Raw genomic sequence first — 54,129 nt, 5'->3', positions numbered from 1 at the left:
CCGGCCGCGCGACGAGCGCCTCCAGTCCGCCGCGGACGTGGAGGTAGGGGCGCGGGCCGTCCTCGCTCGTGGCGAAGCGCAGCGGATGGTCCGGGCCGGCCTTTACGAGATCGCCAGTGTTCAGCCGGAAGGCGAGGCGACTGTCGGGGCCGTTGCCGTCGGCCTTCATTTCGACCGCGACGAAGGGGGCGTCCTCGACCGCAATGTCGAGCTTCTCGACCGGCGTGACGAGCACGTACCGGCCATCGTCTTCGCGGCGCAGGATGGTGGAAAACAGGCGCACCATCGTCTGGCGGCCGATCGGCGACCCCTGATGAAACCAGGTGCCGTCGCGCGCGATGCGCATCTCGCTGTCGCCGCAATGTGCGGGGTTCCACTGTTCGACCGGCGGCAGGCGCCGTTGTTCGACCAGGGTGGCGATCTCGGCTAGGCTGAGACCGGCGAGATCGGGAAGCTCCTCCATCGGCATGGGGGGCGAGGTAGGGGCTGGCAGGCGCGACGTAAAGCGGGTCAGGCGTTTGCGTGCGCCGCTGGCGAGGTGATCGGTCCCAGCATGCCATCGATGGCAGGCACATCGGCACCGCGCGCGAGCAGACGGTGGCGTTCGACCGGGCCGGGCAGGCGCCAGCCGGCGGTGCGCGATGCGTCGAAGCCGAAGAAGCGCGTATAATATTCCGGGTCGCCGATCAGCATCAGCGCGCGATCGAGGCCATGCTCCGCCGCCGCGTCGAGCGCCTGCGTCATGAGGCGGCGGCCGATGCCATCGCGCTGCCGCCCCGGCTCGACCGCGACCGGACCGATCATGGTCAGACGGTGACCGACGCCATCGTCACCGGTCAGCAGGACGGGCCAGCACTGGATCGAGCCGATCAGCGTGCCGTCTTCCACCGCGGCGACGCTGAGCGCGGGCACTGCGGCGGCGGCGCCACGCACCTTATAAGCGGTACGCCCGTGACGGTCGGTGCCGAACGCACGGTCGAGCAGCGCCTCGACGGCGGCGCCATCGATATCAGCCAGCGGCACGAAAGCGATCACGGGCAGGGGTCCTTCACGCCCGACAGCGGGCGGCGGCGCGCATGACGCGCGCGGGGGCGGATGGCAAGCGGAATGCGCAAGGATCGCACCGCCCTCGCGTCCGGCGAGCAGGCTTGCTAGAGGCGCCGCCCATGCAAGACCGTCTTCAGCTGCAGGTCCATGACCTCGAAGTCCAGGTGCTCACCGGCATCTATTCGGAAGAAACGCACCTGCCGCAGCCGCTGCGCATCGACCTGACCGTCGACCTGCGCTGCCCGGATCATTTCGCGCCCGATACGCCGCTGTCGGCGTCGAAAAACTATCTCGATCTGAAACATGCGGCGACCACCGCTTTGCCCGAAGGGTTGCACTTCACGCTGATCGAGGCGGTCGCGGACCATATCTGCGAGACGCTGTTCCTCGCCGACGAGCGTGTGCTGCGCGTCGAGGTGAAGATCGTGAAACTCGCCATCGCCGAGGCGGGCGAATCGATCGGGGTCACGCTGGTCCGTCACCGTCGGTAAACGGCGGCGCGGGCCGGATCAGCGCAGCGTGCGCGTCCGGCCGCAGGGGCCGAGCTGTTCCAGGACGAAACGATAGTCCTGCCGCGCGAGCTCCGCATTGGCGGGATCGAGCGAGGCCGTGCTGCGATCGGGTAGCGCAGCGGGCAGGGCGCAGGCCAGACGATACCAGAGCAACGTATCGCGTGCCGGCGGTGCAGCGGCCTCGTCGACGATCTCCGACAGCGCGACCGCCCAGCGCGGCTGCTCGCCGGGCCGGCGGAGCACCGTCAGCGAGACGGGCGCACCGTTCGCAGTGGTCAGGAACACCTGCGTCTCGCCTTCGCCGGGCAGCGCGCCGGGTACGTGGAAGGCGTTGCCGATGCCGGTGACGACGGGCGGCGCATCGGCGGCGACGAGGCTTTGTGCGATCGCGCGGACACGCTGGTCTTCGGTTGGGGACCAGGGAATCTGTGCATCGGGCGCGACGAGCTGGATCTGATTCGGCGTGCCCGGCACGCTCCGCCCGAACAGCAGGACGCGCAGTTTCTTGAGCTTTGGCTGGCGGCCTGCCGAATCGGGCGCCACATCAAGCAGATAACCGATTCGCGGTGGCAATCCGCCTGCGCCGCGCACCAGCGCGACCAGATCGGCCTCGACATAATAGCGTGTCATGCCCGGCGCGACGCCGGCCGAATCGGCGCCCTTCAGCTTCAGGGCCGAGCGGATCGTGGCGTCCGCGATGATTGGCGACGCGATCACCAGATCGGCGATGTCGGCATAGGGCGGCGCGGCTTGCGCGCCGATGCCGGGTGAGGCGCTTGTGGCCGAAACCGCGGAATTCTGCGGCATTTGTGCGGCAATAAGGGGGCTGGATACGGCCGAGGCGAGGCAGGCGAGCAGGGCGGCCGGCCGACGGTGAAAGGCGCTGATCATGGCGGTAGCGCTAGCCCAGCGCGCCTGAACGATACAGAAATAATTCTGTCGCGAAGCGATTGTACGTTTGTTGCGTCCGACAAAGCGTTTGCGCGGCGGGGAACGGGGCGATAGGACTGACGGCACTGCCATATCCGGCGCAGCCGGGGCAGTGGCCTACGCGTGTCCTTCCCCCAGGCGCCGCGAGGACCACGAGATTAGGGAGTGTCGTTGCTGAATGGCCTATGCTGACCAGAAGATGTCCGGTGGCAAGATGGTCGCGATTTTCATCGTCGTGCTCATCCATGCGGCGCTGGGCTATGCCTTCGTCACCGGGCTCGCGTACCAATACGTGAAGAAGGCCCAAGAAAAGCTTAATACGTTCGACGTCGAGGAGCCGCCGCCCCCGCCGCCGGACGAACCGCCGCCCCCTCCGCCCGATACGCCGATGACGCCGCCGCCCGTGGTGTCGCCGCCGCCGATCGTGCAGAATCCGAATCCGCCGCCCGTGGTGATCCAGACGGTCACGACGCCGCCGCCGGCCGTCAATCTGACGCCGATCGCAGCGCCGCCGGCCCCGCCTGCTCCCCCTGCGCCGCCGGCCCCGCCGGTCGTCAGCAAGGCTGCGGGTGCGAAGGGTGACCCGTCGGCGTGGATCACGAACGACGACTATCCGCCCAGCTCGCTTCGCAACAACGAAGAGGGCACTAGTGTGATCGCCTGGACGATCAGCACCGCTGGCCGGGTGGAGAATTGCCGGACGACTTCGTCCAGCGGCTCGTCGGCTCTCGATCGTGCAGCCTGTGCGGCGATCACACGGCGGGGACGCTATACCCCGGCGCAGGACGCCAGCGGTAACCCGATCGCCACGACGCAGACCCGGCGCGTGGTCTGGAAGATCCCGAAGGAATGATGCGGCCCGCCCGTTATCCGGAATAGGCCGGACGACGGGCGGATCCTCCCCGAACTTCTACACCGTTTGACAAGGATTTAACCCAAATGCTCACCACCATTCTCGCGGCCGGCGGCACCGCGGCAGCCGAAAACCAGTTCGGCCTGCAGGCCGCTCTGAAGGAAGGCGGCCTCATCTCGCAGTCGGTCTTCACGATCCTCGTGCTGATGTCGATCGTCTCCTTCTACATCCTGTTCTCGAAGCTGTTCGAGCAGCAGAAGATCATGAACCAGGCGAAGCGCGTTCGTCAGGGCTTCTGGCAGTCGAGCAACCTGCGTGAAGGCGCGGCCAAGCTCGAGAAGAACTCGGCCTACAAGCAGCTCGTCGACGACGGCCTGCAGGCGCAGGACCAGCACGCCAAGCTGACCGATCCGGTCGAAGCGCACGACTGGCTGCACGGTTCGCTCGCCCGCTCGGAAGCGGCGATCAACTCGAAGCTGGGTGGCGGTCTCGCCTTCCTCGCGACCGTCGGCGCGACCGCACCGTTCATCGGTCTGTTCGGCACCGTGGTCGGCATCTACCGCGCGCTGATCAAGATCGGCGCGTCGGGCGATCCCTCGATCGACAAGGTCGCAGGCCCCGTCGGTGAGGCGCTCATCATGACCGCGCTCGGCCTGGTCGTCGCGGTTCCGGCCGTGCTCGCCTACAACTGGCTGCAGCGCCGCAACAAGTCGATCGCGGAAGACCTGTCGGCCTTCTCGAACGACGTGCTGGGCTTCCTCGCTTCGAACGGCGCCGTGAAGCCGACGATCGCAGGTGCCGCTTCGAAGGCGCCGGTGAAGCCGGTTGCCGCGACCACGACCGCCGGCCAGGCCGGTGGCGTGCAGACGCGCCCGTAAGCGACGAGGCTGCGGGATGTGCCGGCATCGGCCCATCCCGCAACCCGCCGGCGCCGGTGCCCGTGGCTTCGTCCACTGCGGCAGATGGCGTCCGGCCATAAGGAATGGATAGGATAGCTCGCACATGGCGATGAGCACTGGAGGAGGAGGCTCCTCCGAGAAACCGATGTCGGACATCAACACCACGCCACTCGTGGACGTGATGCTGGTGCTCCTCATCATCTTCCTGATCGCCGTTCCGGTGGCGATCCAGACGGTCAAGGGCATCGTTCTGCCCAAGGTCCGTTTCGATCCGACGACGACGAAGCCCGAAAACGTGCTGCTGTCGGTGACGAGCGGCCCGGACGGCAACTGCCTCGTCTATTGGGGCACGTCGCCGATCACCAGCAAGGACCTGCTGACCCGCGCGGTCGACAAGCTGAAGCTGGAGATCGAACGCCAGGGCGGAGCGGGTAACCCGAACCTCGAACTGCCCGAAGTCCATATCCGCGGCGACGTCAACACGCCCTACAAGTGCATCGGCGGCACCATCTACACGATGCAGCAGGCAGGCTTCGCCAAGGTCGGCTTCATCTCGCAGCCGCCACCCGCGGGTGGCTGATCTGCCCCGCCCGACCCAGGAGTATTTGACATGGCAATGAGTGGTGGCTCGGACGACGGCGAGCCGATGATGGACATGAACACGACGCCGTTGATCGACGTCATGCTCGTGCTCCTCATCATGTTCATCATTACCCTTCCGATCCCGACGCACGCGGTGAAGGTCGACCTTCCGGTCAACGATCCGCGTAACCAGAAGCCGCCGGTCGATCCGCAGAAGAACAAGATCATCATCGACGCGGCCGGCACGGTCTCGTGGAATGGTCAGCCGGTCGACGAGGTGACGCTGCGTCAGTATCTGGACACCGCTGCGGCGATTAATCCGGAGCCGGAACTGCACTTCCAGCCGGACCCGCAGGCGAAGTACGACAAGGTCGACCAGACGCTGGCGGTGATCAAGCGCTCGGCGGTCACGAAGCTCGGCTTCATCGGCAACGAACAGTATCGCAACGATTTCTGATCGACGCCGATCGGTACGATGACAGGGCGGTCCCATCCGGGGCCGCCTTTTTTTTGTGCGTCAGGGCGGAGGGGTTGCTTCGGTCGGGCCTTGTGGGACCGCTGAGCCAATGTAACGGATGGCTGGATATGCTGAGCGGGTGCTCGGCCGATCACGCGTGGCGGGGCACTATTCCAGCCTTCGTGGAGGCGGTTGCAAAGGGCCGCTACGTCATGCCGGACTTGGCCCGGCATTCACTGGCCCGCACAATCCAGACACTGTTGTTCTCATGGCGCGGTGGCCGCCTGAATACGTCTGGGGGACGGTCAGGAAGGACCGCGCGAAACCGCTATCGTCGTGGCCCCGCCAAAGTAGGCATTTCCAGACAAGGGCTAGGCGACAGCCGCGCGACACCCCAACCTGCGCTGCGGCAATGGTTTTCGAAGATCGTCAGGAGCCTCTTTTGTATGAGCGTAGACAGCTAACGGGCTTGAGACCCAGCAACGGGCGTCCGTACGCTCACCCTGACAGCTTGGCTCAGGCCCAGAGAAGCTGTCGCCTCGCCGAACATCCCCCGGCCTCGGTCAGAGCACCTTATTGAACGTTCGCTACCCAGCAGGCGCCCCGAACGCCGCAAGAGCCTTCAAAGCCCTAAGTGCCGGTCCTCAATGGAGAGACAAACGTGCCCTCGACCGCGCCCCCCTTGCAGAATGGGCACCCCACGCCCATATCCCTTTCGCTATAGTCGCATATCGACGGTTTATCGGCGCTCTGCGACCCTTTCTCCCTCTTTCCCTGCAGCCCGGCATCAGGCGCAGCGACACGCGTTCCGCCTGTCACGAAAGAAGGGATTTCCCATGAGCACGATCGGCACCGTCAAATTCTTCAACGCCGACAAGGGGTATGGCTTTATCGCGCCTGAGAGCGGCGGCACGGACGCGTTCGTCCACATCTCGGCGGTCGAGCGCGCCGGCTTTGCCACGCTGACCCAGAACCAGCGCGTCGGCTATGACCTGGAAGAGGATCGCCGCGGCAAGATGGCCGCGGTCAACTTGCACAGCGTCGACTGATCCTCGCCGCCTGACATCGATCCGACGCCGTCCGTTAGGGGCGGTGTCGGCTTCTCGTTTCTCGTCCGGGGTTGAACCATGTCGAACGATGCCGCCTTCTGCCGCCGTCAGGCGATGATCCAGCGTGGTGTCGCCGATGCAGCGACGCTGGATAATGTCCGTCTTCAGTCCGAGCGCGCCGCCGCAAGCTGGGATGCGATGGCCAGTCGCGCCGAGCGGACCGAGCGCCTGCGTGCCGACCGGCTGGCGCGCGAAACGATCCCCCCGACCATTCTGTCGTGACGGGCCGAGCGTCGGCTGTCGCCGCACGCGTAACGCCCCGTTATCCCGCCGTTCCGGAAACGTCGGTCGCGCTTGCCCATGCGACGCTGCAACAGGGCGCGCGTCATATCGCGGGACTTGCGCCCTGGGCCGATCCCATGGTGGAGGGGCCACAGGCGGTGGTCCGCGCCCGCTACGTGGGCAATTGCCTGCGCGAGCTCGACAGGTTTCTGGGTGTCTTGCTGGACGTCTCATGCCTCGCCCCACGGCCGCGGCTGCTGACGTTGAAGCCCGATACCGCAACACGGATCGCCGTTTACGAAGCGGATGGGTGGGACATACGCCCGACCCAGCGGCGACTGCGCGCCCTCGAACGGTCGCGCCTGTGCCTGTTTCATGATGCGGGGCGGGTAGGATGCGGGGATGTACCACAGGCGCGCTGGCTGACGTCGGGTTGGCGGGATGCCGGATCGCCGGACCTGCGCCGCTATGCGATCGGCGCGCGATTGCGCCCGAGCGCGCTGCATTTGCACGATATTGCCGGTTTCTACGCAGGCCTGGGGGACCGGATCGTCAGCGGTGCGCCCGACAGCCGATCAAATCGCTTGCGACTCTGTCTTCGAAGTGACACGTTAGTGTCATAAAAGTGAAACCTGCACGTCATGCAGGGAAGGAGATGGTGCTATGCGTGTGATGGTGGCAGCAATGCTCGCGGGTGCATGTCTGGCGACGCCGGCTCTGGCGGCGGACCGCACCGGCTATCAGGCGATCGCAGCTGGTGATTTCGCGACGGCCGCGAAGCAGATCGAGGCCGAGCGCCGGATTTTTCCGGATCGCCCCGAACTGATGCTCAACCTTGCGGCGGCCTATCTGCGCACGGGGCGGACGGCGGATGCCCGCGCGCTGTATCGCGGCGTCCTGGAGCGGCCGGCGGTGGCGATGGATATGCCGAACGGCGCCGTGCTCTCCTCGCATGACGTGGCGACGCGAGGCCTGTCACGGCTGACATCGACGACGCTCGCAACGCGCTGAGCCGCGGGGTAGCCCCGCGGCCGGGCGGCTCGGGGCGGGCCCGTGGGGATTACAGGCGGGGCAGAGTGACCCCGCGCTGGCCCATATATTTGCCGGCGCGGTCGGCGTAGCTGGTCTCGCAGGGCTCGTTGCCCTTCAGGAACAGGAACTGGCAGGCGCCTTCATTGGCGTAGATCTTGGCGGGCAGCGGGGTCGTGTTGGAGAATTCCAGCGTGACATGGCCTTCCCAGCCCGGCTCCAGCGGCGTGACGTTCACGATGATCCCGCACCGGGCGTAGGTCGATTTGCCGAGGCAGATCACGAGCACGTCGCGCGGCACGCGGAAATATTCGACCGTGCGGGCCAGCGCGAAGCTGTTGGGCGGGATGATGCACACATCGGTCTTGCGATCGACGAAGCTGTTCGACGCGAAGTCCTTGGGGTCCACCACCGCGCTGTCGACGTTGGTGAAGATCTTGAACTCATCCGCCACGCGCGCGTCATAGCCGTAGGACGACAGGCCATAGCTGATGCAGCCGTCGCGGCGCTGGCTTTCGACGAAGGGCTCGATCATCGCCTGCGTCTGCGCGGCCTCGCGAATCCAGCGGTCGGACAGGATGGACATGAACGGCTCCCCTTGAACCCGCGCGTCATTGCCGGTTCGGCGGGCAAGGGCAAGCTTTCGGACGCCCGCGCGAACCGATAGAACATACGGGATGCGTCCGCTGATCGATCTCGCCTATCGCTTGCGTCGCCGCGCAATGGCGCTGCTCGGGTGGCGGACGCGCGGTGTGAAGGTGATGGCGTTCGACGCGTCGGGCCGGGTGCTGCTGGCGCGGCATCGTTACGGCCGGTCCGATCTGTGGATGCTGCCGGGCGGCGGCATCGGGCGGGGTGAGGCGCCAATCGCGGCGGCGTTGCGCGAGCTGATGGAAGAAACCGGGTGTCGGCTGGATGCGGCCGAGGTCGTCGGACGATGGGAAGCACGCGCCGAGGGACGGCGCGATACGGTATGGCTCGTCCGTGGCACGACCGCCGACACGCCACAGATCGCTGGCGTCGAACTCGCCGAGGCGAGCTTCTTCCCAACCGATGCCTTGCCCGCGGCGGCGTCTCCCGCGACGCGGCGGCGGGTGGACGAGCTGCTGGGCCGTAGCGTATCCGATGGACGGTGGTAGCGATGCTGCCGCCGTTGCGCAGGAGGGTGGCATGGATGGCGTAGCAGAGGTCGAACGCTGCGAGGCACGGTTGCGATCGGCGATGGTGGCGGGGGACGTTGCGACCCTGTCGATGCTGATCGATCCGGCGCTGGTCTTCACCGGACCGGACGGCAGCGTGCTGAACCGGGAGCAGGATCTGGCTGCGCATGCCGAGGGCCTGCTGAAACTGAGCCGCCTCGACCTGTCCGACACCCGCTATACCGTCATCGGTGACATGGTGCTCGTGACGACGAAGGCGACGCTCATCGGTCGGTTCGCAGATGCCGTGATCGACGGACATTATGCCTACACCCGCCTCTGGCGAAATACCGGCGTCGGCTGGGCCGTCGTGGCGGGGCAGGCGGCGCGCATCGGCTAGGCGATCCCAGCGCGGACTGGCGAGCGCCCATCGCATCGGCTATCCGGGCCGCATGCTGCGCATCAACGAGCTGAAACTCCCCCTCAATCATCCCGAGGAGGCGCTGGCGGCGGCGATTCGGGATCGGCTGCGGATCGGGCCGCGCGATCTGGTGCGCTATACGGTCGCGCGACGGGCCAATGACGCGCGCGACAAGATGGACATCCAGCTCGTCTATTCCGTCGACGTGACGGTGAAGAATGAGGGCACGGTGCTGGCCCGCTGCCGCCGCGACCGCAACGTTGGGCCGACGCCGGACACCGGCTACCGCTTCGTTGCCAAGGCGCCGGCGGATTACAGCGGGCCACGGCCGGTGGTGATCGGGACGGGGCCGTGCGGTCTGTTCGCGGGCCTGATCCTCGCCCAGATGGGGTTTCGCCCGATCATCGTCGATCGCGGCAAGGTGGTGCGCGAGCGGACCAAGGATACCTGGGGTCTGTGGCGGCGTAGCGAGCTCAACCCCGAGTCAAACGTCCAGTTCGGTGAGGGCGGGGCGGGCACGTTCTCGGACGGCAAGCTTTACAGCCGGATCAAGGATCCTCGGCATCTCGACCGCAAGGTACTGACTGAGTTCGTGAAAGCGGGCGCGCCCGAGGAAATCCTGACCGAAGCGCACCCGCATATCGGCACGTTCCGGCTGGTCACGATGGTCGAGAGCATGCGGGCGTCGATCGAGGCGTTGGGCGGCGAATATCGCTTCGAACGCCGCGTCGATGGCATCGACGTCGCGGTCGACGCGGATGGCACGCGCCGGATGCGCGGGCTGCACCTGCACAACGGCGACTATCTGGAGGCGGAGCAGGTGGTGCTCGCCGTCGGGCACAGCGCGCGCGACACGTTCGCGATGCTGCACGAGGCGGGCGTCTATATCGAGGCCAAGCCCTTTTCGATCGGCGTGCGGATCGAGCACCCGCAATCCTGGATCGATCAGGCGCGCTTCGGCCCCAACGCCGGCCATCCCATTCTGGGCGCGGCCGAATATCATATTTCGCATCACTGTTCGAACGGGCGGACGGTCTACAGCTTCTGCATGTGTCCCGGCGGCACGGTGGTGGCGGCGACGTCCGAGGAAGGGCAGGTCGCCACCAACGGCATGAGCCAATATTCGCGCAACGAGCGCAACGCCAATTCGGGCTTCGTCGTCGCGATCGATCCGGCGCGCGATTATCCGGGCGATCCGCTCGCCGGCATTGCGCTGCAGCGCCAGATCGAGAAACTGGCGTTCGTTGCGGGCGGATCGAGCTACAAGGCGCCGGCGCAGCGGGTGGGGGATTTCCTGGCGGGGCGGCCGTCGACCGCGCTGGGATCGATCGCGCCGTCATATCGGCCGGGCGTGACGCCGACCGACCTTGCGACCTGCCTGCCCGATTTCGTGATCGCGGCGATGCGCGAGGCGCTGCCGGTCTTCGGACGGCAGATTGCGGGCTACGATCACCCCGATGTGGTGATGACGGGGGTGGAAACGCGCACCTCATCGCCGATCCGCATCACGCGGGGCGACGATTTGCAGAGCCTCAATACGATCGGTCTGTTTCCGGCGGGTGAGGGGGCGGGCTATGCCGGCGGCATTCTGTCGGCAGCGGTGGATGGTATCAAGATCGCCGAGGCGGTCGCGCGGCAGATCATGGGAACGAAGGGCGCGGCTCCGCGGCAACGCCAGCCCGGAAAACGCGCCGCGTAAGCGGTAGTGCCGATACGGTGTTGTTCGGCGCGCCAGACTTTCTATACTGAGCGATATGGAAAGCGTTCTTACCGCGTCACCCGGCCCGTGTGCAAAGGGGCGTCCGCGGGAATTTTGCACGGATACGGCCCTTGCCGCAGCGCTGCGCGTCTTCTGGAGTAAGGGGTATGAAGGCACGTCGCTCGCCGACTTGACCGAGGCGATGGGGATCACGCGCCCCAGCCTGTATGCCGCCTTCGGCAACAAGGAGGCGCTGTTTCACAAGGCGCTCGACCTCTACGAGCAGGAAAAGCTGGAATATATGCGCGCGGCGCTGGAGCAGCCGACCGCGCGTGGCGTCGCCGAGACGATCCTGCGCGGCGCCTTGGCGATGCAGACAAGCCCCGGTGAACCCAAGGGGTGCCTGGGCGTGATCGCCACCATGCCCTGCGGGTCGGAAGCCGACTCGGTCCGTGGCGAGATGATCGCGCGCCGTGCCTCGTCGCAGGCGGCGCTGGTCGAACGGTTCGAGCGGGCAAAGGCGGATGGAGATCTGCCCGCGGCGGTCGATATCAGCGGTCTTACCAGCTATCTTTACGCGCTGTTGCAGGGGATGGCGGTGCAGGCGGGCTCGGGCGCCAAGCGCGACGAGCTCGAGCGGATGGTCGACACCAGCCTGGCGATGTGGCCGAGCCGCTAGGAGCGCTTCGGCTCAAATCGTCTGATCTGGTGTCCCCTCGGCGCGCATTGCGTCGATTTCCCGGTCGACCGTGACGATGAACGCCCGCGCTAGCGGACCGCGATCGAAATCGCGGCGGATCAGCTCCTGATGCAGCATGCCGAGCGCCATCGTTGAAATCATGTCCGACAGGACCGCGCGCCGTTCCGCCATCCGGGGCGAGGGGGCGAGCATTTCCAACGCGTTGAGCATCAGGCCGCGGACGTCGTCGTTGATTCTGCGAAAGATCGCCGCAATCCGTTCGTTGCGTCCCGCCTCCGCAACGATTTCCGCGAACAGGCGCGAATTTTCGACGTCCTCCTCGTCGTCCTCTGCGGTGATGAACTGGTGCAACCAGTCGCGCACCAAGGCCGCGTCGTTGTTTTCGATGGCGGTGCGCAGCGAATCGCCCGCCATGAACGCGCAGCAGTCGGCGTCGACGATCGCGGCAACGATGTCCTCTTTGGCAGAAAAGTCGCGATACAGCTGCCCGACCGCAATGCCCGATTCTTTTGCGATCTGCGCGATGCCGGTGCTGTGAAAACCCTTGTCGATGAAGAGCTTGCGAGCAGCCTCGATCACACGTTCACGACGCGCGTCCGCTTTATTCCTGGGTGCGGTGCAACAAAAATTCGCGTCGTTCATTCCATCCTCGTCCCGGCACGGGTTGACGCCCGTTCGAATCCGGTTGTACCAGAGCGTGAGTGATCGATCACTCACAAAAAATCAAAATCGGACATTTCGGCATGGCGGATAAGCGACACGGCGCGGCGACGCTAGCGTTGGCACTGGTTCTGGGCGGAACGCTCACGGCCTGCGGCGGCAAGGGGCAACAGCAGCAGCAGGCGCCGCAGGGGCCGCCCACGGTCGGCTATGTCGTCGTGCGCGAACAGCCGGTGACGCTGACCACCGAATTGCCGGGGCGCACCACCGCCTTCGAAACATCCGAGGTGCGGCCGCAGGTCAACGGCCTGATCCGCGCGCGCCTGTTCACCGAAGGCGACATGGTCCGCGCAGGCCAGCCGCTGTATCGCATCGATTCCGCGCCCTATCAGGCACAGGTCGCCAGTGCCCGTGCGGCGCTGGCCCGCGCGCGTGCTGCGATCGCGTCGAGCGAGGCGCTGGCGCGCCGCTATGGCGAATTGGTCAAGATCAACGCCATCGCCCGCCAGGAATATGAAAACGCCCAGACGAGCGCGCAGCAGGCGCGCGCCGACGTTGCGGCGCAGCAGGCAGCGCTGCGTACCGCGCAGATCGATCTGGCGCGTACCACGATCCGCGCGCCGATCGGCGGCAGGATCGGCCGGTCGGTGTTCACGACCGGCGCGCTCGTCTCCGCGTCGCAGACCGAGGCGCTGGCGACGATCCAGCGGCTCGATCCCGTGTACGTCGATATCCAGCAGTCGAGTGCCGACCTGCTGAAGCTGCGCCAGCAGATCATGGACGGTCAGCTGCTGCGCGACGGCAATGCGCCCGTGAAGCTGACGCTGGAGGACGGCACGGCCTATGGCCCGCAGGGGACATTGCGCTTTGCCGACGTCACCGTCGATCCGACGACCGGATCGCAGGTGATCCGCGCGCTGTTCCCCAATCCCAACGGGTTGCTGCTGCCGGGCATGTTCGTGCGTGCGTCGCTGGTGCAGGGCATCAAGCAGAATGGCATGCTGGTGCCGCAGCGCGCAGTGACGCGCGACGAAAAGGGTCAGGCGACTGCGATGGTGATCGGCGTCGATGGCAAGGTGCAGCCGCGCAGCTTGCAGACGACGCGAACGATTGGCGACAACTGGCTCGTCACGGGCGGGCTGAAGCCCGGCGACAAGGTGATCGTCGAAGGCGGCATGATGCTGCGGCCGGGCATGCCGGTGAAGGGCGAGCCGTGGAATCCGAACGCCAAGCCTGCCGGCGGTCCGCAAGGGCAGCCGCAGGCGCAGGGCCAGGCGAAGTAACGAACCATGGCACGCTATTTCATCGATCGACCCATCTTCGCATGGGTCATCGCCATCGTCATGATGCTGGCCGGCGCGATCGCGATCCGCAGCCTGCCGGTGGCGCAGTTTCCGGAAATCGCGCCGCCCGCGGTCGCGATCACCGCGAGCTATCCGGGTGCCGATGCCGAAACGCTGGAACGCACGACGACGCAGATCATCGAGCAGCAGCTGAAGGGCATCGACAACCTGCGCTATTTCTCGTCCTCGTCCTCCTCGGCGGGGACGGTGACGATCACGCTGACCTTCGAACAGGGCACCAACCCCGACATCGCCCAGGTGCAGGTGCAGAACAAGCTGCAGGCGGCGACGCCGCTGTTGCCGCAGGAGGTGCAGCGCCAGGGTATTCAGGTGACGAAGTCTTCCGCCAGCTTCCTGCTGGACGTCGGTCTCGTCTCCACCGACGGGTCGCACAGCAACACCGACCTGTCCGACATGGTCGTGTCGAAGTTCCAGGATCCGATCAGCCGCGTGTCCGGCGTCGGCGAATTGCAGGTGTTCGGCGCGCAATATGCGATGCGCATCTGGCTCGATCCGATCAAGCTCAACAGCTATGCGCTGACCGTCGCCGACGTGACGTCCGCGGTCCAGGCGCAGAACGCGCAGGTGTCCGCCGGTCAGATCGGCGCGCAGCCTGCTCCCAAGTCGCAGATGCTGAACGCAACCGTCAGCGTGCAGTCGCGCCTCCAGACGCCCGAACAGTTCGGCGCGATCCGGTTGAAGACCACCACCGCGGGCGCCGTCGTACGGCTGCGCGACGTGGCGCGGGTGGAGCTGGGCGCGGAGAATTACGGCTTCGACGTCCAGTACAACGGCAAGCCCGCGTCCGGTTTCGGCGTGCGCCTTGCCGCGGGTGCCAATGCGCTCGACACGGTGGAGCTGGTCAAGGCGCGCGCGCAGGAGATCGGCAAGACGCTGCCCGCCGACGTCAAGGTCATCTACCCCTATGACACCACGCCGTTCGTGCGGCTGTCGGTGGAGCAGGTGATCCACACGCTGATCGAGGCGGTCGTCCTTGTTTTCCTGGTGATGTTCCTGTTCCTCCAGAACTGGCGGGCGACGCTGATCCCGACGATTGCGGTGCCGGTGGTGCTGCTCGGCACCTTCGCGGTGATGGCGGTGGCGGGCTTCACGATCAACACGCTGACCTTGTTCGGCATGGTGCTCGCCATCGGCCTGCTGGTCGACGACGCGATCGTCGTGGTCGAGAACGTCGAGCGTTTGATCGTCACCGAACATCTCAGCCCCAAGGATGCGGCGCGCAAGTCGATGGACGAGATCAGCGGCGCGCTGATCGGCATCGGCCTCGTCCTGTCGGCGGTGTTCCTGCCGATGGCGTTCTTCGGCGGATCGACCGGCGTGATCTATCGCCAGTTTTCGATCACGATCGTGTCGGCGATGGTGCTGTCGGTCATGGTCGCGCTGATCCTGACGCCGGCGCTGTGCGCGACGATCCTGAAGCCGCACGACCCGGACAAGGCGGAAGGCAACGGGCCGTTCGCGCGCTTCTTCCGCTGGTTCAACGACCGGTTCGAACGCGGTCAGCAGAAGTACGAAGGCGGCGTGAAGCGCACTGCGCGCAGCTGGAAGCGATCGCTGTTGGTCTATGCGCTGATCGTCGGCGGCATGGTGCTGGTGTTCACGCGCCTGCCCTCGGGCTTCCTGCCCGACGAGGATCAGGGCACGGTGCTGGCGCTGGTGCAGGGCCCGGCCGGCGCGACGAGCGCGCGCACCGACAAGGGGCTTACCCTCGTCCGCGATCACTTCATGAACGCCGAAGGTGCCAACGTCGCTGGCGTGTTCACGATCAACGGGTTCAGCTTCGCAGGGCAGGGGCAGAATGCCGGTCTGGTCTTCGTGAACCTGAAGCCGTGGGACGAGCGCAGCGGGGCCGACAACAAGGCGCAGGCGATCGTCGGACGGGCGATGGGCGCGTTCAGCCAGTATAAGGACGGGCTGATCTTCGCGCTGGTGCCGCCGGCCGTGCAGGAACTGGGTAATGCGACCGGCTTCGATGCGCAGCTGGTCGACACCGGCGGCATCGGTCACGAAAAGCTGGTGCAGGCCCGCAACATGATGCTGGGCATGGCGATGCAGGACAAGCGCCTGGCGCAGGTCCGCCCGCTGAGCCTGGATGACGCCCCGCAGCTGAAGGTGAAGATCGACGAGGACAAGGCGCGCGCGCTGGGTCTCGACCTTGCCGACGTCAATTCGACGATCGCGACGGCGTGGGGCGGGGGTTATATCAACGACTTCATCGATCGTGGCCGCGTGAAGCGCGTCTACGTCCAGGCCGATGCGCCCTATCGCCTCAGCCCGGAGGATGTCGGCGATCTGTACGTGCGGAACGGCACGGGTCAGATGGTGCCGTTCACCGCCTTTGCGACGCTGGAATGGGCGAATGCCCCGGTGCAGCTGACCCGCTACAATGGCCAGCCCGCGATGCAGTTGCAGGGTTCGCCGGGCCCGGGCCTCAGCACGGGTGCGGCGATGCAGGCGATGGAGGAAATTCACGCCAAGCTGCCACCGGGCACCGCGCTCGAATGGACGGGGCTGTCGTTCGAAGAACGGCTGTCCGGCGGTCAGGCGCCCGCGCTGTACGGCCTGTCGCTGCTGATCGTGTTCCTGTGCCTCGCTGCGCTGTACGAAAGCTGGTCGGTGCCGATTTCGGTGATGCTGGTGGTGCCGCTCGGCGTGCCGGGTGCGGTGTTGGCGGCGTGGCTGACCGGCCTCAACAACGACATCTATTTGCAGGTCGGTCTGATCACGACGATCGGCGTCTCGGCGAAGAACGCGATCCTGATCGTCGAATTTGCCGAAGAGCGGATCAACGAAGGCATGCGGCCATTCGACGCGGCGGTGGAGGCGGCCAAGCTGCGTCTGCGCCCGATCCTGATGACCAGCCTCGCCTTCATCTTCGGTGTGTTGCCACTGGCGATCTCGACCGGCGCAGGAGCGGGCGGGCAGAATGCGATCGGTCGTGCGGTGGTCGGCGGCATGCTGTCGGCGACGCTGCTCGCGATCTTCTTCGTGCCGATGTTCTTCGTCGTGGTGCTGCGCCTGTTCGGGCACGGCCACGACGGCAAGCGGCCCGTCGAGGACAGGCCGCATGACAGCAATGACGCGGACGGCGAGGGCGATGCGCCCCGTCCGCAGGGAGCCTGAGTGGTGATGACACGCAAAATCGTCCTCGCGCTGCTGGGCGCCAGCGCGCTCGCGGGGTGCAATTTCGCACCGAAATACGTGCGGCCCGAAGGCGCGGTGCCCGCGGCCCTGCCGCAGGGCGGCGTGTATCCGGCCGCCGCGACCGATGCGCCCGACGTCAGCAAGATCGGCTGGCAGACGTTCTTCACCGACGACCGGCTGCGCAAGACGATCGCGCTGGGGCTGGAGAACAACCGCGATCTGCGGGTCGCCGCGGCCAACGTGCTGCAAGCGCGGGCGCAATATCGCATCCAGCGGGCCGATCTGGTGCCGTCGACCACGGTGTCGGGGTCGGGGACCTATACCAACAACATCTTCGGCGGCGCCTCCGCCGGGGCGGGTGCAGGTGCCGGTGCGGGTAGCGGCGCAGGTGCCGGAGCCGGAGCGGGAACCGGTGGCGGCGTGGGTGCCGGGGCTGGTGGCGCGGCGGTGGGGTCCAATTCGTCGAATTTGGAATTCTATTCGGTCAATGCTGGCTTCTCGGCCTTCGAGCTCGACCTGTTCGGCCGCGTCCGCAACCTCAACCGCGCCGCGCTGGAACAGTATTTCGCGTCGGAAGAGGCGCAGCGCGCCGCGCGGATCAGCCTGATCGCCGAGATCGCGACGGCCTGGGCGACCCTGGGGTTGGATCAGGATCAGCTGCGCATCTCGCAAGAGACGCTGAAGGCGTTCGAGCAATCGCTGGAGCTGACGCGGGCGCAGTTCCGCATCGGTGTCGCATCCGAACTGGAAGCGCGGCAGGCGGAAACCAGCTATCAGAGCGCGCGCAACGATATCGCCGTGCTGAAGACGCGGGTGGCGCAGGACAAGAATGCGCTCGACCTATTGGTCGGTACGCCGGTGACGGCGGACCTGCTGCCGCAGGGGCTGGGCAATGGCGATGCCGCGTTGCAGGTGCTGCCCGCAGGCCTGTCGTCCGAGGTCCTGCTGCGTCGGCCAGACGTGTTGCAGGCCGAGCACCAGCTGATCGCGCAGAATGCCAATATCGGTGCGGCGCGAGCGGCTCTGTTCCCGCGCATCTCGCTGACCGCGACGCTGGGGACGATCAGCACGGCGCTGAGCGGACTCTTCGCGGGCGGCAGCTTCACCTATACCGGCGCGCCGTCGGTATCGCTGCCGCTGTTCGATGGCGGACGGCTGCGGGGCAATGTCGATTATGCGCGGGCGTCGCAGCAGGCGGCGGTGTCGACCTATGAGAAGACGGTCCAGACCGCCTTTCGCGAGGTCGCCGATGCGCTGGCACAGCGCGGTACGATAGACGAACAGATTGCGGCGCAGACCGCCCGTGTCGGGGCGGCGAACGTCGCGCTGCGCATTTCCGACGCGCGTTATCGGGCGGGGGTGGAATCCTTCCTCAACACGCTGGATTCGCAGCGCTCCGCGTATGCGGCACAGCAGCAGTTGGTCACGACCCGACTGACACGCATCAGCAACCTTGTCGAACTATACCGCTCGCTGGGTGGTGGACTCGAGTAAACCATTTAACCCGTTCACCGTGCCGCAAGAGCGGACAGCAATCGAAGGCGCGGCACGGTGAACCCCGCCAGGCGGGGATAGCGCGCCTGTGGTTCGCGCTGGCGGACGGCTAGGCCGCGCGGCTCTCCAGCGCGCGCAGGGGCGCGAGGCTGTCGAGGAACTGGGCCGCGCTGCTCGCCCAGGTGAAGCGGGCGGCATAGGCAGTGCAGGTTGCGCGGTCGCGGGTCAGCGCGCGCGGGATAGCGACGTCGAGGTCGGCGTCGATCGCAGCGACGCTGTCGTCCAGCACGTCGACCGGCCCCGGCGCGGGCAGTGCCGCGACGGGGGTGCCACAGGCGAGCGCCTCGATCATCACCAGTCCGAACGTGTCGGTGCGGCTGGGGAAGACCAGCACATTGGCGCTGCGATAGGCCGCGGCGAGGTCCGCGCCAAAGCGCGGTCCGAGGAAATGCGCCTGCGGGTAGCGTGCCGCCAGTATCGCCAGCGCCGGGCCATCGCCCACGACCACCTTGCTGCCGGGCGTCGTCGACTGGAGGAACCCCTCGATATTCTTTTCAACCGCGACGCGGCCGACGTAGAGCTGGATCGGGCCTGGCAATGCCGTGATGACGGGATCGCACGGCCCATCGGCGGTGAAGGTCGCGAGGTCGACGCCGCGGCCCCAACGGCGCAAATGCGGCAGGCCATGCGCGCGCAGCACCGCATCGACCGAGGGGGTCGAGGTGAGGATGGCGTCAGCGGGCGCGTGGAACCAGCGGATGTAGCGCCAGATCCATTCGGCATTCACGCCGGTGCGTGCCGCGACATAATCGGGAAATTGCGTATGATAGGCGGTGGTGAAGCGCACGCCTTCGCCGACGCACCAGCGCCGCGCAGCAAGGCCCAGGGGACCTTCGGTGGCGATATGCACCGCATCCGCGTCGAAGTCGCGGATCAGCCGCCCGATCGTACCGCTGCGCGCCAGCGCCAGCCGGATTTCGGGATAGCTGGGGCAGGGCAGGCTGGCGAAGCGATCGGGCGAGATCACCAGCAATCGATGGCCCTGCGCCTCCAACTCGTCGCGGACGGCGGTGAGCGTGCGGACCACGCCGTTGACCTGGGGCGCCCAGGCGTCGGTGACGAGGGCGATGCGCATCAGGCGGCGCGGATCACGCTATCGGTGCTGGCCGGGGCATTGCGTGCCGCAATCTCATCCGCCCAATGGAGCAGCTCCATGCGGCCGTCGAAATGTTCGACCAGGGCGGTGCAACCCTCCACCCAATCGCCGTCGTTATAATAAGCGACGCCTTGGATATCGCGAATTTCGGCGGTGTGAATGTGCCCGCACACCACGCCATCGACGCCGCGCGATCCCGCGGCATGGGCGACGACCTCTTCGAAATGCGAGATGAAGGCGACGGCGTTCTTCACCTTCGCCTTGGCATGCTTCGACAGCGACCAATAGGGCATGCCGAGGCGGCGGCGTGCGACGTTCAGCCACTGGTTCACCACCATCAGCGCGGTGTAGGCGCTGTCGCCGATGAACGCGACCCAGCGGTGCGCAAGCGTGATCGCGTCGAATTCGTCGCCGTGCAGCACCAGCAGGCGGCGGCCGTCGGCGGTGGTGTGGATCGCCTTGCGGCGGATCTTGACGCCGCCGAAGTCCATGCCGGCCAACTGGCGGAACACCTCGTCATGATTGCCGGGGATGTAGGTGACGCGGGTGCCGCGCTTGGCGCGCTTCATCAGGCGCCAGACGACGTCGTTGTGGCTCGCCGGCCAGTAGAAGCGCTTCTTGAGACGCCAGCCGTCGATGATGTCGCCGACGAGATAGAGCTGGTCGCTGTCGACATGGTCGAGGAAGTCGATCAGCATGTCGGCATTGCAGCCGCGGGTGCCGAGATGGACGTCCGAAATCCAGATCGTGCGGTAGCGGCGGCGCGTGACGCCCGCAGCCTCCGGCACGGTCGGCCGCTGCGGCACGAAGGCGAGGATATCGGCGGTGGTCGTGTCGGTGGTCATGCGTGGCCCCCACGGGAACCCGCTGTTCCCTTATGGGCGATCCATAGCCTGCCGATGTGACGCCGCGGTCACGGCGAGGTTACGGAAGTGTTGCGCTTAAGCGGCCATCGTCGTGCGCAGCACGGTGAGCAGGATCCAGTAGAGCACGCCCGACAACAGCATCGCGGCGGGCAACGTCATGAACCAGGCGAGCGCCATGTTGCGCACGGTGCGCCATTGCAGGCCCGCGCCGTTCGCGACCGACGCGCCGGCGACGCCCGACGACAGGATGTGCGTCGTGGACACCGGCATGGCGAAGCGATCCGCGAGCAGGATCGTCGCCGCGGTCACCACTTCGGCCGACATGCCCATGCCATAAGTGAGGTGGGTCTTGCCGATCCGTTCGCCGACGGTGACGACGATCCGTCGCCAGCCGACCATCGTGCCGAGGCCCAAAGCGATCGCGACGGTGATCTTCACCCAGAGCGGAATGTAGCGCGTGCCCTGTTCCAACCGGCTACCATAGGCCTTGATCCCGTCGATCTCGGCGGCGGTGAAGTGGGTGCGGGCGCCTTCGTCGGCGACGATCAGCTTGCCGGCATCAAGGACGAGGTACATGTCGCCCCGCAGGTTGGGCGTGGCAGCGGCGGGCACCTTGCCGAGCGATCCGTAGCTTTCGAGCTTGTCGCCGACATCGCGCGACAGCGAGGCGAGTGCGCCGTACATGGCGGGCGTATCGACCCGGCGTTCGGCGAGCCCGCGCGTCACGGTGGCGCGGGCGATATCGACCGTCGGTTCCGGCCCCGGCTGGCGCGCGTAGATTTCCGCGGCGGAGCGCGCCTGTGCGACGAAGGCGGGCGTCGCGCTTTCGGGGACGGTGCGGTTCAGCGCATAGGCGGTGGGCGCGCAGCCGATCAGGATCAGCATGATCAGGCCCATGCCCTTCTGCCCGTCGTTGCTGCCGTGCGCGAAGCTGACCGCGGTGCAGGTGGCGATCAGCGTCGCCCGAATGCCCCTGGGCGGCGGCGCCTGCGTGTCGGGTTCGCGATAGAGCTTGGGGTCGCGAAGGAAGCGCTTCATCACCAGCAAAAGCACGAGGGCGGCGGTGAAGCCGATCAACGGGCTGAAGAACAGCGCGGAAAAGACCTTCTCCGCCTGATGCCAGTCGACGCCCGACGTGCCGTTCAAGCCTCGGGCGAGCAGTTGATTGGCGAGGCCGACGCCGAGGATCGAGCCGATCAGCGCATGGCTGGACGAATTGGGCAGGCCGACATACCAGGTCGCGAGGTTCCACAGCACTGCCGCCAGCAGCAGCGCGAAGATCATCGCGAACCCGCCCGCCGAACCGGTGTTGATCACCAGATCCACGGGCAGCAGCGTGATGATCGAATAGGCGACCGCGCCGGACGAGGCGAGCACGCCGAGGAAATTGAACACGCCCGACCAGACGACGGCCAGCGGCGCGGGCATGGCGTGGGTGTAGATGACGGTGGCGACGGCGTTGGCGGTGTCGTGGAAGCCGTTCACGAATTCGAACCCGAGCGCGATCAGCAGCGCGAGGCCGAGGAACAGGAAGACGCCCGTCGCCAGCGTTTCGCCGACCTCTGCCGTGTCCGTCAGGATGCTCGCGCCGGCATAGCCCAGCGCGCCGATCAGGACGGCCAGGAAGATCCAGCGGCCGGCGGGATGCAGATGCCCGTCGAGCCGCGGGCCGCGTGCAGCCGTTTGGGGGGAAGCGGCGGTGAGCGTCGTAGCCATATGTCCGCGGTGGACCCTGTATGTGACGAGTTCGTGACAGCAGCTGATTCGAACCGTGCCGACAACGCACCGATCGACCGTTGTGTTCGGGGCGGTGGAGCAGGGGGCGGGGCAGGGGGGCGGGGAGCCTTTGCCGGCGTGGTGCGTGTTAGCGGCGATGCATATCCCCTATCTCGATATCGACCTGCCGGACTGGGCGGGGAAGCTGGGCGGCGTACTGGCGTTCGTCCTGCTACTGTCGCTGGTCCATCGCATCCTGTTCGCGGCGCTGCGCCGGCTGGCGGGACGCACCGCGACGAAGACCGACGATATCCTGATCGCCCGGCTCGATCGGCCGAGTTTCTGGCTGGTGATCGTCATCGCCCTCGCCGCGTCGGGGCCGGGGCTGGACCTGCCACGCTATTGGGAGACGATCTGGCAGCGAGTGCTGGGGCTGCTGACGCCAGGCATCTTCGGTTGGATGCTGCTCGCCGGGCTGACGGCCTATCGGGACATCAGCGAGGTGCGGTTCGACATCACCGCCGCCGACAATCTGAGGGCCCGGCGGCGGCGGACGCGGATCGGCATCCTGCACCGGATCGGGGTGTTCGTGCTGATCCTGATCACGGCGATGATGATGTTGATGAGCATTCCGTCGGTGCGGACGATCGGGGTGACGCTGGCCGCCTCTGCCGGCGTCGCCGGTCTTGCCATCGGCGCTGCGGCGCAGCCAGCGCTGAAGAACCTGATCGCCGGCATCCAAATGGCCTTTACCGAGCCGATCCGGATCGACGACGTCGTCATCATCGACAGTGAATGGGGGCGGATCGAGGATATCCGGCTGACCTATGTCGTGGTTCGGATCTGGGACGACCGGCGGCTGGTGGTGCCAGTGTCGAAGTTCCTCGAAAACAGCTTCCAGAACTGGACCCGGGAGACGAGTGCCCTGCTGGGATCGGTGTTCTGGTATCTTGATCCCGCCGCCGATGTCGCCCGGATCAGGGTGAAGCTGGAGGAGGTCGTCCGGGCCAGCCCCCGCTGGGATCAGCGGTTCTTCAACTGCCAAGTCACTGATTCAAAACAGGATGGCCTGATGGAGGTGCGCGGGCTGATGACCGCCAAGGATGCCTCCACCGCGTTCGATCTGCGGTGCGAGGTGCGCGAGGCGATCTATGCGTTCATCCGCGACGAGATGCCTGAAGCCCTGCCGCGGACGCGGATCATGCCGGCTCCGCCTCCGTCTCCATCTCCAACGGGGCTTCCATCAGCGCCTCGGTGAAGGTCTTGCGCCACCAGCCGATATCCTCGCGGGTGATGACGTCCATCATCCGCTGCCAGCGCTCGATGCGTTCTTCACGCGGCATGCGCAGCGCGAGCATGATCGCGTCGGACATTTCCTCGGCTGAATAGGGATTGATGAGGACGGCGTCGGTCAGCTGGCAGGCGGCACCGGCGAAACGCGACAGGATGAGGACGCCGGGGTCCTCCGGGTTCTGCGCCGCGACATATTCCTTGGCGACGAGGTTCATGCCGTCGCGCAACGGCGTCACCAGCCCGATCTTGGCGGCGCGATAGATGCCGGCGAGCACGTCGCGGGGATAGCCCTGGTTGACGTAGCGGATCGGCACCCAGTCGATGTCGGCGTACGCGCCGTTGATCCGGCCCGCCAATCCTTCGAGATTGCTGCGGATTTTCTGATAGCTGCCCACCGTCGCGCGGCTGGGCGGCGCGATCTGGAGCAGCGTGACTTCCTTGCGCTCCTCGGGATGCTCGACGAGGAAGCGTTCGTAGCCCAGGAAGCGTTCTTCCAGCCCCTTCGAATAATCGAGCCGGTCGACGCCGACGATCATGTCGCGCCCCACTGCGGCGTCGCGCATCTGGCGATAGGCGAGGCGACCCCGCGTGCTGACGGCAAGGCCGGCAAATTCCTTGGCATCGATGCCGATCGGGCAGGCCATGACGCGCACGCGGCGATCGTCCAGCACCAGCTCGTCGCCCTCGACGGTCGCGCCCAGTTCGGCGGTGCAATAATCGCGGAACGACGACAGCCATTCGTCGGTGTGGAAGCCGATGACGTCATAGGCGAACAGGCTGCGTACCAGCCCTTCTGCTTCGGGCAGGATGGCGAGCAGGCGGCGCGGCGGCCAGGGGATATGGAGGAAGAAGCCGAGGCGATTCTTCGCGCCCCGCTTGCGCAGCTCCTGCCCCAGCGGGAACAGGTGGTAATCCTGAATCCAAACCGCGTCGTCTTCCTCGATCAGCGGCTGGACGGTGTCGGCGAAGCGTTCGTTGACCCGCTGATAGCCGCCGGCAAATTCGCGTTCATATTCCGCCAGATCGACGCGATAGTGAAAGAGCGGCCACAGGGTGCGGTTGGCGTAGCCATTGTAATATTCCTCGATATCCTGCTCTTCGAGGTCGACGGTCGCGGTGGTGACGCCTTCGTTGCGCTGGAAAGTGATCTGGCCGGTATATTCGTCGGTGCGCTCGCCCGACCAGCCGAACCACATGCCCTTATACTGGCGCAGCGCGGAGGCGAGGGCGACGGCGAGGCCGCCCTGTGCGCCCCCGGATTTGGACCCCGTGGGGGCGGACACACGATTGGAAATGATGATCAGACGGCTCAGCGGATCGAACTCCAGGGTTTGGACAGCAGGACGGCGCAGTTGATCATGCCGACCAGCGAATAGGTCTGGGGGTAGTTGCCCCACAGCTCCAGAGACGTAGGGTCGATGTCTTCGGACAGCAACCCTGACGCGGTGCGCCGTGCCAGCATCTCTTCGAAGAGAGCCCGCGCATCGTCGTGGCGGCCGGTGGCGTGCAGCGCCTCGATCAGCCAGAAGGTGCAGACGTTGAAGGCGGTTTCGGGCAGGCCAAAATCATCCTCCGTATCGTAGCGCAGCATGAAGCTGCCGCGACGCAGGCCTTGCTCCACCGCCTCGAGCGTGCCGAGGAAGCGCGGGTCGGTGGGTTCGAAGAAGCGCAGGTCGAGCAGCTGGATCAGGCTGGCGTCGAGATCGTCGCCCGAGAAGGTTGCGGACATGCGGTTGGTGTCGGGCCGCCACGCCTTGTCCTCGATCACGCCGCGGATGTGGTCGGCGCGATCCTGCCAGAAGGTGCAGCGATCCTCCATGCCCAGCGCATGGGCGGCATTGGCGAGCCGGTCGCACGCCGCCCAGCACATCGCGACCGAATAGGTGTGGACGCTCTGCCGCGTGCGCAGCTCCCACAGGCCGGCGTCGGGCTTGTCGTAATGGGTCCAGGCGCGTTCGCCGACCTGTTCGAGGCGGTGGAAATCCTCGACCGTATTGAGGCGGAGCAGGCGCTGGTCGAAGAAGGCGTGGACGCTGCACAGCACGATCTGACCGTAGGCATCATATTGATGCTGCTCGTAGGCGGCGTTACCGACGCGCACCGGGCCCATGCCGCGATAGCCGGCCAGATCGGGCGCGAAGCGTTCGGTGAGCGTCGCTTCGCCAAGGACGCCGTACAAAGGCTGTATATGGCCGCCGCGCGCATCGTCGACGATGTTGCGCAGATAGCCGAGATAGCCCTCCAGCACGTCGAGCGCGCCGAGGCGGTTCAGCGCCTGGACGGTGTAATAAGCGTCGCGGATCCAGCAATAGCGATAGTCCCAGTTCCGCTCTGACCCCGCATGTTCGGGGATCGAGGTGGTGAGCGCGGCGACGATCGCGCCGGTTTCCTCATGCTGGCACAATTTGAGGGTGATCGCCGAGCGGATGACCACGTCCTGCCATTCCAACGGGATGGCGAGGCCGCGCGTCCATTCCTGCCATTCGGCGATCGTCTGCGTCAGCATCGCCTCCATCGATTCCGCCAGATCGCCGCTGAAGCTTTCATCGGGGCCGAGGAAGAAATGCAGCGGGCGTTCGAGGCGGAAGATGCGCTCTTCCTGGATCATGCCGATCGGCGCGGTGGTGGTGAGGCGCATCTGCATCGTATCGAGGTTGATGCGCAGATGGTTCGACCCGCCGATCTGTTCGCGGCACGCACCGCCCCAGCCGCAGGTGGTGCGCAGCCGCATCGTCATGCGGGGGCTGCCCGATACCGGACGGACGATGCGCGCGAAGGCGACGGGGCGGTAGGTGCGGCCGAGGCGATCGAACCGCGGGCAGAAGTCGATCACCTCCAGCGCGTTGCCGGCGCTGTCGGTATGCGTGCTGACCAGGATCGGCGTGTTGCGAATATACTGCTGTTCGACCGACACCGAATCGGCGATCTCGACGCTCCAATAGCCGCTGTCCGGTTCGGCGCCGCCGACGAGGGCGGAGAAGAGCGGGTCGCCGTCGACGCGCGGCACGCACGCCCAGACGTAGCGGCCGGCGCGATCGATCAGCGCGCTCACCTGACAATTGCCGATCGGCCAGAGGTCTACGCTGGTCATGCGTTGAGGCTTTCGGTTGCGGCTTCGAGCCAGGAGAGGGTGTCGGCGACGCTGTCGAGGCGCCAGGCGGCGGCGGTGGTGCGGGGCGCGCCGATCAGGATGCCGGCGCCGCCGAGCGTCGCGGCGGCGGCCATGGCGGGTTCGTCGGTATCGTCGTCGCCGAGGAAGACGGGCTTATGGCCGGCAAGCGCAGGGGCCTGCATCATCTGACGCAGCGCGCTACCCTTGTCGGCGCCAGCGACGCGCACCTCGACCATCATCTTACCCGTCTGCAGGTGGAGGCCGGCATCGGCGGCGAGGCGGGTGGCGAGCTGCGTCGCGGCGGCTTCGGCCGTGGGAACGGCGCGGTAATGGAGCGCGGCGCCGAGGGGCTTTTCCTCGACCAGGACGCCCCGTGTTGCAGTTGCGAAGTCGTGCATGTCGGCGACAATACGGTCGAGCGCGGCGGGTCGTTCCGCCTGGTGGACGCGGCCGTCGGGCCAGGCGACCTCCAGCCCGTGGCTGCCGGAGATGGCGAAGGCGGGGGCGCCGAACAGCGCGCGGATGCCATCGACCGGCCGGCCGGAAATGATCGCGACGCGGCCGTCGAGCGCGTGCGATAGCCGCTCGATCAGCGTGGCGAGGCGCGCGTCGACGCGGACGGCGTCGGGCCGCTCCTGCAATTCGACGAGCGTGCCGTCGAAATCGAGGAACAGCGCGGCGTCGCGCAACAGGTCGGCGGGGGGTGGGGGCAGGTGCGTCACGGCGTCGCTGTCCGGGATCGGGGCGAGCGGGTCAAGCGGGTCCGGCGCCCGAGTCGGCGTTCGAGTCGGGGGCTGCGGAAGTGGACGAAGTGGACGATACGTATTGCTCGGAAACGCCCCCTGCGCCGGGCCGCCGTGGGATGGGCGGGCGAGCGAAGGGCGCGGAGCATGGCGGGATCATAGCGGATCGGGGGCGTGTAGGACAGGGGTGGCTTGATACAGCGATGCTTATAAGGTCGGCTGGTCGACGCAGAGGGGCTGGGTATGAACGGGTTTCAGATAACGGTCGTCGTCTTTGCGCTGATCGTGATCGCGGTCAGCGTCTGGTCTATCATTGCCGTCAAACGCTCGCCCGATTTCCGCTGGAAGCCGTTGTGGGTGGCCGGATGCCTGATCGGATTCGTCGGTCTCGGAATTGACTGGACTCACCCTAACGACCTGCTCTTCCTGTTTGGGTTTACGGCTCCGGTCGTTATCGTGTTCAAGGTTCTGACGACGGGACAAGTCATCGTAAAGACGGGGTTTCCCATTGTATCGGCGGTGGCTCTCGCCAAAGCGCATTGGAGGATACCGTCGATCGATGGTCCAGGAAGATGACGGGTATTCGCGGCGGCCTGAACGGGTGCTTCGGCAGGAGCGAATGGTTCATTAACCATCCCGTGCAACTGCCTGCCTATTCCGACAGTGAAAGACTTTCATGCCCTCTGCCCCCATCATTGCCGCGACGCTGATCGTGCGGGACGAGGCGCGGTGTATTGCGCGGTGCCTGGAGAGTGTGGCGCCGTTCGTCGACCGGATGGTGGTGGTGGATACCGGGTCGGTGGACGATACCGTCGCGATCGCAGAGGGTTGCGGGGCGGAGGTGCATCGGCTCGACTGGCCTGACGATTTCGCGGCGGCGCGTAACCATGCGCTGGGGCTGGCTGATGCGGACTGGCATCTGGTGATCGACGCGGACGAATGGATCGTGTCTGGCGGAGAGACCTTGCGCGATTGGTGCGCGGGTGGCGAGCGGCTGGGGCGTGCATGCGTGCTGAGCGGCGATGGCGCGGGCGCGACGACGACGCGGAGCTGGATCACGCGGGTGCTGCCGCGCGGCGTGCGGTTCGAGGGGCGGGTGCATGAGCAGGTCGCCTCCGCTTTGCCGCGGGTGCGGACCGGGCTGCATATCGGGCATGACGGCTATCGGGCGGCGCAGATTGCCCGCAAGCGCGATCGCAACCATCGGCTTTTGTTGGCGGAGCTCGCCGAGCGGCCGGGCGATGCGTACCTGCTGTACCAGATCGCCAAGGATGCCGACATGCGCGGCGACGGCGCGGCGTCGGCGGAGGGCTATGCGCAGGCGGTGGCAGCGACGCCGCCGGACGCGGGCTGGCGGCACGAGCTGGTGACGTGTGCGATCGCCGCGCTGGCAAAGGCGGGGCGACTGGGTGATGCGATGGCGCTGGCCGAGGCGGAAATGCCGCGCTGGACGGAGTCGCCGGATTTCTTCTTCGTGCTGGGCGACCTGCTGCTGCATCATGCCATCGCCGATCCGGCGCGGGCGGTGGACCAGTGGCTGCCGCTGGCGAGCGGGGCGTGGGAGCGGGCGATTGCGATCGGCGAGCGGCCCGATCTGGAGGGCAGCGTCGCGGGGCGGGGCAGTCACCTCGCCCAGCATAACCTTGACGTGGTGCGGGGGCAGTTGGCGATGTTGCGCGGTTAGGGGGGGGCGGTCAGGGTTGCGCTGTGTTACGGGGGGCGTTCCTATCCTCCCCCTCCGTCACCGCCTTTCGGCGGCGCCACCTCCCCCTGGCGGGGGAGGATGTATCACCCCCACGCAAGATCGATCTGTCGGGGCGTCAGGCGTCGCGCCATGCCCCCGGCGCGAGGTCGGCCAGCGTCCAGTCGCCGATCCGCCAGCGCACCAGGCGCAGCGTCGGGTGGCCGACGGCGGCGGTCATGCGGCGGACCTGGCGGTTGCGGCCTTCGCGGATGGTGAGGCGTAGCCAGCGGTCGGGGATCGCCTGGCGCACGCGGATGGGGGGCGTGCGGGGCCACAGGTCTGGCGGGTCGATCGCCTCGACCTCGGCGGGGCGGGTGGGGCCGTCCTTCAGCACGACGCCGGTGCGCAGCGCGGCGAGGGCGGCGGCGTCCGGCACGCCTTCCACCTGCACGAGATAGGTCTTGGGCAGCTTGAACTTCGGATCGGCGATGCGCGCCTGGAGACGGCCGTCGTCGGTCAGCAGCAACAGGCCTTCGCTGTCGCGGTCGAGCCGGCCGGCGGGATAGACGCCGGGTACGTCGATGAAGCGCGACAGCGTGACGCGCTCCGCCGGCGTGCCGCGATCGGTGAACTGGCTGAGCACGTCATAGGGTTTGTTGAAGAGGATCAAGCGGCTCATGTCGGCTCGTGCAGGAAGGAACGCCCGCTGTAACGACGCGCGGCGATGCCTGCCATGGCGATCCGCCCGCCCGGCGGTCCGTCGCACATACGAAAAGGGAGGCGCCGGCCGGCACCTCCCCGTTCGTCATCCAGGAGACGCGATCAGCCGAGCTTGGCGGCCATCAGTGCCTTCATGTCGACGTTCGGACGCGCGCCGAAGTGGCTGATGATTTCGGCGGCGCAGATCGCGCCGAGCTTCAGCGAATCTTCCAGGCCCTTGCCCTGCGCCTGACCGTGCAGGAAGCCGGCGGCGAACAGATCGCCCGCGCCGGTCGTGTCGACGACGCGCTCGATCGGCTCTGCCGCGACTTCGGCACGCGTGCCGTTCTGCAGCGCGCAGGCGCCGTGCGCACCGCGCGTCACGACCAGCGTCGGCACCTGGGCTGCGATCTTGGCGACCGCGGCCTCGAAATCCTCGGTTTCGGCGAGGGCGGCCAGTTCGCCTTCATTGGCGAACAGGATGTCGATCAGGCCATCCGCGATGAGCTGGCGGAAGTCGCCGCCGTGACGGCCGATGCAGAAGACGTCGGACAGCGTGAAGGCGACCTTGCGACCCGCCTTGCGCGCAGCCTCGATCGCGACGCGCATCGCGGCGCGCGGCTCTTCCGGGTCCCACAGATAGCCTTCGAGATACAGGATGGCTGCGTCTTCGATCATGCCGAGATCGAGCGCGGCGGCGGGCAGGAACTGCGATGCGCCGAGATAGGTGTTCATCGTGCGCTGGCCGTCCGGCGTCACGAAGATCAGGCAGCGCGCCGTGGTCGGCTGGCCGGGACGCACGTCGGTGGTGAAGGCGACGCCCGCCGCGCGGATGTCGTGCGCGAACACTTCGCCGAGCTGATCGTCGGCGACCTGGCCGATGAAGCCGGTGCGGCCGCCGAGCGCCGCGATGCCGGCGACGGTGTTCGCCGCCGATCCGCCCGACACCTCACGCCCCGGACCCATGCGATCGTAGAGCGCATCGGCATCCTCGGGCGAAAACATCAGCTGCATCGAGCCCTTGGCGACGCCGATCGACTCGATGAACGCATCGTCGGCCTGCGCGAGGATGTCGACGATCGCATTGCCGATCGCGACGACGTCATAGGTGGGGTGGGACAAAGGAAGCTCCGGTAAAGTCAGATGTCGCTCCCTAGGGGCGTGCGCGGTTTCGCGCAACGCGGGGTGGGGTGGGGGTGTAGGCGGGCGCCTGCCTGCCTAATGCCCTCCGTCACCCCGGAACAAGTCCGGGGTGACGAAGAGAAGGTGGCGCCAGTGACGTGCCAGCCGTTGACGCCCTCGATCGCACGCGCCACCCCACGTTCTATGCTCCGCGCCTTCACCCTCTCGCTCGGCCAGCTTGGCGACGCCGCGATCCTGCGGGTGCTGGCGAAGTCGCTGGCGCTGACGGTGGCGATCTTCGTTCTGCTCGGGCTGGCGTTGTTCGGTGGATTGCACGCGGCCTTCGCCGATCTGGGCGCGGCGCTGGGCGATGGGCTGGCGGGGGCGCTGACGGTGGTCGTGTTCGTCGTTGCCGCCTGGCTGCTGTTCCGCGTGGTCGCGATCGCGGTGATCGGGCTGTTCGGCGACGCGATCGTCGCCGCGGTGGAGGCGCGTCACTATCCCGCCGCGCATGCCGAGGCGCGGGACGTCGGGTTCGTGCGGTCCGGGCGGATGGCGCTCGCGTCGGCGGTGCGGGCGCTGGGCATCAATCTGGTGATGACGCCCGTCTATCTCGCCTTGCTGTTCACCGCGATCGGGCCGGCGATCGCGTTTTTCCTGGTCAATGGCTGGCTGCTGGGGCGCGACCTCGGCGACATGGTGGCGAGCCGGCACATGGACGATGCGACGATGCGGGGCTGGCGCAAGGCGACTCGCGGCCAGCGGTTCGTGCTGGGCCTTGCCGTCGCGGGACTGTTCGTGGTTCCGCTCGCCAATCTGTTCGCGCCGATCCTGGGCGCGGCAATGGCGACGCACCTGTTCCACGGGGGGCGAGGGGGACACGCATGACGACGCGCACGATCTTGAGCCTCGCGCTCGCGGCAGGGCTGGGCGCGTGCGCCGCACCGGGCGCGGTCGGTCCGACGGTCAGCCGGCCGGTCGTGCCCTATACCAGTGCCGGGTTGGAGCGGGTGATCGGGCAAGATGCGGCGGGCCTCGTCCGCCTGTTCGGCCAGCCCGACGCGGACATTCGCGAGGGCGCGGCGCGCAAGCTGCAGTTCGCCGGGCCGATCTGCGTGCTCGACGCCTATCTGTACCCGAAGGAGAATGAGGGGCCGCGCGTCACCTATCTCGATGCGCGCGAGCCGGATGGCAGCACGATCGATCGGGCGAGCTGCGTGGCGGCGCTGACCCGGCGCGAGGGGGGGAAGTAGGGTTTTCCACCGTCACCCCGGCCGGCGGGCCGGGGGGCCGCTTTTCCCGACCCACCGCAAGAAGAAGCGGGACCCCGGGTCAAGCCCGGGGTGACGGGGGAGGGGGGTGCGACGTGGCGGGAAACGCCTTAACATCGCCGGATCGCCCTGGCCCACGAACCGTTGCCGCTAGCCCCTCTTCCTCACAGCGGCTAGCCTTGCCACCATGACCCAGCGTTTCCATTCGATCCACGCCCACCAGATGGTCCGCGTCGCGGCCGCGACGCCGCGCGCGAGCGTCGGCGATATCGACGCGAACCTCGACGCGGCGGTCGCGATGGCGCGGGAGGCGGATGCGCGCGGCGTGGATTGCGTGGTCTTTCCGGAACTCAACCTGACGTCCTACGCGCTCGACGACCTGCACCTGCAATCGGCGCAGCAGCGGGCCAGCGACGCGGCGGTGGTGGCGTTCGCCGAACGGACCGCGGCATGGGCGCCGCTGCTGCTCGTCGGCGCGGCGTTGGTCCGCAACGGGCGGCTCTACAATTGCGCGGTGGCGGTGCATCGCGGGCGCATCCTGGGCGTGGTGCCGAAGAGCTTCCTGCCCAATTACCGCGAATATTACGAAAAGCGCTGGTTCGCACCGGGGCTGGGCCTGACCGGCCTGACGATCCGGCTGGGCGATGCCGACGTGCCGTTCGGCACCGACCTGCTGTTCGCGGCGGAGGATCTGCCGGGTTTCGTCGTGCATGCCGAGATTTGCGAGGATTATTGGGCGCCGACGCCGCCGTCGACGATGGGCGTGCTGGCGGGGGCGACGATCTGCTGCAATCTCAGCGCCTCCAACATCGTCATCGGCAAGGCGCGCGAACGCATGCTGCTGGCCGCCGCGCAATCCGCGCGCGCCGCCTGCGCCTATGTCTATTCCGCCGCAGGACCGGGGGAGAGCACGACCGATCTCGCTTGGGACGGCCAGGGGCTGATCTACGAACTGGGCGAATTGCTGACCGAATCGAGCCGTTTCTCGAACGCGGCCGAGCTTGTCGTCGCCGACATCGATTGCGAGCGGCTGGTGCAGGAGCGGTTGCGCAACGGCACGTTCAACGACAGCGCAGTCGCGGCGGGGCACCCCGAGCGCGACGTCCGCCGAATCGGCTTTACGCATGGTGCGCGCGACGGCGACACCGGCCTCGACCGCCGCATCCGCCGCTTCCCCTTCGTACCCGACGATCCCGCGCGCCGCGACGAGGATTGCTACGAGGCCTTCAACATCCAGGTCGAGGCGCTGGTGAAGCGGCTGTCGGCCACCGGTTCCAAGACGCTCGTCATCGGCGTGTCGGGCGGGCTCGATTCGACGCATGCGCTGATCGTCGCGGCGAAGGCGATGGACCGGATGGGGCGGCCGCGCAGCGACATCCTCGGCTTCACCATGCCGGGCTTCGCCACCGGCGAGGCGACGAAGGGCAATGCTTGGGCGCTGATGCGCGCGCTGGGCTGTACCGCCGACGAGATCGATATCCGCCCCGCCGCGCGCCAGATGCTCGCCGACATGAGCCACCCCTTCGCCCGCGGCGAGGCCGTGTATGACGTCACGTTCGAGAATGTGCAGGCAGGCCTCAGAACCGATTACCTTTTCCGCCTCGCCAATCAGCGTCGCGGCATCGTTCTGGGCACCGGCGACCTCAGCGAGCTGGCGCTCGGCTGGTGTACCTATGGCGTCGGCGACCAGATGAGCCATTATGCGATCAACGCCGGGGTGCCGAAGACGCTGATCCAGTTCCTGATCCGCTGGTGCATCCGGACGGACCAATATGACGCGGCGACCAACGCCGTCCTCGCGACCATCCTGGCGCAGGAGATTTCGCCCGAGCTGGTGCCGGCCGATGCGGATACGGGCGCGATGCAATCGACGGAATCGATGATCGGGCCCTATGCGCTCAACGACTTCTTCGCGCATTACGTGATCCGCCACGGGCTGGCGCCATCGAAGATCGCTTTCTTGGCCTGGCATGCGTGGCACGATGCGGCGCAGGGCGGGTGGCCGGAGGATGTTCCGGCCGATGCGCGCGTCGCCTACGACCTGCCGACGATCAAATATTGGCTGGAGCGTTTTCTGGTCCGCTTCTTCCAGACCAGCCAGTTCAAACGGTCGGCGATCCCCAACGGGCCGAAAGTGTCGGCAGGGGGGGCACTTAGCCCGCGGGGCGATTGGCGGGCACCGTCGGATGGCACTGCGTCAGTATGGCTGAACGAACTGCGCCGAAACGTTCCGTAGAATATTGCCTTCGGTAGCATACGGGCGCAATATGAAGCCCTGATGACACCGCCTCCCCGGGATGGCTCACGCGATCGCCGGATCGAGGACCCATCCAACCTCTATCTGATCCACCCCGCGTCGCACGCCTTGCTCCCCCTTGCCTTGCGGCACGGCGTGTCGGCCAATGCGGTGTCGCTCGCGGGGCTTGCATGCGGCACGGTCGCCGCCTTCGCCTATGCGCAATGGCATGATCCGCTGATGGCGCTGGTCGGTCTCGCCTTCTCGGTCGCCTGGCTGGTCGCCGACGGGCTCGACGGCATGATCGCGCGGGCGACCCGCACCGCGAGCGCGCTCGGGCGGACGCTGGACGGGCTGTGCGATCACGGCGTCTTCGCGCTGATCTATCTGTCGCTCGCCTATACGGTCGGCACGGCCGGGGGCTGGGCGCTGGCGATCGCCGCGGGCGCGTGCCATGCGGTGCAATCGAGCCTGTACGAGGGCGAGCGCGCCCGCTTCCACCGCCGGGCACGCGGCGAGGCGCTGTCGAGCGTGCCGGTGCCGACCGGTCCGTGGCTGGTGCGAGTCTACGACAGCGTCGCGGGCAGCGTCGATCGCATCTCGATGCCGTTCGAACGCCGCTTCGGTGTGGCCGAGGACCGTGCCGCCTTCGGTGCGGCCTATGCCGCCGCCGCGGTGCCGGTGATGCGCCTCCAATCGCTGCTCACCGCGAACGTCCGCGTCTGGACGATCTGCCTCGCCTGCCTGATCGGCAATCCGCGTATTTTCTGGTGGGTCGAGATCGGCCCGCTGTCGGCCATCTGTCTGATCGGCCTCATCCGTCACCGGCGCGTCGAGCGCCGCTTCGTCCACGGCCAAGCGCCGCATTCCATCCTTCTATCCAGCGAACAGGGTCATTCATGAAGAGCATCAACATCGCCATCGTCGGCATCGGCAATTGCGCGAGCTCATTGGTCCAGGGACTCGAATATTACCGCGAAGGCACGAACGACACGGTCGGCCTGATGCACTGGGAAGTCGGCGGCTATAAGCCGTCCGACATCAAGGTCGTCGCCGCCTGGGACGTCGATGCGCGTAAGGTGGGCAAGGACGTCGCCGAGGCGATCTTCGCCAAGCCCAATTGCACCGCGGTCTTCGCCGCCAACATTCCCGCGACCGGCACCGTCGTGAAGATGGGCGCGGTGCTCGACGGCGTCGCCGATCATATGAGCGACTACAAGGACGATCGCACGTTCGTGGTCGCCAACGACACGCAGCCGACCAAGGAACAGGTCGTCGCCGACCTGAAGGCGAGCGGCACCGACGTGCTGATGAACTACCTGCCCGTCGGCAGCCAGGAAGCGACCGAATTCTACGCCGAATGCGCGCTGGAAGCCGGCGTCGCCTTCGTCAACAATATCCCGGTCTTCATCGCGTCGAACCCCGAATGGGCCAAGAAGTTCGAGGATGCCGGCGTCGCGATCATCGGCGACGACATCAAGGCGCAGCTGGGCGCGACGATCGTCCACCGCGTGCTGACCGACCTGTTCGCCAAGCGCGGCGTGAAGCTGGACCGCACCTATCAGCTCAACACCGGCGGCAATACCGACTTCCTCAACATGTCGAACCACCGCCGCCTCGCCAGCAAGAAGGTGTCGAAGACCGAAGCGGTGCAGTCGGTTGCGGCCGAGCGGCTGGAGGACGAGAACGTCCACATCGGCCCGTCGGATTATGTGCCCTGGCAGAACGACAACAAGGTCTGCTTCCTGCGCATGGAAGGCCAGCTGTTCGGCGGGGTGCCGATGAACCTGGAACTGCGCCTGTCGGTCGAGGATTCGCCCAATTCGGCGGGCGTCGCGATCGACATGATCCGTTGCGCCGCGATCGCCAAGGACCGCGGCATCGCCGGCGTGATCGATCCCGCCAGCGCCTATTTCTGCAAGCACCCGCGCCACCAGATGACCGACGATCTCGCGCAGATCGCGGTCGAGGACTTTATCAAGGCCGCCTGATGATCACGACGGGCCTGCTGCTCGCCGCCGGTCAGGGCACCCGCCTGCGCTCGGTCACGCCGTACAAGCCGCTGTGCCCGGTCGCGGGCCGGGCGCTGATCGACCATGCGCTGGACAGCATGGCGGCGGCGGGCCTGACGCGCGTGATCGTCACGCTGGGCTATGGCGCCGATGCGATCGCCGCGCATCTCGCCGGCCGGGACTGGCCGGTCGAGGTGCTGACGGTGATGACCGATTTCCACCAGCCCAACGGCGTCAGCGCGCTTGCCGCGCGGGCGCTGGTGGGGCCGGAAGGCGCGGTGATGGCGATGTGCGACCATCTGGTGCTGCCGCGCCATTATCGGCGCCTCGCCCGTGCGGGTGCGGGGGAGGGGCTGCGGCTCGGCATCGACCGGCGGCTGGGGCATCCCTGGGTCGATCCGCTCGATGTCACTTGCGTCGCGACGCGTGGCGACCGGATCGTCGCGATCGGCAAGGAGCTGGAACCGCACGACTGCTACGACACCGGCGTGTTCGCAGTGGGACAGGCGTTCTTCGATGCGCTCGCAGGCCTCGACAGCCCGTCGCTGACCGAGGGCGTGCGCATCCTTGCCGCGCAGGACCGGGCGCACGTGGTCGATTGTAGCGACCTCGACTGGCTGGACGTCGATGACGCTCCGGCCTTCGCGCATGCCGAGGGCTGGATGACGCGGCTGGCGGCGTAAGCCGCGCCGGGCCGAGGGCGTCCGCCGCAGGGCCGGCGCCTCTGCCACCCACAAACAAAAAGGCCGGGGGATCGCTCCCCCGGCCTTTTTTGCGTGACCGGCGAACCGATCAGTCGAGCTTGCGCGCCGTTTCGGGCTGCATCGACGCATCGTCGACGACGTCGATGATGCCGCGACCGACGTAGGAGCGGCTGCGGCTGTAGCCGAAGTAGATGACAAGGCCGATGAGGCCCCAGATCGGCAGCACCAGCTTCGCCGTCAGCGGCAGCGACAGGTACAGCACGACGCAGCCGATGATCGCGAGCGGCGCGACGACATAGACGGCCGGCGTGCGGAACGGCCGATGACGGCTGGGGTCGGTACGGCGCAGCACCATCACCGAGATCGCCACCATGAAGAAGGCGAACAGCGTGCCGGCGTTGGAGTAATCGGCGAGCTTGCCGACCGGCAGGATCGCCGCCGCCACCGCCGCGGCGACGCCGGTCATCAGCGTGACGACGTGCGGCGTGCGATAGCGCGGGTGGACCGAGGCAAGCTTGTTCGGCAGCAGGCCGTCGCGCGCCATGGTGAAGAAGATGCGCGTCTGCCCGAACATCATCATCAGCACAACCGACGGCAGTGCGAGCACTGCGGCGAGGCCGACGAGGCGGCCGATCATCGGCCAGTTGATCACGTCGAGGACGTGGACCAGCGCTTCCTTCGAGCAGACGAGCGGTTCGAGCGCGCCGCTGGCGACGATCGCGGCGCAGCGGCCGGCGATTTCCGGCGTACCCGGCGAGAGCACTTTGCCGGCGAGCGAGGTGACCGGCTGTGCGCCGATCGCCCCGATCGCGCCCGAGGCGACGAGGATGTAGAAGATGGTGCAGATCGCGAGGCTGCCGATCAGGCCGATCGGCACGTTGCGCTGCGGGTTCTTCGTTTCTTCCGCGGCGGTCGAGACGGCGTCGAAGCCGACATAGGCGAAGAAGATCGAGGCGGCGGCACCCAGCACGCCGAGGCCCGACGAACTGAACGGATTGCCGATGCCGGTGGGCAGGAACGGATTGAAATTGTCCGCCTTCATCACCGGAATCGTCAGCGCGACGAAGGCGGTGAGCGCGGTGATCTTGATCGCGACCAGCACCGCGTTGACACGCGCGCTCTCGGTGGTGCCGATGATGAGCAGCCAGGTGACGAACGACACGACGATGATCGCGGGCACGTTGACCCAGCCGCCCACCGCCATCGCCTGCGTCAGATCAGGGCTGGGGGCGGCGCCGAAGGCGAGGTACATGTGCGCCATCAACGCGTCGGCGTTGCTGATCGCGGCGGGCACATGGAAGCCGATGCCGTTGAGCAGACCGACCGCATGGTTCGACCAGCCGACCGCGACGGCGCTGGCGCCGACCGCATATTCGAGGATCAGCGCCCAGCCGACCATCCAGGCGAGGATCTCACCCGTCACCGCATAAGTGTAGGTGTAGGCCGAGCCCGACACCGGCACCATCGAGGCGAGTTCGGAATAGCAGAGCGCGGCGACCGCGCAGATGAAGCCGGCGACGAGGAAGCTGAGCAGCATGCCCGGCCCCGCCTTTTGCGCGGCTTCGGACGTCAGCACGAAAATGCCGGTGCCGATGACGGCGCCGATGCCGAGCATGGTGAGCTGAAAGGCCCCGAGCGAGCGATGCAGGCCCTTCTTTTCGGCCGTGGCGAGAATGGCGTCGAGTGGTTTGACGCGCCCGAATATCATGTAGCGTATCCCCCCAGGTGCGTAACGGTCATGAACGCGCCGCCGCATTGGTGAAGCGGGGGATGCTAGTCTCAAATGAAACGGAGGCAATCCCCTTAATGCAGGTGGATGGCGTTACCGCGCGAGCATGGGGCCCAGCGGTGCGCCGCCGAACAGGTGGACGTGTAGGTGCGGCACCTCCTGCCCGGCATGGCCGCCGATATTGGCGAGCAGGCGATAGCCGGGGGCGACGAGGCCGTGGTCGCGCGCGACATGCCCCACCGCGCGGACGAAGCCAGCGATCTCCGCGTCGGACGCACGGGCGCTGAAATCGTCCCACGAGACGTAGGGGCCGCGCGGAATCACCAGGATATGGACCGGCGCGACGGGCGCGATGTCGTGGAAGGCGACGGCGTAATCGTCCTCGTACACGCGCTTCGACGGTATTTCGTCGCGCAGGATCTTCGCGAAGACGTTCTGGTCGTCATAGGGTAGGGTGGCGTCGATCGGCATGCGGGTCCTCCTGCGGGCCTGTGTAGCCGGGTTGTGGGGGGCGATCGAGCCTTGCCTTGGTGCTACCCCGTCACCCCGGACTTGATCCGGGGTCCCGCTGCCTGCGACGGCAAAAAGAAGCGTCACCCCGGATCAAGTCCGGGGTGACGAGGGGGGTATCCGCGTTTCGGCCGCGTTACCGGCTGGCCTTTTCGACGTGGCCCGACACGCCTTCGCGGCGCGCCAGTTCGGCGCGGACGTCGTCCAGCGACAGGCCGGCGTCGGCGAGCAGGACGAGCAGGTGGAAGACGAGGTCCGCCGCCTCGGACACCAGTTTGTCCGGCTCCGCCAAGGCGGCGATGACGGTTTCGGTCGCTTCCTCACCGACCTTCTGCGCGATCTTCGGCCGGCCCTTGGCGAACAGGCTGGCGACGTACGACGTGCCGGCATCGGCATCGCGGCGGCTGCGGATCGTGGCGTCCAGGCGGTCGAGCGGGTCCATAGGCCCCGCTTGGCGCGGGGCAGGGGGCGGGGTCAATCCTTGTCGGCGTTGCGGTGCGCAAAGCGACGACGCAGCGCGCGCCGGACGAGCCACAGGCCGAGCGCCGCGACGACGAACAGCGCGATGTCGGACCATTCGGGGCCGGTGCGGCGGTGGACGGTGCCGGAATGGCCGCCGGCGACCGACAGCAGGGCGAGCGACGTCATGCCGCGGCGACCGCGTCCGGCGCGGTCAGCCAGTCCCATGATGCCTCGGCAGTGTCGAAGATGCGCAGATAGGGTTGCGTCATAAGCCGCTGCACTTGCAGGCGGGTGATCGCGCTGGCGGTGACGATGGCGATCCGGCTGGCGCGCGGGAAGCCGGCCAGTCGCTCATGGATCGCCGCGGCGGCCTGCACGGGCTGGACGCTGCACGCGCCCATGTCGATCCGCAGGCGATAGCCGTTCGTGAAGCCTTCCTTGCGGAACCGGTCCACCAGTTCCGCAGCATAGCGTTCGACGCCGGCCAGATCGAACAGCTTCTGCCATTGAATATCCAGCAGGTTGTACTCATGCCGAAAGGAAATGGTGTACATGGCTGACCTGTATAGCGGTCAAGCCTTGCGGAAACGCTAAGCGAGGATCGGCCGGCGGACCGGAATTCCCGCCTGTGCCAGCGCGTTATGCGCATCGGCGATGCTCGCCTCACCGAAATGGAAGATCGAGGCGGCGAGCACCGCGCTGGCATGGCCGTCTCGGATGCCGGCGACCAGATCGTCCAAGCCGCCGACGCCGCCCGAGGCGACGACGGGCACGCTGACCCGATCGGCGATGGCGCGGACGAGATCGAGGTCATAGCCCGAGCGGGTGCCGTCCTTGTCCATCGAGGTGACGAGCAGCTCGCCCGCGCCGAGATCGGCGAGGCGCAGCGCGTGCTCGATCGCGTCGATACCGGTCGGGCGGCGGCCGCCGTGGGTGAACACCTCCCAGCGGTCCCCGACACGACGTGCATCGACTGAGGCGACGCAGCACTGGCTGCCGAAGCGCTCGGCGATGTCGGCGACGACTTCGGGCCGCGCGACCGCGGCGGAATTGACCGCGACCTTGTCCGCCCCCGCCAGCAGCAGTGCGCGGGCGTCGTCGGCGGTGCGCACGCCGCCGCCGACGGTCAGCGGCATGAAGCACACCGCGGCGGTGCGGCGCACGACGTCGAGGATCGTGCCGCGGTTTTCGTGGGATGCGGTGATGTCGAGGAAGCAGAGTTCGTCGGCACCGGCGGCGTCATAGGCGCGCGCCTGCTCGACCGGATCGCCGGCGTCGCGCAATTCGACGAAGTTCACGCCCTTCACCACGCGGCCGTCGGCGACGTCGAGGCAGGGGATCACACGGGCGCGGACGGTCATCGGTTTGTCCCGAAGTCAGGAATGGGTTCGCGCGAAGACGCGAAGACGCGAAGAGGTCCGGTCGCTTGGCCACGGGTTGCTCTGCAATCGCGATCGGGAGACGGCTGGCCGCCTGCGGCGGTGGAATGACGCGGCCACGCGCGCGGCATCTTAGCGTCTTCGCGTCTTCGCGTGAACATCATCACGCCGCCTGTGCGACCGCCAGCGCGGCGGAAAGGTCCAACCGTCCGTCGTACAGCGCGCGGCCAGTGATGATGCCTTCGATGCCGTCCTTGGCATGGATGGAGAGCAGATGGATGTCGTCGATGCCCTTCACGCCGCCGCTGGCGATGACGGGGATCGAGACGGCGCGGGCGAGATCGACGGTCGCGTCGACGTTGCAGCCCTTGAGCAGGCCGTCGCGGCCGACATCGGTGAACAGGAGCGCGGCGACGCCGGCATCCTCGAACCGGCGGGCGAGATCGACGACGCTCGTCGTCGAGACGTCCGCCCAGCCCTTGGTCGCGACCATGCCGTCCTTGGCGTCGACCGCGACGACGATGCCGCCGGGGAAGTCGCGGGCGGCTTCGCGGACGAAATCGGGGTCCTCCAGCGCGGCGGTGCCGATGACGACGCGGGAGACGCCGAGGTCGAACCAGCGCTCCACGCTGGCGCGGTTGCGGATGCCGCCGCCCAGCTGGACGTGGCCCGGGAAGGCGGAGACGATGCCGCGCACCGCCTCGCCATTCACCGATTCGCCGGCGAAGGCGCCGTCGAGGTCGACGACGTGCAGGTGCTGCGCGCCCGCATCCGCGAACAGCATCGCCTGCGCGGCGGGATTGTCGCCATAGACGGTGGCGCGGTCCATATCGCCCTCGGCGAGGCGGACGACCTGGCCGCGCTTGAGGTCGATGGCGGGGAAGACGATGAGGGTCATGCGGCGCTCTTGCTCCCCTCCCTGACAGGGAGGGGTTGGGGGTGGGTGGGGGCTTGGTGATACGGATGCCGCAGGGGTCGGATGGACCGTATGGCCCGGACCACACCCACCCCCGGCCCCTCCCTTCCAGGGAGGGGAGGCATCACGGTCGCCATGCGAGAAACCTCTCCAGCATCGCCAGGCCATAGCGCTGGCTTTTTTCCGGGTGGAATTGCAGCCCCAGCATCGTGTCGCGGGCGATGGCGGCGGTGATCGGGCCGGCGTGGTCGCTGGTGGCGATCACGTCCTCGCCCTCATAGGCGTAGCTGTGCAGGAAATAGGCCTCGCCGGCGGGGACGAGCGGGTTGTCCCCGGTCGGCACGACATCGTTCCAGCCCATGTGCGGGACCTTGGCGTCCATCGTGCCGGGCTCGAGCCGGCGGACGCGGCCGCGCATCCAGCCGAGGCCGCGATGCTCGCCCATCTCTTCGCCGACGTCGGCCATCAGCTGCATGCCGACGCAGACGCCGAGGAAGGGCGCGCCTTCGTGCCGCACGCGGCGATCGAGCGCCTCGACCATGCCGGGCACGGCGCGCAACGCGCTGGCGCATGCGCCGAACGCACCGACGCCGGGCAGGACGATGCGGTCGGCTTTCGCCACCACATCGGCGTCGGCGGTGACGGCGAGGTCGGTCGCGCCGGCCGCGCGCAGGGCGTTTTCGACCGAATGGAGGTTGCCCGCGCCGTAATCGATCAGCGCGATGCTCATGACGCCAGCATATCCTCGAGCGGCAGGGCGGCCATGCTGGCGGTGAAGGGCGTGATCTCGGCGGTGGCGAGGCCGCGCGCGACGAACGGGTCGAGCGACACCATCGCTTCCACTTCCGCGCGCGTGCCGATCGCGATGACGATGCCGCCGGTGCGCGGCTGCTTGCGGCCCGAGGCGATCAGCCGCCCTTCGACATAGCAAGCGCGCAGCCAGTCGACATGGTCGCTCATCGCCGCGTCGATCGCGTCGAGGTCTGCGCCATAGGTCAGCGATACGATGCAGAGCGTCGTGCCGGGGCGGGCGAAGGGTTCGCTCACAGCACGCCCTTGGTCGAGGGGATCGCGTCGCTCTTGCGCGGATCGATCTCGACCGCGGTGCGCAGCGCGCGCGCCAGGCCCTTGAACGCGCTTTCGACGATATGGTGGTTGTTGCTGCCGTACAGCGTCTCGACGTGGAGCGTCAGCCCGGCGGTCTGCGCGAAGCTGTGGAACCAGTGTTCGATCAGCTCGGTGTCGAGCTCGCCCAGCCGCTGCATCGTGAAACCCGACTTCCACACCAGCCATGGCCGCCCCGAAATGTCGAGCGCGACGCGGGTCAGCGTTTCGTCCATCGGGCTCAAGGCGTCGCCGTAGCGGCGGATGCCGCGCTTGTCGCCTAGCGCCTTGGCGATCGCCTGGCCCAGCGCCAGCGCCGAATCCTCGACGGTATGATGGCCGTCGATGTGCAGGTCACCCTCGACCTTGAGGTCGATGTCGATCAGGCCGTGGCGGCTGAGCTGTTCGACCATGTGATCGAGGAAGCCGATGCCGGTCTTGATGCTGTAGACGCCGGTGCCGTCGAGGTTGACGGTGACGTCGATCCGCGTCTCGGCGGTTGAGCGGTTGATCGTGGCGGTGCGCATGGCCGTGCCCCATAGGACGGTTGAGTACACGTCGCCACACACAAATTTCATGGGCCATCGTGGCGGCTTGACCCCGCCGCCGATCGCGCTACCCAAGGGGCCATGACCGACGGCCTGCCCGATAGCCTGATCCCCTATGACGAAATCGTTCAGGAGGCGCTGCGTGCCGTCGTCGGGCGCGTGCTCGGCTCCGTCGCCGATTCGGGCGGACTGCCGGGCGAGCATCATTTCTACATCACGTTCAAGACGCAGGCGCCGGGCGTCGACATCCCGCAGCGGCTGATCGAACGCTTCCCGGACGAAATGACGATCGTCCTGCAGAACCGCTTTTGGGATCTGCTGGTCGACGACCGCAAATTCTCGGTCGGCCTGTCGTTCAATCAGGTCCCGTCGAAGCTGGTCATCCCGTATTCGGCAATCACCGGTTTCCACGATCCGGCGGTGAATTTCGAGCTGCGCTTCCAGGCGACCGAAGGTCCGGACGATGGCCCCGAACCGCATGACGAGGCGGAGAACGACGGCCCCACCGTCACGCCGGCCGAAGATGGGTCGAACGTCGTCAGCGTGGATTTCAAGCGCAAGAAGTGAGGCGCTTCGCCCGCTAGTCGGGTGCGAATGCGGGCGGGGCGGGCAGGGTTGTGCGCGTCGCCGGCCGTCCCCATGTGCCCGTCTGCAAAATTATGGCCACATTTGATGGCTAATGGGCGGTATTCCGGGGGCGGGAGATCGACATGACGTGTGCAGTTTCGGCAATCCTGACGATGACGCGCGCCATCGGCGCAGCGGAGCAGTAAGCCATGCGTCCGCTGAGCTTCTATCTATACGTGCTGGCTGGCGCGTTGATGATCATCGCATCGGTGATCGCCCTGCCGTTCGTTCCGGCGCGGTCGCGCTGAGGGCTGACCGGGCGTTTCTTGGTACGCGCGGTCGCGGGTGTCAGCGGTGATGTCGGCCGGCGACTGGTGTCTGGTTTTGCTTCGATAGACCTTGGGTGGAAGCGTCACCCCTGCGCAGCTGGGGTTTCGCGCGCCTATCGATGCGCGTTACAACCGGGAGATCCCAGCCTGCACTGAGATGACGGTTTGTCGGCGTGGAGGAGGCAGACCCTTTTCTAGCCCGCCCTTTCGTCTTGTTCGGAGGCTTTCCTACCCATCTCGTCACCCCAGACCTGTTCCGGGGTCCACTTCTCCGCGCGGGGGTGGTTGAGGGGGCGTGGCGAACTGGCCAAGCGAGCGTACCGCCGCAGGCACCGTATCTGCGGCACAGTGGACCGCTCACTGAGCCCGGAGTGATCTGGCTGCGCTGTGGCCGTTTTCGATGCTGGGAAGCAGCCTTAGCGATCGCGCGCTGTCACAGCCCGTCACCGCATCCAAACCGATCGGGAACATCGCCGGCCGCATGAGGGCGCGATGTTCCCGATTCGGGGAAGGCGGGGTTACGCCTTGACGTGCTGCGAGATGTACTTGTTCATCTCGAACATCGTCACCTTGTCCTTGCCGAAGACCTTCTTCAGCTTCTCGTCGGCGACGATCTCGCGCTTGTTCTCGGGGTTCTGCAGGTTGTTGGACTTGATATATTCCCACACCTTGCTGATCACCTGGCTGCGCGGCAGCTTCTCGTTGCCGACGACCGCTCCCAGCTCGGGAGACGGCTGCACGGGGGCGTGGATGCCGCCGGTCTTGGGTGCAGTAGCCATCGCATTCCTTCCTGTTTGCGCCCGGTCCAGCCCGGGGCGTTGAAACGTTACGCCTTTTTGAGCGCGTCCGCCTTGTGCGCTGCCTTTCCGCCGTTGTCACTCTTTACAATGAACTGCGGGTCGTCCTTTGACGCGCGGACGGTGTGCCCCTTGACCGTCGTGTCGCTCGTCTGCTTCTTTTCGACCGTGCCATGGGCGGTGCCGCCGTGGCTCTTCCAGGTCACTTCGTCGCCCTTCTTCAGATCTGCCATGATCGCCTCCATTGCGTGGTGGGCGATCAAGCGCTCGGCGGGGCGAAGGGTTGCGCCTTTGCCCCGCCGGCCGATCAGAACTTGAAGCCGACCGCCGCGCCGTATCGGCGCGGTTCGATGGTGAAGATGTTGGTGTACAGGCCCGACGACTGATCGGCGACTGCCTGGCCGGTGATCGCATTGTTGTTGGTCAGGTTCTGAACGAAGGCGCGGACGTAGAAGCGGTCGTCGGGCGCGTTGAGCTGCACCTGCGCGTTGACGACTTCATAGCCCGGCACCCGATCGACGTTCATGTTGAACACGCTGGCCGAGAAATTGCCGGTGTAGTTGAGGTCGGCACGCGGCACGAGGCTCCAGCCGCTGCCGAAGTCCATCGTATATTGGGCGCCCACCGACCATTTGTACATCGGCGCCTGCGGCAGCTTGTTGCCGTTCAGCCCGACGGGCACGCCATCGGTGACCGTCACCGGCGTCTGCGTCGCGGCCGCCTGCGCCTGGAGCACCGAGCAGATGCCGAAGGCGCCGGTCGTGCCGGTGCCGGAGATCGCGGTCGGTCCCTGCAGGCCCACCGCGCGGTTCACCGCGGTGACGAAGCCGTTCGACACCGCCGCGCCGCCCGCATTGGGGATGACGACGCAGTTGGACGCGTTGGTGATATCCTTGATGATGACGGTGTCGGTGCGGCCGCCCGAGGGCAGGCGCGGGTTGATCAGCGCCTTGTTGCCGGTGATTTCGGTGTGCAGGTAGCTGGCGTTCATGTTGACGACGAAGCGCGGGATCGGCGCGACGATCGCTTCGGCCTCCAGGCCGTAGATATTGGCGTCGACGTTATCGTTCACCGCGGTGCGCGCGACGATGCGGCTGAGCTGCAGCCCCTTGTACTTATAATAGAAGCCGGTGACGTTGAGGCGCAGTGCGCTGTTCAGGAAGGTGTTCTTCGACCCGATTTCGAACGCATCGACCTGTTCGGGCGTGAAGGTGGTGGGCACCGAGAAGGTGGCGGCGACCGGCGGGTTGATGCCGCCCGATTTATAGCCGCGCGAATAGGAAGCGTAGAGCAGCTTGTTGTCGTCGATCTTGTAATCGAAGACGGCGCGGCCGGTCAGGCGGCCGAACGACACGTTGCGGCGCGCATAATCCTGGATGCCGGGCGTCGTCGGGTCGAAATCGACCTGCGCATAGTTGAAGCCGTTCTGAATGCCTTGCGCGCCGTACGGCGTCAGGACGTTCAGCGTCAGGTTGCGCGCCTGCACGAACTTGTCGTCATGATTGTAGCGCAGACCCAGCGTCAGCTTGGCGCGCTTGCTGAATTCGAAATAGGTCTCGCCGAAGATGCCGTAGGATTTCAGGCGGAAGCGCGGCGAATCGTTGCGGTAGAAGGGCGTCGACAGGGAGGCATTGCCGCCGACGCCCGGGATCGCCGCCGACGAGGCCGCGCCGAGGATACCCGACGCATAATCCAGGCCGAAGGCGTTGACGAAATAGTCGTTATTCTTGCTGAGGCTGTCGAGGTAGATGCCGCCCAGCAGGAAGTTGAACATGCCGTCGAACTTGCTGTCGATGTGCGCTTCGGCCGAGAACTGGCGGTTCTGAATGCGCGAACGGTCGAAATCGAGGCTCTGCGGGAAGCAGCCGATCGCATTGCCGCCGTACACGCCGACATTGTTCGGATCCGCCGCCGACTGGCAGACGCCGCCGGCCGGCCCGTTGGGGATCAGCGTCTGGCGCACGCCGTTCAGGAAGGCGAAGGGCGATCCGGCACGGCCCAGCGCGTTGAGGTTGGCGAGGCCGGCGTTGTTCGCCAGCGGCGCCTCGACCGCGAGGTTATAGTCGACCGTGCTGTCGACCGAGTTGCGGGTATAGCCGCCGGTGATGTTGAGGTTCACCGGGCCAAAATCGTGGAAGATCTTGACCATATACTGCTCTTCGTCCGCGAAATAGGTCGGACGATAATCGAGCCGCACGGTGCGCACGTCGGCGGGGTTGACGACGCCGGCATAGGGATCGGCCCCGTACAGACTTTGCAGCGCGAAGCGGCCGAGCGCGGGGTTGTTGACGTTGAAGAATTCGGTCGAGGTCAGCACCGCGGCGAGCGTCGAGAGGCCGTTGGTCGTCTCATAGCTCTTGGTATCGGGCAGACAGCCCAGCACGCCGGTGGGATCGCGATGGCACAGCTGCTTCTGGATGCGGCTGCGATTGTCCTTTTCGCGGAAATAATAGCCCATCAGGTCGATGCGCGTGTCGGACGACGGCTCCCACGACAGCGTCCCGCGCACCGCGTACAGATCGCGATCGTCGATGCGGCTGTTGTCGTACGTGTTGAAGGTATAGCCGTCGCGCTTCAGATAGGTGCCGGCGACGCGGATGCCGAGCGTGTCGGTGATCGGCAGATTGAACATCGCCTTCGCGCGCTTCGAATCGTAATTGCCATATTCGAATTCGCCCGCGGCATGGACGCCGCTGAGATCGGGCTTGGCGGTGATGAAGTTGACGACGCCCGACGTCGCGTTGCGGCCGAACAGCGTGCCCTGCGGCCCGCGCAGCACTTCGACGCGTTCGAGGTCGAAGAATTCGCTTTCGAACAGGCGGGTGGTGGCGAGCGGCATGTCGTTGACGTGGATCGCCGTCGCCTGATCGCACGTTACGCCGACGCACAGGTCGCCGATGCCGCGGATCGTGAAGCTGGAGGTCGTATAGCCCGTTTTCGTGAAGGTGATGCTGGGCAGCGACTGTTGCAGCGCGATCGGGTTGACGATCTGCTGCTTTTCGATGTTGTCGGCGGAAAAGGCGCTGACCGCGATCGGCACGTCCTGCAACCGCTGCGACTGACGCTGCGCGGTGACGACGATGTCCTGGATGCCCGTATCGGCGGACGCGGCATTGGGATCGATGCTCTGCGCCGAGGTCGCTTCCTGTCCGGGGCCGTTGGTGGGTGCCGTATTCTGCGCGGACGTGGTAGCGCCCGTCTGTGCGGCGGCGGGCATGGCGGCCGTCATGGCGAGGGCGGATGCGGCAAGCAGTTCGAATTTCTTCATGATGGCCTCGTCTCCCTGTCGCCATCCGGTCTTGCGCCGGTAGAGCGGTTTCCAGTCTTCGGTATGGTGGAGTTAGCGTCGGAATTTCGTCGTCGTCAAACGTTTTGTACAGCGGGAAACTGCCGTATGCGGGGCCGCGGCGGTCACCACGATAAGTTGCGAAATTGAACGTAAGGTTTGCTGCACCGCAGCGATGAGCCTGTTGGCTGAAAGGGTATGGAATGTCACACGATCACGCGGCACCGGACGACGGAGATCTGGTCGGCTCCGCGGCCGAGGCTGCGATCCCCCAGGATGTGGCGGAAGCGATCCGCACGCTGATCCGCTGGGCAGGCGACGATCCCACGCGCGAAGGGCTGGTCGACACGCCGCGCCGTGTCGCCAAGGCATGGCGCGAATATTGCGCCGGCTATGGCGACGATCCCGCGCATCATCTGTCGCGCGTGTTCGAGGAGGTCGGCGGCTATGACGAGATCGTGCTGCTGAAGGATATCCCCTTCCAGTCGCATTGCGAGCATCACATGGCGCCGATCATCGGCAAGGCGCATATCGCCTATCTGCCCAAGGATCATGTCGTCGGCATCAGCAAGCTGGCGCGCGTGCTGCACGGCTTTGCCCGGCGGTTGCAGGTGCAGGAGCGGCTGACCGCGGAAGTCGCCGATTGCATCTGGCAGAATCTGCGCCCGCAGGGTGTCGCGGTGGTGATCGAGGCGAGCCACGCCTGCATGACCGCGCGCGGCGTGCGCACGCCCGGCGTGTCGATGGTGACGAGCCGGATGATGGGCGTGTTCCGCGACGACGAGCGCAGCCGCAAGGAGGTGCTGTCGCTGATGGGCCTGCGCAGCTGATGGCCAGTCCGGCGCTGGGGCATGTGCTGGTCACGGGCAGCGGCAAGCGGCTGGGCGCGTGCATCGCCCGCGCCTGTGCCGCCGCCGGGTGGCGCGTGGTGATCCATTACGGCCAGTCCGCCGATGACGCGCAGGCGCTGGCGGGGGAGATCGGCGGTGCAGTGGTGCAGGGCGACCTGTCCGACCCGTCGCGGGCGGCGGCGCTGTTCGCACGCGCCCGTGCGGCGGCGGGCGGCCCGATCGCGGCGCTGGTGAACAGTGCGTCGGCGTTCGAGTTCGACCGGCCCGAGGCGATCGATGCAGACCTCGCGGCCCGACTGCACGCGATCAATGCGGTGACGCCGGCGATGCTGGCGAGCGCGCTGGCGGCGCAGGATGACGTTGCGGAGGGGGCGGTGGTCAATCTGCTCGACCAGAAGCTCGCCAATCCGAACCCCGATTTCTTCAGCTACAGCCTGAGCAAATATGCGCTCGCCGGTGCGACGACGATGCTGGCGCAGGCGCTGAGTCCGCGCGTGCGGGTGAATGCGGTGGCACCGGGGATCACCTTGCCGAGCGGCGGGCAGAGCGAGGCGGACTTCGCCGCGGTCGCATCCGACAATCTGCTGCGCCACCCGGTGGGGGCGGACAATGTCGCGGCGGCGGTCGTGTACCTGCTCGGTGCGCGCAGCGTCACCGGCCAGACGCTGTACGTTGACGCTGGCCAGCGGTTCGTGCCTAGCGCGCGCGACGTGATGTTCGGGGATGAGGCATGAGCGTCTACACCACGATCCTCGACGGGCTGGAGGTGGCGATGCGCCTCGGCATCCATCCGCACGAGGCCGAGCCGCAGCGGGTGCGCCTGTCGGTGTGGATGACGGTGGATTATGCCGCGCCGCCCAGCGCCGACCGGATCGAGGACGTGCTCGATTACGACTTCGTGCGCGACGGTATCCGGCGGCTGGCCGATGGGCCGGGCTTTGCGTTGCAGGAGACGCTGGTCGATGCGGTGGCGGCGCTGTGCCTTGCCGATCCGCGCGTGCGCCAGGTGCGCGTGCGTTCGATGAAGCTGGATGTGTACCCGGACGCGGCGGTGGGCTGCGAGATCGAGCGGGGGCGGTAAGGGCGGCCTACCCCCGTCACCCCGGACTTGATCCGGGGTCCCGCTCTTTTCGCCGGCAAAGCAGAAGTAGCGGGATCCCGGATCAAGTCCGGGATGACGGAGCGTTAGAGGAACTTAGAAAATCAGGGCGTCTTCAAGGCTGCCGCGAGGCTGGCGGTGGCGCTGCCGCGGCGGGCGGGTTGCGGCTGCGAGGCGTCGGGCGCCCAGCCGGTGAGGAAGACGATCGAGAAGCGCTCCGTCGTCCGCCCGTCCGGCCCCGCCGCTTCGGCGAAGGCGGCGGCGGCGCGGGCGAGCGTGCCGCGCGTCATGCCGGTGCGCGCGGTCAGGATATTGCCCAGCGCACTGCCGCGCAGATCGTCGAGCAGTCGTCCGAAGCTCGCATAGCGCACGTCGAGCGTCTCGACGTCGGCGACCGGCAGGGTCAGTCCAGCGCGGACGAGCAGGTCGCCCGCCGAGCGGACGTCGATCTGCGGGTGCAGGCGGGGGGCGGGCCGGTCACCCTCCGCCGCGCGGAACGCGGCGCGGAGCGCGGGCAGGCTGCCGGCGCCGAGGAAGGCGCCGAGGAACACGCCATCGGGGCGCAACGTGCGGCGGATGAGCGACAAAGCGCCGGGCAAATCGTTGACCTGATCGAGCACGCCGGCGCTGAGCACCGCATCGAAACTGGCATCGGCGAAGGGCAGGCGGTCTTCGTCGGCCTGCACGCCGCCGCTGGCGCGCGCGAAGGCGAAGCCGGGGTCCATCCGCGCCACCCGTGCGCCGGGCACCATGAGCGCGGTGTCGCTGGCGCCGACGTCGAGCACGTCGGCGAAATCGCGCTTCACCGCGGCGAGGCGTTCGAGCAGCCCGTCGACCATCGTCTCACGCAGGAAGGCGTGGGCGGCATAGTCGCCCGCAGCGGCGCGGTCGCGGCGGCGGCGGCGGGCCGCGGCGTCGAAAATGGCGTTGGGGGCGGGACTGGTCACGCGCCGGCTTGTGCCTTTCGGACGGCCGGGCGACAAGCGGGCATGAGCCGATTTGCGCCACGCATCGCCGCGTCCGCCTGGAAGGGGCTGGCGGGCGGCGTCGGGGTGCTGGTCGCCCAGGCGCTGCCGCCGCGCTGCCCGGGGTGCGGCGAGCCGGTGGCGGCGGACCATCGCTTCTGCGCCGCCTGCTGGAGCAGCCTGCACCTGATCGGGCCGCCGTGGTGCGCGACCTGTAACCTGCCCTTCACGCATGCGATGGGGGAAGGCGCGCAATGCGCGGCTTGCCTTGCCGATCCGCCGCGCCACCGCGGGGTGCGGGCGGCGGTCGCTTATGGCCCGATCGCGCGGCAGCTGGCGCTACGGTTGAAATATGGCGGGCGGATGGGAATTGCGACGACGATGGCGCAGCGGATCGCGCCGCTGGTGCCCGTGGACATCGACCTTTTGGTGCCGGTGCCGCTGCATCGCTGGCGGCTGTGGTCGCGCGGCTACAACCAGGCCGGGTTGATCGCGGCGGCGCTGGCGCGCGAAACGGGGCTGCGGCACGATCCCTTCGCGCTGATCCGGCGGCGGCGGACCGCGGCGTTGCGCGGCATGGGGCGCAAGGCGCGGGCGCGGGCGGTAAAGGGGGCCTTTGCGGTGCCCGACCCGGCGCGGGTGTGCGGGCTGCATATCGGGCTGGTCGACGACGTCTACACCAGCGGCGCGACGACCGACGCCTGCACGGCAGTGCTGCTGCGCGCGGGGGCGGCATCGGTGACGATCCTGTGTTGGGCGCGGGTGATCGCGGAGAGCGACGATTGACAAGACCGCCGTCGCATCACACCTCCACAGGCATGGCAAAGGTCGAAATCTACACCAAGGCATTCTGCCCCTATTGCTCGCGCGCGATGCGGCTGCTGGCCGACAAGGGCGTCGAGCCGGTGGAATATGACATCACGATGGGTGGGCCACAGCGGCAGGAGATGATCCAGCGCGCCAACGGGCGCACCACCGTGCCGCAGGTGTTCATCGACGGCGCGCACATCGGCGGGTCGGACGATCTGGCGGCGCTCGACGCGCGCGGCGGGCTCGATCCGTTGCTCGCCGGCTGACGTCACCCCCGTGCTGATCGCGCTGTTGCAGATGACGAGCGGGATCGACCCCGCCGTCAACGCCGCGGACCTGCGCCACGGCATCGCCGCGGCCAAGGCGAACGGCGCGGGCATGGTCTTCGCGCCCGAGATGGCGGGCCTGCTGGATCGCGATCGCGCGCGGGCGGCCGCGTCGATCCATGCCGAGGGCGACGACCCCGTGCTGGCGACGGTGCGCGAGGCGGCGGCGAAGGCGGGGATCTGGATGCAGCTGGGATCGCTGGCGATCCGGCGTGACGATGGGCGGCTCGCCAATCGCAGCTTCGTGATCGACGACACGGGTGCGATCCGTGCGCGCTACGACAAGCTCCACCTGTTCGACGCGGATCTGCCGACGGGCGAGAGCTGGCGCGAATCGGCGAGCTATGCGCCGGGCGACACGGCGGTGGTGGTCGATACGCCGCTGGGCGGCATGGGACTGTCGATCTGTTACGATCTGCGGTTCGCCGGCCTGTATGCCAGGCTGGCGCAGGCGGGCGCGACGGTGCTGTCGATCCCGGCGGCGTTCACGCGTCCGACCGGCGCGGCGCACTGGCACGCCCTGCTGCGCGCCCGCGCGATCGAAACGGGGTGTTTCGTTGTCGCTGCGGCGCAGGCGGGAGCGCATGCGGACGGCCGCGCGACCTATGGCCATTCGCTGGTCGTCGATCCCTGGGGCGACGTGCTGCTCGACATGGGCGAGGCGCGCGGGCTGGGCTTTGCCGAGGTCGATCCGGCGCGCGTCGCCGATGTGCGGGCGCGCATGCCGGTGCTGCAGCATCATCGACCCATTCCACCGGTGGTCCGGGCGTGATCGTCTTCGACCTGCGCTGCGACGGTGGCCATGTGTTCGAGGCGTGGTTCCAGTCGAGTGCGGCCTATGAGACGCAGCGATCTGCGGGCCATGTCGTCTGCCCGATGTGCGGCACGACCGGGGTGGCCAAGGCGGTGATGGCGCCGGGCATCCCGGCCAAGGGCAACACGCGCGAGGCGGCGCCGTCGCCCGATGTCGTGAAGGCGGCGCTGCGCGAGCTGGCGGGCCTGCAGGCCAAGGCGCTGGAGGGATCGCAATGGGTCGGGCGCGACTTTGCGACGCGGGCGCGGGCGATGCACGACGGCGAGGAGACGGTGAGCGCGATCCATGGTCAGGCGAGCCTTGCCGAGGCGAAGGCACTGGTGGAGGAGGGCGTGCCGATCGCGCCGCTGCCGCTGCCTGTGCGGCCGCCCGAAGAGGCGAACTGACGGGCTGGACCCTGCGCCCGCGCACCGGTATCAGGCGAGGCAGTGGCCCCGTAGCTCAGCAGGATAGAGCGCCAGATTCCTAATCTGTAGGTCGCGCGTTCGAATCGCGCCGGGGTCACCATCGCTGCCGGTCGCGGACGGCCCGTATCGCGAATAGCTGCTTTCCATCCGGAACGGACGCTTTTATGCCTGCCTGCGGTTCGACGGCAGGAGCAGGCGCAATGTACACCGAGATCGTCAGGCTGCTCAGCGCCGGGGCGCTGGACGACGATGCCGTGCGCGAGAAAGCGGCGGAAGTGGACGCGGCGGTGACCGACCCCGAAGACTGGCTGCGGGATTACGATCCCGAGGAGATCCGGCAGCTGGTGGTCGAGAT

Annotated in this window: 61 protein-coding genes and 1 tRNA gene (2 of these 62 running past the window's edge); 35 read left to right on the top strand and 27 right to left on the bottom strand. The window is 67.2% G+C overall.

Annotation, left to right across the window (positions count from 1 at the left end):
- A protein-coding gene (locus GGR47_RS14575; RefSeq protein ID WP_167509746.1) for a DUF1285 domain-containing protein crosses the window boundary here: on the bottom strand, positions 1-469 show its 5' portion. 95 nt of this gene lie to the left of the window's left edge; 469 of the gene's 564 nt are visible here — the first part of the coding sequence; it begins with the start codon at positions 467-469; its stop codon lies off the left edge, out of view.
- A gap of 41 nt (positions 470-510) precedes the next feature.
- On the bottom strand, positions 511-1,035 hold the full coding sequence (locus GGR47_RS14570) for a GNAT family N-acetyltransferase (protein WP_147036368.1): 525 nt from the start codon (positions 1,033-1,035) through the stop codon (positions 511-513).
- 131 nt (positions 1,036-1,166) lie between these two features.
- Between GGR47_RS14570 and GGR47_RS14565 the strand changes: the two genes are divergently transcribed.
- On the top strand, positions 1,167-1,538 hold the full coding sequence (locus GGR47_RS14565) for a dihydroneopterin aldolase (RefSeq protein ID WP_017979410.1): 372 nt from the start codon (positions 1,167-1,169) through the stop codon (positions 1,536-1,538).
- Between the two features lie 18 nt (positions 1,539-1,556).
- Here GGR47_RS14565 and GGR47_RS14560 read toward each other — a convergent pair whose 3' ends face one another.
- Entirely contained in the window at positions 1,557-2,366 is an 810-nt protein-coding gene (locus GGR47_RS14560; RefSeq protein ID WP_147036371.1) for a hypothetical protein, read from the bottom strand.
- Between the two features lie 301 nt (positions 2,367-2,667).
- On the opposite strand from GGR47_RS14560, the gene GGR47_RS14555 reads away from it, so the two are divergent.
- The 8 genes from GGR47_RS14555 to GGR47_RS14520 all read left to right on the top strand — a co-directional run bounded on the left by GGR47_RS14555 (position 2,668) and on the right by GGR47_RS14520 (position 7,622).
- Complete coding sequence (locus tag GGR47_RS14555) at positions 2,668-3,342, top strand: energy transducer TonB (protein ID WP_017979408.1); 675 nt, start codon at positions 2,668-2,670, stop codon at positions 3,340-3,342.
- A gap of 86 nt (positions 3,343-3,428) precedes the next feature.
- Positions 3,429-4,220: a MotA/TolQ/ExbB proton channel family protein gene (locus GGR47_RS14550; RefSeq protein ID WP_017979407.1), complete on the top strand. Its 792-nt coding sequence runs from the start codon at positions 3,429-3,431 to the stop codon at positions 4,218-4,220.
- Positions 4,221-4,344: 124 nt separating this feature from the next.
- Positions 4,345-4,821, top strand: a complete 477-nt coding sequence (locus GGR47_RS14545) for an ExbD/TolR family protein (protein WP_024310304.1) — start codon at positions 4,345-4,347, stop codon at positions 4,819-4,821.
- A 30-nt stretch (positions 4,822-4,851) separates the two neighbouring features.
- Complete coding sequence (locus GGR47_RS14540) at positions 4,852-5,280, top strand: ExbD/TolR family protein (RefSeq protein WP_024310303.1); 429 nt, start codon at positions 4,852-4,854, stop codon at positions 5,278-5,280.
- An 836-nt stretch (positions 5,281-6,116) separates the two neighbouring features.
- Entirely contained in the window at positions 6,117-6,329 is a 213-nt protein-coding gene (locus GGR47_RS14535) for a cold-shock protein (protein WP_017979404.1), read from the top strand.
- A 78-nt stretch (positions 6,330-6,407) separates the two neighbouring features.
- Positions 6,408-6,611 carry a hypothetical protein gene (locus tag GGR47_RS14530; protein WP_043060644.1) on the top strand — a complete coding sequence of 68 codons (204 nt, stop codon included), beginning with the start codon at positions 6,408-6,410 and terminating at the stop codon, positions 6,609-6,611.
- Entirely contained in the window at positions 6,608-7,234 is a 627-nt protein-coding gene (locus tag GGR47_RS14525; RefSeq protein WP_244305084.1) for a hypothetical protein, read from the top strand. Before GGR47_RS14530 ends, GGR47_RS14525 begins: the two co-directional genes overlap by 4 nt.
- A 40-nt stretch (positions 7,235-7,274) precedes the next feature.
- Positions 7,275-7,622 carry a tetratricopeptide repeat protein gene (locus GGR47_RS14520; protein ID WP_020486549.1) on the top strand — a complete coding sequence of 116 codons (348 nt, stop codon included), beginning with the start codon at positions 7,275-7,277 and terminating at the stop codon, positions 7,620-7,622.
- Positions 7,623-7,671: 49 nt separating this feature from the next.
- On the opposite strand, the gene dcd is transcribed toward GGR47_RS14520, so the two are convergent.
- Entirely contained in the window at positions 7,672-8,226 is a 555-nt protein-coding gene (gene dcd, locus GGR47_RS14515) for a dCTP deaminase (RefSeq protein ID WP_017979400.1), read from the bottom strand.
- Positions 8,227-8,317: 91 nt separating this feature from the next.
- Here dcd and GGR47_RS14510 point away from each other — a divergent pair, with 91 nt between their 5' ends.
- Genes GGR47_RS14510 through GGR47_RS14495 form a run of 4 tightly spaced genes read left to right on the top strand, consistent with a single transcriptional unit; the run spans position 8,318 to position 11,578 of the window.
- Positions 8,318-8,779, top strand: coding sequence for an NUDIX domain-containing protein (locus GGR47_RS14510; RefSeq protein ID WP_147036369.1), 462 nt, complete (start codon positions 8,318-8,320; stop codon positions 8,777-8,779).
- A 31-nt stretch (positions 8,780-8,810) separates the two neighbouring features.
- Positions 8,811-9,179 carry a nuclear transport factor 2 family protein gene (locus GGR47_RS14505; RefSeq protein WP_183949575.1) on the top strand — a complete coding sequence of 123 codons (369 nt, stop codon included), beginning with the start codon at positions 8,811-8,813 and terminating at the stop codon, positions 9,177-9,179.
- Positions 9,180-9,231: 52 nt separating this feature from the next.
- Positions 9,232-10,899, top strand: coding sequence for an NAD(P)/FAD-dependent oxidoreductase (locus GGR47_RS14500; RefSeq protein ID WP_147034845.1), 1,668 nt, complete (start codon positions 9,232-9,234; stop codon positions 10,897-10,899).
- A 55-nt stretch (positions 10,900-10,954) separates the two neighbouring features.
- Entirely contained in the window at positions 10,955-11,578 is a 624-nt protein-coding gene (locus tag GGR47_RS14495) for a TetR/AcrR family transcriptional regulator (protein WP_147034846.1), read from the top strand.
- A gap of 12 nt (positions 11,579-11,590) precedes the next feature.
- On the opposite strand, the gene GGR47_RS14490 is transcribed toward GGR47_RS14495, so the two are convergent.
- Entirely contained in the window at positions 11,591-12,241 is a 651-nt protein-coding gene (locus GGR47_RS14490; protein ID WP_244304928.1) for a TetR/AcrR family transcriptional regulator, read from the bottom strand.
- 101 nt (positions 12,242-12,342) lie between these two features.
- Between GGR47_RS14490 and GGR47_RS14485 the strand changes: the two genes are divergently transcribed.
- Genes GGR47_RS14485 through GGR47_RS14475 form a run of 3 tightly spaced genes read left to right on the top strand, consistent with a single transcriptional unit; the run spans position 12,343 to position 18,261 of the window.
- Positions 12,343-13,542: an efflux RND transporter periplasmic adaptor subunit gene (locus GGR47_RS14485; RefSeq protein WP_183949574.1), complete on the top strand. Its 1,200-nt coding sequence runs from the start codon at positions 12,343-12,345 to the stop codon at positions 13,540-13,542.
- Between the two features lie 6 nt (positions 13,543-13,548).
- Positions 13,549-16,746 (top strand): efflux RND transporter permease subunit, encoded by a 3,198-nt coding sequence (locus GGR47_RS14480; protein ID WP_147034847.1) that lies wholly within the window; start codon positions 13,549-13,551, stop codon positions 16,744-16,746.
- A 6-nt stretch (positions 16,747-16,752) separates the two neighbouring features.
- Positions 16,753-18,261 carry an efflux transporter outer membrane subunit gene (locus tag GGR47_RS14475; protein WP_183949579.1) on the top strand — a complete coding sequence of 503 codons (1,509 nt, stop codon included), beginning with the start codon at positions 16,753-16,755 and terminating at the stop codon, positions 18,259-18,261.
- Between the two features lie 109 nt (positions 18,262-18,370).
- Here GGR47_RS14475 and GGR47_RS14470 read toward each other — a convergent pair whose 3' ends face one another.
- From GGR47_RS14470 to GGR47_RS14460, 3 genes are all read right to left on the bottom strand, one after another.
- On the bottom strand, positions 18,371-19,396 hold the full coding sequence (locus GGR47_RS14470) for a glycosyltransferase family 4 protein (RefSeq protein ID WP_147034849.1): 1,026 nt from the start codon (positions 19,394-19,396) through the stop codon (positions 18,371-18,373).
- Positions 19,396-20,262, bottom strand: coding sequence for a UDP-2,3-diacylglucosamine diphosphatase (locus GGR47_RS14465; protein WP_147034850.1), 867 nt, complete (start codon positions 20,260-20,262; stop codon positions 19,396-19,398). The genes GGR47_RS14470 and GGR47_RS14465 overlap by 1 nt, the downstream gene beginning before the upstream one ends.
- A 96-nt stretch (positions 20,263-20,358) precedes the next feature.
- Positions 20,359-21,999, bottom strand: a complete 1,641-nt coding sequence (locus GGR47_RS14460; RefSeq protein ID WP_147034851.1) for an inorganic phosphate transporter — start codon at positions 21,997-21,999, stop codon at positions 20,359-20,361.
- A 157-nt stretch (positions 22,000-22,156) separates the two neighbouring features.
- On the opposite strand from GGR47_RS14460, the gene GGR47_RS14455 reads away from it, so the two are divergent.
- The gene (locus GGR47_RS14455; protein WP_147034896.1) at positions 22,157-23,257 is read left to right on the top strand and encodes a mechanosensitive ion channel family protein; all 1,101 of its coding nucleotides are present in this window, start codon (positions 22,157-22,159) and stop codon (positions 23,255-23,257) included.
- Here GGR47_RS14455 and GGR47_RS14450 read toward each other — a convergent pair.
- The 3 genes from GGR47_RS14450 to otsB are packed head-to-tail and all read right to left on the bottom strand — an operon-like array spanning position 23,199 to position 27,126.
- Entirely contained in the window at positions 23,199-24,605 is a 1,407-nt protein-coding gene (locus GGR47_RS14450) for an alpha,alpha-trehalose-phosphate synthase (UDP-forming) (RefSeq protein ID WP_147034895.1), read from the bottom strand. The two genes, GGR47_RS14455 and GGR47_RS14450, sit on opposite strands and share 59 nt — an antisense overlap.
- Positions 24,602-26,383: a glycoside hydrolase family 15 protein gene (locus tag GGR47_RS14445; RefSeq protein ID WP_147034852.1), complete on the bottom strand. Its 1,782-nt coding sequence runs from the start codon at positions 26,381-26,383 to the stop codon at positions 24,602-24,604. The genes GGR47_RS14450 and GGR47_RS14445 overlap by 4 nt, the downstream gene beginning before the upstream one ends.
- A complete protein-coding gene (otsB, locus tag GGR47_RS14440; protein ID WP_147034853.1) occupies positions 26,380-27,126 on the bottom strand; it encodes a trehalose-phosphatase in 747 nt (248 codons plus the stop codon). The genes GGR47_RS14445 and otsB overlap by 4 nt, the downstream gene beginning before the upstream one ends.
- A 264-nt stretch (positions 27,127-27,390) precedes the next feature.
- Between otsB and GGR47_RS14435 the strand changes: the two genes are divergently transcribed.
- The gene (locus GGR47_RS14435; RefSeq protein WP_147034854.1) at positions 27,391-27,723 is read left to right on the top strand and encodes a hypothetical protein; all 333 of its coding nucleotides are present in this window, start codon (positions 27,391-27,393) and stop codon (positions 27,721-27,723) included.
- Positions 27,724-27,823: 100 nt separating this feature from the next.
- The gene (locus GGR47_RS14430; RefSeq protein WP_147034855.1) at positions 27,824-28,831 is read left to right on the top strand and encodes a glycosyltransferase family 2 protein; all 1,008 of its coding nucleotides are present in this window, start codon (positions 27,824-27,826) and stop codon (positions 28,829-28,831) included.
- A gap of 136 nt (positions 28,832-28,967) precedes the next feature.
- Here the strand turns inward: GGR47_RS14430 and GGR47_RS14425 are convergent, their stop codons facing one another.
- Both GGR47_RS14425 and GGR47_RS14420 read right to left on the bottom strand, forming a co-directional pair.
- Entirely contained in the window at positions 28,968-29,510 is a 543-nt protein-coding gene (locus tag GGR47_RS14425) for a pseudouridine synthase (RefSeq protein ID WP_147034856.1), read from the bottom strand.
- Positions 29,511-29,653: 143 nt separating this feature from the next.
- Positions 29,654-30,652, bottom strand: a complete 999-nt coding sequence (locus GGR47_RS14420; protein ID WP_147034857.1) for an adenosine kinase — start codon at positions 30,650-30,652, stop codon at positions 29,654-29,656.
- Between the two features lie 204 nt (positions 30,653-30,856).
- On the opposite strand from GGR47_RS14420, the gene GGR47_RS14415 reads away from it, so the two are divergent.
- The 6 genes from GGR47_RS14415 to GGR47_RS14390 all read left to right on the top strand — a co-directional run bounded on the left by GGR47_RS14415 (position 30,857) and on the right by GGR47_RS14390 (position 36,854).
- Positions 30,857-31,540 (top strand): EI24 domain-containing protein, encoded by a 684-nt coding sequence (locus tag GGR47_RS14415; protein WP_147034858.1) that lies wholly within the window; start codon positions 30,857-30,859, stop codon positions 31,538-31,540.
- Positions 31,537-31,905 (top strand): hypothetical protein, encoded by a 369-nt coding sequence (locus tag GGR47_RS14410; protein WP_017979379.1) that lies wholly within the window; start codon positions 31,537-31,539, stop codon positions 31,903-31,905. Before GGR47_RS14415 ends, GGR47_RS14410 begins: the two co-directional genes overlap by 4 nt.
- Positions 31,906-32,110: 205 nt before the next feature.
- Positions 32,111-34,159: an NAD(+) synthase gene (locus GGR47_RS14405; RefSeq protein WP_147034859.1), complete on the top strand. Its 2,049-nt coding sequence runs from the start codon at positions 32,111-32,113 to the stop codon at positions 34,157-34,159.
- Between the two features lie 42 nt (positions 34,160-34,201).
- A complete protein-coding gene (locus GGR47_RS14400) occupies positions 34,202-35,062 on the top strand; it encodes a CDP-alcohol phosphatidyltransferase family protein (protein ID WP_020486548.1) in 861 nt (286 codons plus the stop codon).
- Positions 35,059-36,150, top strand: coding sequence for an inositol-3-phosphate synthase (locus GGR47_RS14395; protein WP_017979376.1), 1,092 nt, complete (start codon positions 35,059-35,061; stop codon positions 36,148-36,150). Before GGR47_RS14400 ends, GGR47_RS14395 begins: the two co-directional genes overlap by 4 nt.
- Complete coding sequence (locus GGR47_RS14390; protein ID WP_063685592.1) at positions 36,150-36,854, top strand: phosphocholine cytidylyltransferase family protein; 705 nt, start codon at positions 36,150-36,152, stop codon at positions 36,852-36,854. The genes GGR47_RS14395 and GGR47_RS14390 overlap by 1 nt, the downstream gene beginning before the upstream one ends.
- Positions 36,855-36,963: 109 nt before the next feature.
- Here the strand turns inward: GGR47_RS14390 and GGR47_RS14385 are convergent, their stop codons facing one another.
- The 10 genes from GGR47_RS14385 to hisB form a co-directional block, all read right to left on the bottom strand.
- Entirely contained in the window at positions 36,964-38,583 is a 1,620-nt protein-coding gene (locus tag GGR47_RS14385) for an amino acid permease (protein ID WP_017979374.1), read from the bottom strand.
- 114 nt (positions 38,584-38,697) lie between these two features.
- A complete protein-coding gene (locus GGR47_RS14380; RefSeq protein ID WP_043060092.1) occupies positions 38,698-39,075 on the bottom strand; it encodes a histidine triad nucleotide-binding protein in 378 nt (125 codons plus the stop codon).
- Positions 39,076-39,250: 175 nt separating this feature from the next.
- A complete protein-coding gene (locus GGR47_RS14375) occupies positions 39,251-39,556 on the bottom strand; it encodes a phosphoribosyl-ATP diphosphatase (protein ID WP_147034860.1) in 306 nt (101 codons plus the stop codon).
- Positions 39,557-39,588: 32 nt separating this feature from the next.
- Positions 39,589-39,762 carry a hypothetical protein gene (locus tag GGR47_RS14370; RefSeq protein WP_165800932.1) on the bottom strand — a complete coding sequence of 58 codons (174 nt, stop codon included), beginning with the start codon at positions 39,760-39,762 and terminating at the stop codon, positions 39,589-39,591.
- Entirely contained in the window at positions 39,759-40,130 is a 372-nt protein-coding gene (locus GGR47_RS14365) for an STAS/SEC14 domain-containing protein (protein WP_147034862.1), read from the bottom strand. The genes GGR47_RS14370 and GGR47_RS14365 overlap by 4 nt, the downstream gene beginning before the upstream one ends.
- A gap of 36 nt (positions 40,131-40,166) precedes the next feature.
- Complete coding sequence (hisF, locus tag GGR47_RS14360) at positions 40,167-40,937, bottom strand: imidazole glycerol phosphate synthase subunit HisF (protein WP_147034863.1); 771 nt, start codon at positions 40,935-40,937, stop codon at positions 40,167-40,169.
- Between the two features lie 181 nt (positions 40,938-41,118).
- Positions 41,119-41,853, bottom strand: a complete 735-nt coding sequence (hisA, locus tag GGR47_RS14355) for a 1-(5-phosphoribosyl)-5-[(5-phosphoribosylamino)methylideneamino]imidazole-4-carboxamide isomerase (RefSeq protein WP_147034864.1) — start codon at positions 41,851-41,853, stop codon at positions 41,119-41,121.
- Between the two features lie 142 nt (positions 41,854-41,995).
- Positions 41,996-42,601, bottom strand: a complete 606-nt coding sequence (hisH, locus tag GGR47_RS14350; RefSeq protein WP_147034865.1) for an imidazole glycerol phosphate synthase subunit HisH — start codon at positions 42,599-42,601, stop codon at positions 41,996-41,998.
- On the bottom strand, positions 42,598-42,918 hold the full coding sequence (locus GGR47_RS14345) for a YciI family protein (RefSeq protein WP_147034866.1): 321 nt from the start codon (positions 42,916-42,918) through the stop codon (positions 42,598-42,600). The genes hisH and GGR47_RS14345 overlap by 4 nt, the downstream gene beginning before the upstream one ends.
- Entirely contained in the window at positions 42,915-43,502 is a 588-nt protein-coding gene (gene hisB / locus GGR47_RS14340; protein ID WP_043060085.1) for an imidazoleglycerol-phosphate dehydratase HisB, read from the bottom strand. The genes GGR47_RS14345 and hisB overlap by 4 nt, the downstream gene beginning before the upstream one ends.
- 102 nt (positions 43,503-43,604) lie before the next feature.
- Between hisB and GGR47_RS14335 the strand changes: the two genes are divergently transcribed.
- On the top strand, positions 43,605-44,090 hold the full coding sequence (locus tag GGR47_RS14335; protein ID WP_147034867.1) for an SspB family protein: 486 nt from the start codon (positions 43,605-43,607) through the stop codon (positions 44,088-44,090).
- 847 nt (positions 44,091-44,937) lie between these two features.
- Here GGR47_RS14335 and GGR47_RS14330 read toward each other — a convergent pair.
- The 3 genes from GGR47_RS14330 to GGR47_RS14320 form a co-directional block, all read right to left on the bottom strand.
- The gene (locus GGR47_RS14330) at positions 44,938-45,198 is read right to left on the bottom strand and encodes an SWIB/MDM2 domain-containing protein (protein WP_043060084.1); all 261 of its coding nucleotides are present in this window, start codon (positions 45,196-45,198) and stop codon (positions 44,938-44,940) included.
- 47 nt (positions 45,199-45,245) lie between these two features.
- Positions 45,246-45,449 (bottom strand): hypervirulence associated TUDOR domain-containing protein, encoded by a 204-nt coding sequence (locus tag GGR47_RS14325; RefSeq protein ID WP_183949573.1) that lies wholly within the window; start codon positions 45,447-45,449, stop codon positions 45,246-45,248.
- Between the two features lie 74 nt (positions 45,450-45,523).
- Positions 45,524-48,484 carry a TonB-dependent receptor gene (locus GGR47_RS14320; RefSeq protein WP_147034869.1) on the bottom strand — a complete coding sequence of 987 codons (2,961 nt, stop codon included), beginning with the start codon at positions 48,482-48,484 and terminating at the stop codon, positions 45,524-45,526.
- A 221-nt stretch (positions 48,485-48,705) separates the two neighbouring features.
- Between GGR47_RS14320 and folE the strand changes: the two genes are divergently transcribed.
- From folE to GGR47_RS14305, 3 genes are read left to right on the top strand one after another with little or no spacing between them, the layout of a single operon-like run.
- On the top strand, positions 48,706-49,332 hold the full coding sequence (gene folE / locus GGR47_RS14315; RefSeq protein ID WP_043060083.1) for a GTP cyclohydrolase I FolE: 627 nt from the start codon (positions 48,706-48,708) through the stop codon (positions 49,330-49,332).
- Positions 49,332-50,087, top strand: coding sequence for an SDR family oxidoreductase (locus GGR47_RS14310; RefSeq protein ID WP_147034870.1), 756 nt, complete (start codon positions 49,332-49,334; stop codon positions 50,085-50,087). The genes folE and GGR47_RS14310 overlap by 1 nt, the downstream gene beginning before the upstream one ends.
- Positions 50,084-50,434: a dihydroneopterin aldolase gene (locus tag GGR47_RS14305; RefSeq protein ID WP_147034871.1), complete on the top strand. Its 351-nt coding sequence runs from the start codon at positions 50,084-50,086 to the stop codon at positions 50,432-50,434. Before GGR47_RS14310 ends, GGR47_RS14305 begins: the two co-directional genes overlap by 4 nt.
- A 122-nt stretch (positions 50,435-50,556) precedes the next feature.
- On the opposite strand, the gene GGR47_RS14300 is transcribed toward GGR47_RS14305, so the two are convergent.
- Entirely contained in the window at positions 50,557-51,399 is an 843-nt protein-coding gene (locus GGR47_RS14300; protein WP_063685570.1) for a methyltransferase domain-containing protein, read from the bottom strand.
- 42 nt (positions 51,400-51,441) lie between these two features.
- On the opposite strand from GGR47_RS14300, the gene GGR47_RS14295 reads away from it, so the two are divergent.
- The 6 genes from GGR47_RS14295 to GGR47_RS14270 all read left to right on the top strand — a co-directional run.
- The gene (locus tag GGR47_RS14295) at positions 51,442-52,203 is read left to right on the top strand and encodes a ComF family protein (RefSeq protein ID WP_147034872.1); all 762 of its coding nucleotides are present in this window, start codon (positions 51,442-51,444) and stop codon (positions 52,201-52,203) included.
- A gap of 32 nt (positions 52,204-52,235) precedes the next feature.
- Positions 52,236-52,493 (top strand): glutaredoxin 3, encoded by a 258-nt coding sequence (gene grxC, locus GGR47_RS14290; protein WP_017979352.1) that lies wholly within the window; start codon positions 52,236-52,238, stop codon positions 52,491-52,493.
- A gap of 10 nt (positions 52,494-52,503) precedes the next feature.
- Positions 52,504-53,325, top strand: a complete 822-nt coding sequence (locus GGR47_RS14285; protein ID WP_147034873.1) for a carbon-nitrogen hydrolase family protein — start codon at positions 52,504-52,506, stop codon at positions 53,323-53,325.
- Complete coding sequence (locus GGR47_RS14280) at positions 53,322-53,753, top strand: DUF1178 family protein (protein WP_147034874.1); 432 nt, start codon at positions 53,322-53,324, stop codon at positions 53,751-53,753. Before GGR47_RS14285 ends, GGR47_RS14280 begins: the two co-directional genes overlap by 4 nt.
- Before the next feature lie 44 nt (positions 53,754-53,797).
- Positions 53,798-53,874: transfer RNA gene (locus tag GGR47_RS14275), tRNA-Arg, on the top strand.
- A 100-nt stretch (positions 53,875-53,974) separates the two neighbouring features.
- A protein-coding gene (locus tag GGR47_RS14270) for a hypothetical protein (RefSeq protein ID WP_063685562.1) crosses the window boundary here: on the top strand, positions 53,975-54,129 show its start. Its footprint extends 310 nt past the window's final position; the window shows 155 of its 465 coding nt (coding positions 1-155); the start codon lies at positions 53,975-53,977; its stop codon lies beyond the right edge, outside the window.

The organism is Sphingomonas aquatilis, assembly GCF_014196115.1.
Classification (GTDB): domain Bacteria; phylum Pseudomonadota; class Alphaproteobacteria; order Sphingomonadales; family Sphingomonadaceae; genus Sphingomonas; species Sphingomonas aquatilis.
The sequence above is the reverse complement of the archived record's forward strand: the minus strand, read 5'-3'. Positions and strand labels throughout refer to the sequence as shown.

Excerpts from the sequence above, each read along its gene's own strand:
- GGR47_RS14565 (WP_017979410.1), top strand. The coding sequence starts at position 1,167 with ATGCAAGACCGTCTTCAGCTGCAGGTCCATGACCTCGAAGTCCAGGTG.
- GGR47_RS14560 (WP_147036371.1), bottom strand. The coding sequence starts at position 2,366 with ATGCCGCAGAATTCCGCGGTTTCGGCCACAAGCGCCTCACCCGGCATC.
- GGR47_RS14555 (WP_017979408.1), top strand. The coding sequence starts at position 2,668 with ATGGCCTATGCTGACCAGAAGATGTCCGGTGGCAAGATGGTCGCGATT.
- GGR47_RS14550 (WP_017979407.1), top strand. The coding sequence starts at position 3,429 with ATGCTCACCACCATTCTCGCGGCCGGCGGCACCGCGGCAGCCGAAAAC.
- GGR47_RS14545 (WP_024310304.1), top strand. The coding sequence starts at position 4,345 with ATGGCGATGAGCACTGGAGGAGGAGGCTCCTCCGAGAAACCGATGTCG.
- GGR47_RS14540 (WP_024310303.1), top strand. The coding sequence starts at position 4,852 with ATGGCAATGAGTGGTGGCTCGGACGACGGCGAGCCGATGATGGACATG.
- GGR47_RS14535 (WP_017979404.1), top strand. The coding sequence starts at position 6,117 with ATGAGCACGATCGGCACCGTCAAATTCTTCAACGCCGACAAGGGGTAT.
- GGR47_RS14530 (WP_043060644.1), top strand. The coding sequence starts at position 6,408 with ATGTCGAACGATGCCGCCTTCTGCCGCCGTCAGGCGATGATCCAGCGT.
- GGR47_RS14520 (WP_020486549.1), top strand. The coding sequence starts at position 7,275 with ATGCGTGTGATGGTGGCAGCAATGCTCGCGGGTGCATGTCTGGCGACG.
- dcd (WP_017979400.1), bottom strand. The coding sequence starts at position 8,226 with ATGTCCATCCTGTCCGACCGCTGGATTCGCGAGGCCGCGCAGACGCAG.
- GGR47_RS14510 (WP_147036369.1), top strand. The coding sequence starts at position 8,318 with ATGCGTCCGCTGATCGATCTCGCCTATCGCTTGCGTCGCCGCGCAATG.
- GGR47_RS14505 (WP_183949575.1), top strand. The coding sequence starts at position 8,811 with ATGGATGGCGTAGCAGAGGTCGAACGCTGCGAGGCACGGTTGCGATCG.
- GGR47_RS14500 (WP_147034845.1), top strand. The coding sequence starts at position 9,232 with ATGCTGCGCATCAACGAGCTGAAACTCCCCCTCAATCATCCCGAGGAG.
- GGR47_RS14495 (WP_147034846.1), top strand. The coding sequence starts at position 10,955 with ATGGAAAGCGTTCTTACCGCGTCACCCGGCCCGTGTGCAAAGGGGCGT.
- GGR47_RS14490 (WP_244304928.1), bottom strand. The coding sequence starts at position 12,241 with ATGAACGACGCGAATTTTTGTTGCACCGCACCCAGGAATAAAGCGGAC.
- GGR47_RS14485 (WP_183949574.1), top strand. The coding sequence starts at position 12,343 with ATGGCGGATAAGCGACACGGCGCGGCGACGCTAGCGTTGGCACTGGTT.
- GGR47_RS14480 (WP_147034847.1), top strand. The coding sequence starts at position 13,549 with ATGGCACGCTATTTCATCGATCGACCCATCTTCGCATGGGTCATCGCC.
- GGR47_RS14475 (WP_183949579.1), top strand. The coding sequence starts at position 16,753 with ATGACACGCAAAATCGTCCTCGCGCTGCTGGGCGCCAGCGCGCTCGCG.
- GGR47_RS14470 (WP_147034849.1), bottom strand. The coding sequence starts at position 19,396 with ATGCGCATCGCCCTCGTCACCGACGCCTGGGCGCCCCAGGTCAACGGC.
- GGR47_RS14465 (WP_147034850.1), bottom strand. The coding sequence starts at position 20,262 with ATGACCACCGACACGACCACCGCCGATATCCTCGCCTTCGTGCCGCAG.
- GGR47_RS14460 (WP_147034851.1), bottom strand. The coding sequence starts at position 21,999 with ATGGCTACGACGCTCACCGCCGCTTCCCCCCAAACGGCTGCACGCGGC.
- GGR47_RS14455 (WP_147034896.1), top strand. The coding sequence starts at position 22,157 with ATGCATATCCCCTATCTCGATATCGACCTGCCGGACTGGGCGGGGAAG.
- GGR47_RS14445 (WP_147034852.1), bottom strand. The coding sequence starts at position 26,383 with ATGACCAGCGTAGACCTCTGGCCGATCGGCAATTGTCAGGTGAGCGCG.
- GGR47_RS14435 (WP_147034854.1), top strand. The coding sequence starts at position 27,391 with ATGAACGGGTTTCAGATAACGGTCGTCGTCTTTGCGCTGATCGTGATC.
- GGR47_RS14430 (WP_147034855.1), top strand. The coding sequence starts at position 27,824 with ATGCCCTCTGCCCCCATCATTGCCGCGACGCTGATCGTGCGGGACGAG.
- GGR47_RS14425 (WP_147034856.1), bottom strand. The coding sequence starts at position 29,510 with ATGAGCCGCTTGATCCTCTTCAACAAACCCTATGACGTGCTCAGCCAG.
- GGR47_RS14415 (WP_147034858.1), top strand. The coding sequence starts at position 30,857 with ATGCTCCGCGCCTTCACCCTCTCGCTCGGCCAGCTTGGCGACGCCGCG.
- GGR47_RS14410 (WP_017979379.1), top strand. The coding sequence starts at position 31,537 with ATGACGACGCGCACGATCTTGAGCCTCGCGCTCGCGGCAGGGCTGGGC.
- GGR47_RS14405 (WP_147034859.1), top strand. The coding sequence starts at position 32,111 with ATGACCCAGCGTTTCCATTCGATCCACGCCCACCAGATGGTCCGCGTC.
- GGR47_RS14400 (WP_020486548.1), top strand. The coding sequence starts at position 34,202 with ATGACACCGCCTCCCCGGGATGGCTCACGCGATCGCCGGATCGAGGAC.
- GGR47_RS14395 (WP_017979376.1), top strand. The coding sequence starts at position 35,059 with ATGAAGAGCATCAACATCGCCATCGTCGGCATCGGCAATTGCGCGAGC.
- GGR47_RS14390 (WP_063685592.1), top strand. The coding sequence starts at position 36,150 with ATGATCACGACGGGCCTGCTGCTCGCCGCCGGTCAGGGCACCCGCCTG.
- GGR47_RS14385 (WP_017979374.1), bottom strand. The coding sequence starts at position 38,583 with ATGATATTCGGGCGCGTCAAACCACTCGACGCCATTCTCGCCACGGCC.
- GGR47_RS14380 (WP_043060092.1), bottom strand. The coding sequence starts at position 39,075 with ATGCCGATCGACGCCACCCTACCCTATGACGACCAGAACGTCTTCGCG.
- GGR47_RS14375 (WP_147034860.1), bottom strand. The coding sequence starts at position 39,556 with ATGGACCCGCTCGACCGCCTGGACGCCACGATCCGCAGCCGCCGCGAT.
- GGR47_RS14370 (WP_165800932.1), bottom strand. The coding sequence starts at position 39,762 with ATGACGTCGCTCGCCCTGCTGTCGGTCGCCGGCGGCCATTCCGGCACC.
- GGR47_RS14365 (WP_147034862.1), bottom strand. The coding sequence starts at position 40,130 with ATGTACACCATTTCCTTTCGGCATGAGTACAACCTGCTGGATATTCAA.
- hisF (WP_147034863.1), bottom strand. The coding sequence starts at position 40,937 with ATGACCGTCCGCGCCCGTGTGATCCCCTGCCTCGACGTCGCCGACGGC.
- hisA (WP_147034864.1), bottom strand. The coding sequence starts at position 41,853 with ATGACCCTCATCGTCTTCCCCGCCATCGACCTCAAGCGCGGCCAGGTC.
- hisH (WP_147034865.1), bottom strand. The coding sequence starts at position 42,601 with ATGAGCATCGCGCTGATCGATTACGGCGCGGGCAACCTCCATTCGGTC.
- hisB (WP_043060085.1), bottom strand. The coding sequence starts at position 43,502 with ATGCGCACCGCCACGATCAACCGCTCAACCGCCGAGACGCGGATCGAC.
- GGR47_RS14335 (WP_147034867.1), top strand. The coding sequence starts at position 43,605 with ATGACCGACGGCCTGCCCGATAGCCTGATCCCCTATGACGAAATCGTT.
- GGR47_RS14330 (WP_043060084.1), bottom strand. The coding sequence starts at position 45,198 with ATGGCTACTGCACCCAAGACCGGCGGCATCCACGCCCCCGTGCAGCCG.
- GGR47_RS14325 (WP_183949573.1), bottom strand. The coding sequence starts at position 45,449 with ATGGCAGATCTGAAGAAGGGCGACGAAGTGACCTGGAAGAGCCACGGC.
- GGR47_RS14320 (WP_147034869.1), bottom strand. The coding sequence starts at position 48,484 with ATGAAGAAATTCGAACTGCTTGCCGCATCCGCCCTCGCCATGACGGCC.
- folE (WP_043060083.1), top strand. The coding sequence starts at position 48,706 with ATGTCACACGATCACGCGGCACCGGACGACGGAGATCTGGTCGGCTCC.
- GGR47_RS14310 (WP_147034870.1), top strand. The coding sequence starts at position 49,332 with ATGGCCAGTCCGGCGCTGGGGCATGTGCTGGTCACGGGCAGCGGCAAG.
- GGR47_RS14305 (WP_147034871.1), top strand. The coding sequence starts at position 50,084 with ATGAGCGTCTACACCACGATCCTCGACGGGCTGGAGGTGGCGATGCGC.
- GGR47_RS14295 (WP_147034872.1), top strand. The coding sequence starts at position 51,442 with ATGAGCCGATTTGCGCCACGCATCGCCGCGTCCGCCTGGAAGGGGCTG.
- grxC (WP_017979352.1), top strand. The coding sequence starts at position 52,236 with ATGGCAAAGGTCGAAATCTACACCAAGGCATTCTGCCCCTATTGCTCG.